This window comes from Mesonia aestuariivivens, from assembly GCF_019311235.1.
Classification (GTDB): Bacteria; Bacteroidota; Bacteroidia; order Flavobacteriales; family Flavobacteriaceae; genus Mesonia; species Mesonia aestuariivivens.
In genome coordinates, this window is sequence record NZ_JAHWDF010000005.1 from 1 (window position 1) to 57,671 (window position 57,671).

Genomic DNA, 57,671 nt, shown 5'->3' on the forward strand with positions numbered 1-57,671 from the left:
AACTGCTAACTGCTAACTGCTAACTGCTAACTGCTAACTGCTAACTGCTAACTGCTAACTGCTAACTGCTAACTGCTAACTGCTAACTGCTAACTGCTAACTGCTAACTGCTAACTGCTAACTGCTAACTGCTACAAATGTAATCCGCATTCAGTTTTAGGGTTATTGTTCCAACGTCCAGCACGATCTTCACCAGGAACAGTACAATGCTTACAGCCTATAGAGTTGTAACCTTTAGCTACTAAGGGATGAAATGGAAGTTGGTGTTTTTCAATAAATAAATCTCTTTCTCCTTTGGTGGTGTCTAAAAGCGGGTAAAATTTTAAAATGTCCCCACGTTCCTCAAAAATATTTAACGATGATCGGTGATCACTTTGCCATTGCATTAGACCACTTACCCAAACAGAATATTTCTTTTTAATAGTTTCTAAGGGTCTTACTTTATTAATAGAACAACAAAAATCTGGGTTTTTACGCCAAGTTTCGTCTTTAGAAGTAAACACGTGTTCTTCTTTAATGGCTCCGATAGATTTTACATTTAAGCCATATTTACTAGTAAGTTCTTTTTTATATTTAATAGTTTCTTCAAAATGATAGCCAGTATCAATAAAAAATACTTCCTGTTCTTTATTTACATCTGAAAATAATTTTAATAAAAATGCTGAAGTTGCTGCAAAAGAACTGGTAAGCATAACTTCTGTCACCTCAAAATCGTGATATAATTCTTCAATTCTTTGTTGAATAGATAAGGGTTTATATTTTTTATTTAATGCTTTTATTTCTTCTTCTGTAAAAATTCTTTTACTAACAGTTGTATCGTTCATAAACCAAGTTTAGGTTCTTTTTAATAATGCGTGAGGAATATATTAAATTACAAAAATAACTTAATCTTTTTGTTTTGGAGGCATGGGGCCTCTTAGATGAATAACGAGTCCATTTAGAAAATTTCGTAGAAATTGATCTCCGCACTCTTGATATTTAGGGTGTCCTTCTTTTCTAAAAATGGCGCCTATTTCACTTTTGGTAACTTTAAAATCTACTAGCTTGAAGATACCGATAATATCGTCATCTCTAAGTTTATGTGCTACACGTAATTTTTTAAATATGTCGTTATTAGTTAATGCCATAAGATGTTTGAATTGACTGCAAATTTAAAAAATCTTATCACATTTACGCTATGCGCTCGTATATTGCTGTTAATTTTTGTAAATCTCTATTGTTTTTAAGGGTTGTTTTTACATCTTCATAAAGGTTTTCTGCTTCAATTTTAATGGCATTATGGTAATTAGAATTTACGGTTTTTTGTTTTAGAAGAAAGTGAAACATTGTAAATAACTTTTGTACACAACTAAAATCGTTTTTGCAATAGGTACGGTAGGGTAAAATGAGTTGGTATATTAATTCTTCAAAGCTAATAGTAGAGAGCCAAATAACGGGTTGGTTATTAGAATTACTTACAATTTCTTCTTCTTTTTTTAGTAATCTAAAAGCAAGCAGGTCTGTAAGATAGTCTATTGTGCTAATTGTGGTTGAGGGGTCGTTTATTGCGGGAGAAACTGCTCTAATTCCAATTTCTGTAATGTGTTTAAATCCTAAAACATAATTGTCTTCTACAAATTCTCCTTCAGCAAAATTAAAATTACTTAAAATAGTTAGAGCTAAATCATCGTCAATTTCTTTGTTTACTTTAATGATGGTTGAGTTCTTAGCAATAAAGCTTCCTTTAATAGGTAAGATAGAGATTTGTAATTCGTTTTCTTTACAAATATTTTTAAGATTTTCTATCGATACATTTTGAAAATATCCTGTGGTTGTGCTTTTATATGTATTCCAATTATTGGTGTTTGGAAAACTTAAATTTGGACTTTCTTTTTGAATATCAATTATAGTTTTTAATCTTTTTTTGGCTTTAGAATATTCACTAGTCAATATATTATTTACTTGAATAGATTGAGAAATAGAATGAATAAAATAAATGAAGGCTCCTAAGCATAAGATAGTTAATAAAACAGTAATAAAAATGGAGAAACTAGGGATCTTTATATTGTTATTTTCTGGGGCTTTTATAGCAATTGTAATAAATATGTTGTAGAGAATAGTGCCTAAATAAATACCTAAAACATATTGGTGATTTTTATTTGAAATAAGTCCAGGTAAAACTCTAGGAGAATAATTAGAGGAAGCTTGATTAAGTAAAACCATTACCATCGAGAAGCTAAAAACCATAAGTGAAATAAGTCCGCCTGTTAAATAACTAATCATTGTTCTAGCAGTATCTCCGCTATCTATAATAAAACCATCATAGAATGAGTCTAACCATTTAGATATTCCTATGTCTTCTAATGAAAGAGAAATTAACGATAAAAAAAGGCCTAAAAATGCAATGAGAGTAGGGTAAAAAGCAATTTTCCCCTGAATAGTATTAAAAAAGCTATAAATTTTATTGTAGATGTATTTCATGAAGTTGTCTTATAAATTCAAAAATAAAACTCTTAGCAGTGCAACTCTACTTTTTAACCATAATTTAACCGCTAAAAATGACATAATGTCGTTTGTTTTTCACTACAAAGAGACATAATGTCTGTATTTTTACGATGGTCTTTAATTTGCTATTTACAGACTGTAAAATTGATAGTAACATTAAAAAATAAATTTATGAGTTTAGTAAAAAGAACAACAGCAGACAATTGGTTACCATCTGTTATTGATGATATGTTTAGAGCAGATTGGTTAGGCGGAACCTCTAATATAAATAAAGTAGGGGTTAGTATACCGGCAGTAAATATCCAAGAAGAAGAAAACAAATTTTTAATTGAAGTGGCAGCTCCAGGAAAAACTCGAGAAGAATTTAATATTGAATTGAATAATGATGTGCTAACCATATCTTCTGAAATTAAAAACGAAAAAACCGAAGATCAAAAAAGTAAGTTTACAAGAAGAGAGTTTAGTTATCATGCTTTTAAAAGAGCGTTTAGTCTTCCTGAAAATGTAGATTATACAAAAATAACTGCTTCTTATGAAAATGGAATTTTAATGATTAATTTGCCTAAAAAAGAAGAAGAAAAAGAGCAAGCTAAAAGAGTGATTGAGATCTCTTAATAGAGAAATTTATTTCACTATAAAAGGTTCAAATTTTTAAAATTTGAACCTTTTTTGTTTTAACTATTCTTCAGGAAAAATTATACTTTCGTAAGCTCCTGTATCGGGCTCGTTATTTCTTGGTTGGCCTAAAATATCTTGACTTGTAGCAGTTGATGGATTGGCTAAACTGTTAGCGGCAGACTCTTCATTAATCATGAATAGATTTTTTGAAGCATCTAAAAAATTAGGATCTTCATTGATTATAGAATTAGGGAATAATGTTTCGTCTTCAAAATTATAACCTTCATTATTGCCAAATCCAAATTTGTTAAACTTGATTAAGCAGTTCTCAAACTTGTAATTAAAAGCGACTTCTTCTAGCGGGTCTAAAATTAATTCTCGATTTTCGTTTCCATATATAATGCAATTGTAAAAATTAGCTTCAATTAAATCTGAAGCAAATATTTCTTCAGCAGTTTCAAGGTAATTTTGAAGTAATACGGCAGGCAAACTTCTATAGCTACCTGTCCAATAATTAGCAAAAGTGCAATTGGTGAAATTATACGTTCCACCTAACGATAATTGTAATGCAGATTGTCCAGCATTGTTTATAACGAGGTTGCTGCCTTCTATATTTCCTGTTCTCGCTAAAAGACCTACATTAGAAGAATTGTAAATTTTAGAATTATTAATAGATAAAGTAGGGTTAGAAGTTCCGTCATTAGAATCCATTAAAACTCCTACGGTAGCATTTTTTATCGTTGTATAATTAATACTATTATTGGTGCTTCCTTGGGTTAGCCAAATTGCTCCCCATTGCCCTGGTGTGTCGCTGAAATTAGGTTCTTGGCGGTCGCTTTCAAAAATAACTTCTTTTTCTAAAGATTCTTGATCTGAACTTAATTCTCCGTTAACGTGAAGTGAGCCATTTTCGGCTACAATAATTCCGCTATTTTTATGAAAGTGAATTCTGGAGCCAGCATCTATAGTTAAAGTTCGGTTTCCTGGCACTGCGGCATAACCGTATATAACGTAAGGTTTTTGGTTATTAAAGTTTAATTCAGAATCATCTAAAAAGAAACCTTCAATAAAAGTTTCGTTGCCCTCTTCATCTACACCAAAGGAAAGACTTTCGGTAGAGCCGTCATTAAATTTTTCAGGATAAAGAAAAATAGCATCTTTTAATAGCGTCACTAATTCTACTTTTTGTTGCTTTGCTCCAGTGTCAAATTGAATAGCATCGGTGTATAGATATTCATTTGTTGAAGAGAAATTGTCGATATTTGCCGTGGTTTCAATAAAAACATAAATGCTGTCTTTGGCTAAAATATCTATATTCTGAAAAGATTTACCTGGTAAACCATCTACATTTAAACGATATTTTGAATTTTCACCGTTGCTTAATTCTATTGAAGGAATGGTGATATCTTCATCACTCTTATTATAAACCTTTAAGTTGTATGTGCTAGAAGCTATTCCTGTAAAAATAGTATCTAGGTAAACAGTATCTTTAGAAAATTGAAGATTACCATTATTAGGTTTAGTTTCAAAGTCATTTCTGCAAGAACTCCATAATACGATAGAGCAGAGTAGAAGTAAGCTGTATAGGTGTCTCATTAAATTATTTTTCTATAATTTTCACTTCAAAAAGTTTATCCCAGTTTTTTCCAGTTACATAAAGTTTTTTAGTAGTTGGGTTGTATGCTATGCCGTTAAAAACATTTAAGTCTTTATGTTGTGTTACCTTTTCTCTTAGACCTCTAAAATCGATAATACCTTCAATAGCTCCAGTTTTAGGGTTTATAATAGCTACACCATCACGTTGGTAAGTGTTTGCGTAAATTTTACCTTCTACCCATTCTAATTCATTTAATTTTGTAGAAGTAGATTTATGGGTAACGGGTTGTATGTAGCTTTTTTCTTCAAGAGTTTCAGGATCTAAAATCCAAATCTTTTCGGTTCCGTCGCTTTTGTAAAATTTGTTTTTGTCATGGCATAATCCCCAGCCTTCTTTACTTTGATTGAATTGAAAAATGTCTAATCGTTCAAAAGTATCAAGATCATAAATTAATCCGTCGCCAGAACGCCAAGTAAGTTGGTAGATTTTGTTCTTGAAAATAGTTAAACCTTCACCAAAGTAATGAGAAGATAAGTCTATTTTTTTTAACACTTCACCTGTTTTGTAATCTACTTTTCTAAGGGATGATTTCCCGTTTAACCCTGTGCTTTCGTATAATGTATCATTATGAAATTCTAAGCCTTGAGTGTACGCTTCAATATCATGAGGGTAGGTGTTTATAATTTTGTAAGTGTAAACTTTAGGAGATTTACTGCTATGAACTATTATTTCTTTATTTAAAGTGGTCATTTCTCCTTCACTGTAAATAGTTGCTGTAAAATTATTTTTGCCTAGAGGTAAATCAAAAGTAATTTGGTTATTCTCTACTAGAACCTTTTGGCCGGCATATTTATAGAGTACCGAATCTATTTCTTGACTTCTTTTTTGTTCTAATTTTACGTTTATAGCGTCACCTCGCTGTATTTTTTTGTCTTTTTCTCCTAATTGTAAAGAAAAATTATTTGCTGAATTTTCTGTTTTTTCTCCACAAGAAAAAAAGATAAGACTTAATAATAACAGCGTCAATAAGTTATGAATTCTCATTAAATTGTTTTTTTTAACAGTGGCTAATTTAGTTATTTCTTGCTAAAAAATGCTTGCATAAATAGATAAACCTTGTATATTTGCACTCGGCAAGTCCCACACAACCAGCTCCTGTCGAATTCCCCCAGGGCGGGAACGCAGCAAGGGTAGATGGTCGTAGCGGTGTGATGTGGGTAGCTTGCCTTTTTTTATACACTATTCTCAAATATTTTCACTTTTATTCTTAACGTTATATTTTAAGCTTTCTTATAAATAAGCGATATTTGTCATCCTATTTTAAAAGGTATGATGAATAAAGTGGTGTTAATTACTGGAGCTTCTTCTGGTATTGGTAAATCTATAGGTGAATTTTTAGCTAAAAAAGGTTATAAAGTTTATGGCACAAGTAGAAAGCCTAAGGCTTCAGAATTAAATGGTATTCATTTTGTGGCTTTAGATGTTACAAAATTAGAAACTATTACTGCAGCAGTGCAAATTATTATTGAAAAAGAAAGTAGAATAGATTTTCTAATAAATAATGCAGGAATGGGAATTACAGGTCCTATTGAAGAGACTCCGGATGAAGAGATTAAACGAGTATTCGATACCAATTATTTTGGTGTTATTAATGTAATTAAAGCTGTTTTGCCGTTTATGCGAGCGCAAGGTGAGGGTTTTATTATAAATATAACCTCTATTGCTGGTTATATGGGATTGCCATACCGAGGAATTTATTCTGCAACAAAAGGAGCACTCGAGCTTACTACTGAGGCATTTAGGATGGAACTGAAAGAATTTAATATTAAAATGACGAATATAGCTCCTGGTGATTTTGCTACCAATATTGCAGCAGGAAGATATCATGCTCCAGTAAGAGAAGATTCTCCTTATAAAGAAAACTACGGGAATACCCTTAAACTGATGGATGAACATGTAGACAAGGGGCAAGATCCTATAAAAATGGCAGAAAAAGTGTATGCGGTAATGCAGAAAAAAAAACCAACCATACACTATAAGGTAGGAGATACTTTACAGAAATTTAGTATCGCTTTAAAGCATATTTTGCCTGATAAATTATATGAAAAAATGCTTATGAATCATTATAAACTGTAACTTTACTTTATAAGCAAAACTAAAAATACGAATATGAAATTTTTTATAGATACAGCAAATTTAGATCAAATTAAAGAAGCTCAAGAATTAGGTGTTCTTGATGGTGTGACTACAAATCCTTCATTAATGGCTAAAGAAGGAATTACAGGTAAAGAAAATATTATTGCGCATTACAAGAAAATATGTGATATTGTAGATGGTGATGTTAGTGCAGAAGTAATTGCCACTAATTATGACGATATCATAAAAGAGGGAGAAGAGTTAGCTGCTCTTCATAACCAAATTGTAGTGAAAGTACCTATGATAAAAGATGGTATTAAAGCTATAAAATATTTTAGTGATAAAGGAATTAAAACAAACTGTACTTTAGTTTTTTCAGCAGGACAAGCTCTTTTAGCAGCAAAAGCAGGTGCTACTTATGTTTCTCCCTTTATAGGGAGATTAGATGATATTTCTACAGACGGCTTAAATTTAATTGCAGAAATTAGACATATTTATGATAATTACCATTTTGAAACAGAAATCTTAGCTGCTTCTGTGCGTCATACAATGCACGTCATAGATTGTGCTAAGATTGGGGCAGATGTAATGACAGGTCCTTTAAGTTCTATAGAAGGATTATTGAAACACCCATTAACAGATATTGGGTTAGAGAAATTCTTAGCTGATTACCGTAAGGGAAATAAATAAAAGACAACAAAAAAAACTTCTATTATTAGAAGTTTTTTTTTGTTAATTTAAATATTCTAATAAATATACTTCAAAGTTAGGATCGTAAATATTAAGGTTAGCTTTAGTGATAATTCCTTTTCTATTTATGAGTAGTATTTTGTTTATAAAGTTTTTGTAAACATCTATATCTTGCCCCCTAGCTCTAATTTTTACTTCAAAATCTTTGTCATAATCAAAGTTATCAAGCGATTTTATCCATAAATTATAAGATTCCTCACTATCTATGTTTACACCTAAGAAATTAAACTCCGGATAGCGATTTCTTAACTCATTAATTCTATCATGTTGTCTAGTGTGGTTGCTAGAAGCGTAAATAGACCAAGTGAAAGTAATAGTAGGCTTATTTAAAATATCTTTTAAAAGAATATTTTCATGTTCTGTAGATATTAATCTAGCTTTAGAAACATCGTTCCCTTCGAAATAATTTTTTTGAATTTCCCCTAATTTTTTTAACTCTTCAAATTTTTTATCTGGGAAATTAAAACTTTTTAAAAGCTGTAGCGATGAATCTATTTGCTGATCGTTTCTTGAATTATTAATTTGTTTACGAGCAAATGAACCAATAAATTTGTTTCTTAAGTTTTTAATTTTAAAAATACTATCAGCTATAATTAATCTATTTTTTAAATTCTGTACACTCTCAGTATTAAAGCAATTAGATGTATTTTTTTGTTTAGAGACGCATCTATCAATGGCTTTGTTTTTTAAATAATTATCGAGAAACCGTTGATAAACGTAGTAAGACTGGAGTTCTTTATTGTTAAAATTTACTTCTTTTCTATAAGAAAAAAACTCTTTAGGTATTTTGTTTCTAAACTCATTAAAATATTTATTAATTAAGTAAGCATAGCGCTCTCTTAAGTCATAATATTCATAATCGATAGTTTCGTTAGCAAGTAATAAGAAAGGTTTAGAGAAATTATTGTTTTCTTGTAGTTTTAATAAATCTTTTTTTCTTGATTTTTTTATCGAGTCGGTTTTTTGAGCAAACTTTTCTGGGCTAACTTTGTAATAAGAAAGAATAACATCATTATCTTTTTCGTTCAAAAGATACATTTCCATTAAAAAGTTATTTTCCTTTGCTTTATTTCCAGTATACATTATTGACTCATCAAACTCTTTAGTGTTTACTCTGAGTAATAGACTGTCGTTTTTTTCTATATAAAAAACTTGTCCTTCTGGAGCATGTCTAAATGTATATAATCCTGATTTAAATTTTTCATCATCAAATTCATAAGAAAATTTACCATTTTCATCTAAAGGAATAGAATCTATAAATTCTCCATCTTTTTCTAGGGTAATAAAATCTTCATTACTATTTACAATTTCACCACCTACAAATGTAGATGAGCTTTTAGTTTTGTCTTGCTTACAAGACGAAAAAAATAATGTTAAAATTAGTGAAAGATATAAAAGATATCTCATAGTTTTTTTAGCTGAATCATGCGTCAAATGTAAATGAAAGCCTAAGTTATTGTTGTTAATCTAGCGTTAAATAGAAAACTTAAAAAGTTAATGTTTCTTGTTATCAACTTTATTAGTTATTTTCGCAAAAATTTTAAAAAAGCCTATGTTATCAGTTTCAAATTTATCGGTACAATTTGGGAAAAGAGTTTTGTTTGATGAAGTAAATACAAACTTTACTCAAGGGAATTGCTACGGAATTATTGGTGCTAACGGAGCAGGAAAATCTACTTTCTTAAAAATTCTATCAGGAAAAATAGAAGCTACCTCTGGTCACGTTCATTTAGAGCCCGGTAAACGTATGTCGGTTTTAGAACAAAACCATAATTTATACGATGAAAGTACAGTTTTAGAAACTGTTATGAAAGGTAATAAGCCGCTTTTTGAAGTTAAAGCTGAAATGGATGCCCTTTATGCAGATTATTCAGATGAAAATGCTGATAGAATAGGGGAACTTCAAGTTCAATTTGAAGAGATGAATGGTTGGAATGCCGATAGTGATGCCGCTTCGATGTTATCAAACTTAGGGATTAAAGAAGAGCATCATTATTCTTTAATGAAAGATTTAGATGGGAAACAGAAAGTACGTGTGTTATTAGCACAAACACTTTTTGGTAATCCAGATGTGCTTATTATGGATGAGCCTACCAACGATTTGGATTATGAAACCATTTCTTGGTTAGAACATTTCTTGGCTAATTATGATAATACGGTAATTGTGGTTTCTCACGACCGTCACTTTTTAGATGCCGTTTGTACCCACATATCAGATATAGATTTTGGTAAGATTAACAATTATAGTGGTAACTATTCTTTCTGGTATGAGTCTTCTCAATTAGCCGCTAGACAACGTTCTCAACAAAATAAGAAGGCAGAAGAAAAAAAGAAAGAACTGCAAGAATTTATTCAGCGTTTTAGTGCAAACGTAGCTAAATCTAAGCAAGCAACTTCTAGAAAGAAAATGATCGAGAAGTTAAATATCGATGAGATAAAGCCCTCTAGCCGTCGTTATCCTGCAATTATTTTTGAAAGAGAGCGAGAAGCTGGAGATCAAATCTTAAATGTTGAAGGTTTAGAAGCTTCATTAGATGGAGAAACTTTATTTAAGAATATTCATTTAAATTTGAATAAAGGAGATAAGGTAGTGGTTTTTTCACGTGATTCTAGAGCAACGACAGCTTTTTATGAAATCATCAACGATAAACAAAAAGCAGCTGCAGGTAAATATGAATGGGGAATTACCACCAATCAATCTTACCTTCCTTTAGATAATTCAGAATTTTTCGAAAAAGACTTAACTTTAGTAGACTGGTTACGTGAATATGCCAAAACTGAAGAAGAGAGAGAAGAGGTTTATATAAGAGGTTTCTTAGGTAAGATGTTGTTTAGTGGAGAAGAAGCTTTAAAAACTGCAAAAGTACTTTCTGGAGGAGAAAAAGTAAGGTGTATGTTAAGCAGAATGATGATGCAGAGAGCAAACGTTGTGATGCTAGATGAACCTACCAACCACTTAGATTTAGAGTCGATCACCGCTTTTAATAATTCTTTAAAAAACTTTAAAGGCACGGTTTTATTAACAACACACGATCACGAATTCTCACAAACCGTAGGTAATCGAATTATCGAATTAACACCGGGCGGAGTTATCGATCGTTATGCAACTTTCGACGATTATATGAAAGATCCTAAAATAAAAGAACAAAGAGATAAAATGTATGGTGTAAACGCTTAGCGTGTTTCCCTGCGGGTCGGGCTGTTCGCTATATCTTTTTTCGTTTTATAGAAAACAAAAAAAGGATGCCGCTGCCATCCCTAACACAAAATTTACATTAAATAATAAAAACCTTTCTAATAGATTAGAAAGGTTTTTCTATTTTTAGCTTATCAATCAAAAACTAAAGTATGCAAGCATTACCAAAAGGAAACAAAAAATTACTCAACGCTTGGGCATTTTATGATTGGGCAAACTCTGTATATAGCTTAGTAATTACTTCTGCAATATTTCCCATTTTCTATGGTGCTCTAACTATCGTTAAAGAAGATGGAGTAGTGGTAAGTGATACTGTAAATTTTCTTGGTTTTGAGGGGATTAATAATGATACCTTAATAAGTTATGTAACCGCTTTGGCATTTCTAATAGTTTCTGTATTGAGCCCTTTCTTAAGTGGTATTGCAGATTATGTAGGAAATAAAAAAAACTTTATGAAGTTTTTCTGCTACTTAGGGGCGGTTTCTTGTATTGGATTATTTTGGTTCAACTTAGAGCATTTGTGGTTTGGATTATTATGTTATTTTTTTGCTTTAATTGGTTTTTGGGGGAGTTTGGTGTTTTATAATTCTTATTTGCCAGATATTGCTTTTCCAGAGCAACAAGATAAAATTAGCGCAAAAGGCTATTCTTTAGGATATATAGGTAGCGTTTTATTATTATTGGTTTGTTTAGCGATGATTTTAATGTACGACACCTTTGGTTTTGAAAATAAGGGCTTTCCTACACGTTTGTCTTTTGTTTTAACTGGTCTATGGTGGATTTTATTTAGTCAGTATACCTATTATTATTTACCAAAAGGAAATAAAACTAACCATAAGGTAACGAAAGATGTTTTGTTTAATGGTTTTCGAGAGCTAAAGAAAATATGGTTTAGAATTAATGAAAACTTGCAACTTAGAAGATATTTGTACGCATTTTTCTTATACAGCATGGCGGTCCAAACCATTATGCTTATTGCGACTTATTTTGGCATTAAAGAGTTAGAATGGGGGAATCAAGACTCTACCATAGGTTTAATTATAAGTATTTTGTTAATACAACTTGTAGCTATTTTAGGGGCTAATTTAACCTCTAAAGCGTCCGCTAAATTTGGTAATATTCAAACCCTTATCGTGATTAATATTTTGTGGGTAGCAATTTGTTTGTATGCTTATTTTATCACCACGCCTTTTCAATTTTATATAGCCGCAGCGTTAGTAGGTTTAGTGATGGGAGGTATACAATCACTATCACGTTCTACTTATTCAAAATTATTACCAAAATACGCTATTGATACGGCTTCATATTTTAGTTTTTACGATGTTTCAGAAAAAATAGGAATTGTTATAGGAATGGTGTCTTATGCATATATCTCTCAAAAAACAGATAGTAGAACAGCAATTTTATGTTTTATGATATTCTTTATACTGGGAGTAATACTACTCTTAAGAGTGCCTAAAACAAAATTTTAGGTTAACATAATTTTAATTAAGTTTGTGTAGACCAAATAAATAAAACTTATGAAAAGAATTTTAACCCCTGTTTTTTTAACCTTATTTGCATTATTAATAGTTTCTTGTGACGATGAACCCTTAGATGAAGCTTTACAAGATGCAAATGGCGATGCTGGAAGTGGAGAGGTGACACCAGGAGGAAATTTCACAGCAACGATAGATGGTAATTCTTTTGTTGCAGATGGTGCTATAGCTATAACTCTGTATAATGGTGAAATCGTTCAGACTTCAATTTCTGGCTCAAATATTTCTGGAAATTCAATTTCTTTACAAATTTCAGATGAAGGTGTAGGATCATACACTCTATCAGATCCAATTGACTCTGATAACCCTGGAGATGGTTTTGCTATGTATGCTCAATTATCAACAGAGTCTTTTCCTTATGTAACGAATATAAACTCGACAGGAACGTTAGAAATCACAGAATGGGATACTCAAAATTTGATGGTTTCAGGAACTTTTTCATTTGAAGCAGAAAGAGAAGTAGAGAACGAAGATGGAAGCGTAACTGTTGAAACAGTAAATATTACTGATGGTGAGTTTTCTAATGTTCCATTACAAATGCAAGGAGGAGAAGATCCGACAGATCCAGAAACTCCTGATGCTAATTTTGAAGTTGAGTTAGACGGAGATCTTTATACTGGAGATATACAGGCTGTGAATAATGAGGATGGCTTACAGATTGCTACTGAAAATGGTAACAATTTATTCGCATTACAAGTATTTAATCCAGAAGTTGGTAGTTTTGATCTAGGTTCTGAAGATGAGGCTGTAGTTTATTATACAACAGATTCTGAAGATGAAAATGCTCCATTATATATATCTACAAGTGGTTCGATAACCATAACAAGCATAAACTTTTCTAATAATACCGTTAGCGGTACATTTACTGGAACGCTTCAAGATTCATTTACGGATCAAGAAATAGTAATGACTAATGGTGTCTTTGAAAATATTACATTTCAATCGATTGCTGGTTCAGATAGTGCTTCTGCTTTAATTAATGGTGAAGATTTTGAAGCAAATACTTTTGCTGAAGGTTCTATCGTGGGTAGTGATCAAGTAAGTTTAAACTTTGTATCAGACTTAGATAATAGAATAGTTCTTAATATACCTTTAGACCCTGAAGTTGGTACGTACAGTATTAGTGAAAATCCACCATATTCTGCGAGTTATACTGCAGATGTAGATACAGATGCTGAGGTTACTTATGATGCTCAAGTAGGTTCAGGAGAAATTGTGATTACTTCTTTTGAGAATGATACGGTAATGGGAACTTTTAGTTTTACTGGTTTAGCAGATGATGATAGTGGAGATACGGTAACTGTTACTCAAGGTGAATTTACCTACGAATTTTAATTATTTAAACTTTACTGAATTTTTTAAAAAAACTCCCAAACTTTAGTTGGGAGTTTTTTTGTTAATACCTATATTGGAATTTTAAGCTTCAGGAAAAGTGGCTTTAACTATACTTAACGCTTCTTCTGCATGAGAGTTTTGAACTAAGAGTTGAACTTGTCCTGGCAGTCCTCCTCCAAATCCTGCTCGCAATCCAGATTCAAAATTATTTTTAACGATAGATTGAATTCCTGCTTTGTGAAGAACTTCTTGCAAATATTGTATGTTTACCTCAGAACCGGTATATACATGTTCGTAAGTTGAATAATCTGTACTCATATTGTTTTTATTTCAATTTAATCAATTTTAAAATTAAGAAATATAAATTTATGTTGAAATTAACGTAAGTCAATTTTCACTTGATTGGCGATCAGATCTTCAAAGGTTTCTCTTTTTCTAATTAAGTGAGCTTGTTTATTATGCCATAAAACTTCAGCCGGTCTAAAACGAGAATTATAATTACTTGCCATAGAATAGCAATATGCTCCTGCATTTTTAAATGCTAAAATATCACCTTCTGTGATTTCTGCGATGCGTTTATTGCTAGCAAAGGTGTCTGTCTCACAAATGTAACCCACGACAGAGTAAAAGCGTTTATTTTTATTAGGATGGCTTATGTTTACAACTTCGTGTTGAGTGCCATAAAGCATTGGACGAATTAAATGATTGAAACCAGAATTTACTTGAGCAAAAACAGTTGAAGTGGTTTGTTTTACACTATTCACTTTAACTAAGAAGTAACCAGATTCACTCACTAAAAACTTTCCGGGTTCAAAAGCTAGTGTTAATTCTTTGCCGTAACTTTTACAAAAATCATTGAAACGTTTACTGAGTTTTTCTCCTAATTCTTCAATATTGGTTTCAATATCATTTTCGTGATACGGAACTTTAAAACCGCTACCAAAATCTAAAAACTCTAATGCTTTAAAGTTTTTGGCGGCATCAAATAAAATTTCAGAGGCATATAGAAAAACTTCAATATCTAAAATATCACTTCCGGTATGCATATGAATACCGTTAATATTCATTCCTGTATTTTCTACAATACGAAGTAAATGTGGCATTTGGTGAATAGAAATGCCAAATTTGGAGTCTATATGTCCTACAGAAATATTAGTATTTCCGCCAGCCATTACGTGTGGGTTGATACGAATACAAACTGGAATTTCAGGATGTTTAGAACCAAATTGTTCTAAAATGGCTAAATTGTCTATATTAATTTGAACTCCTAATTTAACAGCTTCTTCAATTTCTTGTATAGAAACTCCATTTGGAGTAAAAATGATTTTGTCTGCACTAACTCCTGCTTCTAAACCTAATTGTACTTCTTGAATAGAAACCGTGTCTAAACCGCTTCCGTAGTTATTTAGTAATTTTAAAATATTAATATTAGAAAGTGCTTTTACCGCATAATTAATTTTTAAATTTTTCACCTGTTTAAATGCTTTAGCTAAGCGTTTATATTGGCTTATAATTTTTTCACTATCATAAACGTAAATAGGATTGTCAAAATCTTCTGCAATTTGTAAAAGGTCTTTATTGTTCATTTTTTAAATTCATTATAAAATATTAATACTTAAAAATACTTACTTTTTTCATACTTGTAGTTTATTTATTCAATTACAAATAGGTATAATAAGCAAAAAAGCCAGCTACAAATTTTGTAACTGGCTTTTTGATGCTTGAGTTTTAAATTATCTTAAATTTGCGTCCAGTTGTTTTTCAAATTGTTGCTGTAGCTTATTCATAATTTTATCTACTTGCTTGTCGGTAAGTGTTTTGTTTTCATCTTGAAAGGTGAAGCTTACGGCGTAACTCTTTTTGCCTTCAGGTAAATTTTCACCTTCATAAACATCAAAAAGTTCAATGTGTTTTAATACTTTCTTTTCTGTTTTTGTAGCAATGTCATAAATATCATTAAAATTTACCTTTTCATCTAATAATAGTGCAAAATCTCTTCTTGAAGAAGGAAATTTTGGGATAGGTTGAAATTTAATTTTCTTGTTTTTCACCAATTCTATAATTAAATCCCAATTGAAATCTGCAAAAATTACTTCTTGGTCAATGTCAAATTTCTTTAAGATAGCTTTAGTGACTACTCCAAATTCTACTATTTTCTTTTTGTTTGAAATAATGCTTGTGCCTTCGGCTAAAATAGAATTAGTATTGGGGTGAAAGTTTAAGTTTTCAATCCCTAATTTTTCTAAAATAGCAGCTATAGCGCCTTTTGCAAAAAAGAAATCACTTTTTTGTGCTGGCGAATTCCAACGTTCTGCTTTTCTATTACCACTAATTAATAAACTTAAGTGTTTATGTTCTTCTCTACCTGAAGGAAAGTCATGATAAGTTTTTCCGAATTCAAAAAACTTTAGATTAGAATTTTTACGATTTATGTTATAAGAAACAGCTTCCAATCCACTAAATAATAAAGATTGGCGCATAACTGCTAAATCTTGACTAAGAGGATTAAGCATTTCTATATTATGTTCTTCTTTTAACTGGTCTGCTAATTCAATATAATCTTTTGTAGTTAAAGAGTTAGCCATCGTTTCATAAAAACCTTGACCTACTAACTGATCTGCAATTATATTTTGCAAGCGATAATCTTCAAATCTAGTTGAGTTAGAGATGGATGCATTTAATTTATCGTTAAACTCTACGTTGTTGTAGCCATACACACGTAAAATTTCTTCAATCACATCGACTTCACGTTGAACATCAACTCGGTATGCAGGAATTGTTAGTCCTAGACCGCTTTCAGTTACATTATTAACTCTAATTTCTAGAGAGGCTAAAATTGATTTTATAGTATTTGGGTCTATTACTTGACCAATAAGGTTGTTAATCTTATCGAAAGTTAAAAAAACTTGAAAATCTTCAATTTTTTTCGGATAAATATCATCAAGGTCACTGGTAACTAATCCTCCAGCTGTTTTTTGAATAAGTAGAACTGCGCGTTTTAAAGCATATTCAGTAAAATTAGGGTCTATGCCTCTTTCAAAACGGAATGAAGCATCTGTGTTTAAACCGTGACGTTTTGCAGTTTTACGTATACTTACTGGGTTGAAATAGGCGCTTTCTAAAAATATATTAGAAGTATTTTCTGTAACTCCAGAATTTAAACCGCCAAAAACTCCTGCGATGCATAAAGGTTTTTCTGCATCACAAATCATTAAATCTTCTTCGTGAAGTTCTCTTTCTACTTCATCTAAAGTAGTGAATTTTGTCCCTGCAGGAAGTGTTTTTACTTTAATTTTATTATCTGTAATATTATCAGCATCAAATGCGTGAAGCGGTTGCCCTAATTCGTGAAGTACATAATTGGTAACATCTACAATATTATTTTTAGGCGCTATACCTATAGCTTTTAATCTATTTTTTAGCCATTGAGGTGATGGTCCTACTTTTACTCCAGATATGGTAACACCGCAATAACGAGGTGCTAAGTTGTAATCTTTAACTTCAATAGCAATTCTTCGGCTTCTGTTTTCAACGTGAAAACTACTTACTGAAGGAGAGTCTAAAGGGGTGTTTATTTCTTTTTGAATAAAACCTGCTTTTAAATCTCTAGCAACACCGTAATGGCTCATCGCATCAGCTCTGTTAGGTGTGAGTCCTATTTCAAAAACTTGATCATTTTCTATTTCAAAAATTTCTTTAAGAGGTGTTCCAGGCTTTAAGTCTTCAGCTAAGACCATAATGCCGTCGTGACTTTCACCTATCCCCAATTCATCTTCAGCACAAATCATCCCTAAGCTTACTTCTCCTCTAATTTTTCCTTTTTTGATTTTCCAAGGTTCTTGGTTTTCATCATACAGCGTAGTACCAACAGTTGCTACAGGTACTTTTTGTCCTTTTGCAACATTTGGGGCTCCGCAAACTATTTGTACAGGTTCTTTCTCACCAATATCTACAGTGGTCACTTTAAGACGATCAGCATTTTCATGAGGTTCGCAAGTTAGTACATGACCAACTATAATTCCTTCTAAACCGCCTTTTACAGATTCAAAATAATCTATACCTTCAACTTCTAAACCAAGATCGGTAAGAAGTTCTTCGGTTTGTTCTGCATTCCAGTCTGTCTTTATGAATTGTTTTACCCAATTATAAGAAATCTTCATCAATAGCTTTTTTTATCTTGTAAAAAATAGTTAACGATTTTATATCAAAATAATCAATTATTTTTCAAAGTATACTGTTTTAAAGTGGACAAATATACTATTAATTTCAGCAAAATATAGACTTCTTTATGTAGTAAATTATCGATATTTTTTACAAATTTATGTTACAAAAACTTGATAATAAAAGACCAAATAAAGGTTGAAAAGAAACTAATAATAATTCCTACGCTTAAAATTAAATTAGCCAATTTAGGGTTTAATCCATATTGTGTTGCAATAATTGCAGGAGTTACCATAGGCGACATCGAAGCTTCAAAAACAGTAACTTTTCCCGTTAGAGAATCAATATTCAGTAGGAAAATTATTGAAAAAATTACAAGCGGAGCTAAAATTAATTTATAAATTAACGATAAAGTTAACAGTTTAAAGTCGCTTTTCCAGGCTTTAAGTTGAAGCTGTAAACCCACCGAAAATAAAGCCATTGGTACTAATGTAGCACCTAAACTTTCTAGTAGTGAGTCTAAAGGTGATAGATCTAAAAACTGCGGAACAATAACTGCGATGATAAAAGCTAAAAAAGGAGGGAAGCTGAACACTTTTTTTAAAAGCGAAGAAAAATGAAATTTGCCTTGTGAACTTGCTTTAGCTGCGGTAATTACCCCCAAAGTTGAAACGACTAAAAAACAAGCTTGATCGCAGAGTATAGCAATTTCTAATCCGTCGTTTCCATAATAGGCTTCGGTAAGCGGAAACCCTAAAAATGATGTGTTGCCAAAACCGCTCAATAAAATAAGAACAGCTTTTGTTGCCGTATTGAGTTGAATAAAACGAGCGATGATTTCAATAAATAAAAAACTCAATCCAAATACTAACAAAGGCATTAAAAAAGGAAGAATAAGTTCGGTACTCCAAGTGATTTTCGGAATGTAGGTTAATGCAATTGCAGGTAGGGCCACATAAATCACCCAAAAATTGACAGCAACGTAGCTATTCTCTGGAAGTTTTTTGTATTTGCGCGCTGCTACTCCGCTAAGAATAGCCAAAGCAATGAGTATGAAATTATTCATTAGCTAATGTAATTCCAAATAGTTTTATGCTTAGCGATCTGCTGATAAGTATAATTTATAATTTTGTTTTCTTCTTTTTGTAATTGCGGATCATCTTTTAAAAGCTGCATAGCGTAGTAACGAGCCGATTTTAAAATTTGATTATCTTTTACAATATCTGCAATCTGTAAATTAAGTACGCCACTTTGTTGCGTGCCCATTAAATCTCCCGGGCCACGAAGTTTTAAATCTACTTCAGCAATTTCAAAACCATCATTGGTTTGCGTCATCGTTTCTAATCGAGTTTTACTATTGCTAGAAAGTTTATGTCCAGTCATTAAAATACAGAAACTTTGTTCTGCACCACGCCCCACGCGGCCACGTAGCTGGTGTAATTGAGAAAGACCAAAACGTTCGGCACTTTCAATAATCATTACACTTGCGTTGGGAACGTTTACACCAACTTCAATAACGGTAGTAGCGACCATAATTTGTGTTTCACCTCTCACAAAACGGTTCATTTCGTAATCTTTATCGGCAGGTTTCATTTGCCCGTGTACAATTGAAATCTGAAATTCTGGCTGCGGAAATTCTCGAGCAATACTTTCGTAGCCATCCATCAAATCTTTATAATCCATTTTTTCAGATTCTTGTATTAACGGATAGACCACATAAATTTGTCGACCTTTTTTGACTTCATCTCGAATAAAAGCAAACACTTTTAACCGATTATTATCGTAGCGATGTACGGTTTTTATAGCTTTTCTTCCCGGAGGTAATTCATCTATAACAGAAATATCTAAATCTCCGTACAAACTCATTGCTAAAGTTCGAGGTATTGGCGTTGCCGTCATCACTAAGATGTGAGGCGGATTGGTATTTTTCTTCCATAATTTAGCACGCTGAGCAACGCCAAATCGATGTTGTTCATCAATAATCGCTAGGCCTAAGTTTTTAAACACTACTTTATCTTCTAACAAAGCGTGAGTTCCTATTAAAATATCAAGCTCTCCGTTTTGTAATTGCTCATGAATAAGTCTGCGCTCTTTAGTTTTACTAGAACCAGTCAATAAGGCAATTTTAATATTCATCTGTGCGCAAAGTTCAGAAAGGCCTTGAAAGTGCTGAATTGCCAAAATTTCTGTAGGCGCCATTAAACTTGCTTGAAAACCATTATCTAAAGCCAACAAGCAGCTCATAAGCGCTACAATAGTTTTGCCAGAACCCACATCACCTTGCAGTAATCTATTCATTTGTGCGCCGGTGCCTAAATCATTTCTAATTTCTTTAATTACCCTTTTCTGAGCATTGGTTAATTCAAAAGGAAGGTGTTTAGCGTAAAATTCGTTAAAATAATTGCCAACTTCAGTAAATGGAAATCCTTTTATTTTTTGTTTATTCAGCAAATTCTTCATTAATAATTGAAGCTGAACATAAAATAATTCTTCAAATTTTAAACGGAACTCAGCACGAGCCAATAGTTCTGGCGACTGCGGAAAGTGAATGTTGAATAAAGCTTCGCTTTTAGAAATGAGCTTTAATTCTTTACGTAGGTAATTTGGAATTGTTTCCATAAAACCCTTTTTATTTTCCATAAAAACCTGCTGAATCATCTTGATCACCGATCGGTTGGTAACGCCACGTTTAGAAAGTGTTTCTGTAGAAGGGTAGAGCGGTTGCATCGCAATTTTCATTTGCTTTTGGTGCTCTTTTAAAACTTCCATATCGGGGTGAGGCATCGAAAACGTTCCGTTAAACCAGTTTACTTTACCGAATATTACGTAAGGTTCATTGAGTTTAATATTTTCTTTAATCCATTTATGACCACGAAACCAAACCAATTCTATTTTTCCGGTCTCATCAACAAAATCAGCAACTAAGCGTTTTCCTCGTTTTTGATCAATTGTTTTTAGATGAATAATTTTACCAACCACTTGAATTTCTGCCGAGTTACGCTGAATTTCATTGATTTTATAGAACCGAGTTTTATCGATGTATCGATTGGGAAAAAAATTAAGTAAATCTTGAAATGTATGAATTCCCACTTCCTTTCGAAGTAAATCGGCACGATTAGGTCCAACGCCTTTTAGATAATCTATGGGAGTTTGCAGTATGCTAGCATTCATAAAAGCGAAGATATGAAATATTAAAAATTCACTCGTTTGTAGTTGAGCTTTTTTCGTATTTTCGATATGAGAATCTAAATTACTTATGCAAAAAATATTTTGGCTGCTGTTTTTGGCAAGTCCTTTTTTAATACAAGCACAACAAAACCAAATCTTAGATGTTCAACGAATTTCAGGAACAGTCCATTTGTTACCAGAAACCGAATCTGTAAAAGGTAAACTTCAGGTTGAATTTAAAATACTTCAGTCTACCGATACTATTTATTTAGATGCAGTAAAAATGAAGGTTGAGTTAGCTAAGAAATCAAAATTTAAACCAGAGCTTATTTCCGCAGCTAATAAAATTTATTTAATTGAAAATTTTAAAGCGGATAAAACGTACACAGTTGAATTTACTTATGAATCGAAACCTCAAAAAGCGCTATATTTTGTCGGTTGGGATAATGATGGAAGTAATCAAATATGGACACAAGGTCAGGGGAAATATACCTCAAATTGGCTGCCGAGTTTAGATGATGTGAATGATAAAATTGAATTTGATCTTTCGTATCAAGTTCCAGAAAATTATGAGGTAGTCGCTAACGGAAAATTAACTTCAACAGAAAAGAAAGGTAAAGAGCAAGTTTGGAAGTTTGATATGCAACACCCAATGAGTAGTTATTTGGTAGCGGTGGCAGTAGGAGATTTTAAAGTAAAAGAAATTACTTCTGCCAGCGGCATACCTATTCAACTTTATTATGAAGCTCAAGATGAAAATAAAGTAGAATCAACCTACAAGCATACCCAACAAATTTTTGATTTTTTTGAAGAAGAAATCGGTGTTGCCTTTCCTTGGCAAAATTATAAGCAAATTCCTGTGCGAGATTTTTTATATGCTGGGATGGAAAATACTACGGCTACCATTTTCTCTGATATGTTTATGGTCGATCAAATTGGTTTTGTAGATAGAAACTATGTAAATGTAAATGCCCACGAACTTGCTCACCAGTGGTTTGGAGATATGGTAACCGAAAAGTCTGGAACTCATCATTGGTTACAAGAAGGCTTTGCTACCTACTATGCTTTATTAGCCGAACGTGAAATTTTTGGAGAAGATTACTTCTATTTTCAACTTTATCAAAATGCAGAAAAATTAAAAGATTTGAGTGATTCAGGTAAAGGAGAAGCGCTTAAAAACCCAAAAGCAAGCTCTCTTACTTTTTATCAAAAAGGAGCTTGGGCATTGCATATTTTAAGAGAAAAAATAGGAGATCAGGCTTTTAAAAGTGGAGTGAAAAATTATTTAAATAAATATGCGTTTAAAAATGTAGAAACCGAAGATTTTCTTTCTGAAATGGAAAAAGTTAGCGGAATGGATCTTATTCAATTTAAAGAAGATTGGTTAGAGCAATCTGCTTTTAAATCTTCGCAAGCCTTAGCTTCTTTACGTAAGTCTGAATTTATTAATGAATACCTTTCGCTAATTGCATTACGAAGTTATTCTATAGATGAAAAATATGAAAGTTTAAATAAGGCTTTAGATTTTCCTGTGAATGAATATTTAGGACAAGAAGTGGTAGCGCAACTCTCTAAAGAAAAAACAGAAGAAGTGATTCAGCTTTATCGAAAAGCATTTAACACTAATAATTTGTTGGTACGACAGGCTATTTCAACCTATTTAAAAGAAATTCCGCAGAGTTTGCAAAAGAAATATGAGACTCTACTAAATGATAGATCTTATTTAACTTTAGAGCAAGCTTTGTTTAATCTGTGGCAAAATTTCCCAGAACAACGATCAGAATATTTAGAAAAATTAAAAAACATTGAAGGTTTTAGTAATAAAAATGTTCGCTTGTTATGGTTAACCTTAAGTTTAGTGACTCCAGAATTTCAACCTGAAAATAATAGCAAGCTTTACCAAGAGCTTTCGGGATATACGACATCTAAATATGCTTATGAAATACGACAAAACACTTTTGGTTTTCTTTATCAAATTGAATCGTTTACCAAGCAAAACTATCTAGATTTAATGCAAGGTTCTGTGCATCCAGTTTGGCGATTTAGAAATTTTTGTAGAGAACTTTTAACTAAACTCGCGAGCAAAGAAAAGCACCGTGCCATTTTATATAGCTTAAAAAATAAAGCTTCAGCAAAACAAGAAAAAATATTGACTAAAATTTTAGAAGAATGAGAGCCTTAGTGATTTCAGGAGGAGGAAGTAAAGGAGCTTATGCTGGTGGTGTAGCCGCTCATTTAATGAAAGTGCAACACCGAGAGTATGATATTTTTGTAGGCTCTTCTACAGGAAGTTTATTGCTTACCCATTTGGCTATTGGTAAAGTAAATAAACTTCATGAGGTGTATACCAATGTGAATCAAAAAAGTATTTTTAGTTTAAATCCGTTTAAGGTTAAAAAGAAAGATAACCGTGAATATGTAACTATTAATTACATCAACACCATCTTACAGTTTGTGAAAAAGAAACGAACATTTGGTGAAAGTAAAAATTTAAGAAAGCTCATAAACGCCAAAATTACCAAGGAAGAGTTTTTAGAAGCTAAAAAGAATGGAAAAGAGGTGGTGGTGACCGTGTCTAACTTAACTAAAAATCAAGTAGAATATAAATCTATTCAAGATTTTGATTACGAAGAATTTTGTGATTGGATTTGGATTTCTTGTAACTACATTCCTTTTATGAGTTTAGTGAAGAAAGATGGTTTTGAATATGCTGATGGTGGCTTTGGGAGTATGGTGCCTATACGAGAAGCAATACGTCGCGGTGCTACAGAAATAGATGCTATTATTTTAGAATCTGAGAATATGGAGCATAATAAAATTTTGGGTAAAAATCCGTTTTCGTTAATGGTGAATCTATTTGGTTTTATGTTAGATCAGGTAGAACGTAGTAATATTATTGAGGGTAAACTTGCCGCAATTAATAAAGATGTGGTCTTAAATTTATATTATACACCCAGCAAGCTTACTGAAAATTCATTAGTATTCAACAAAAAATTAATGACATCTTGGTGGGATCAAGGCTTTAAATACGCTAATGATAAAGCGATTAATGTAGAAGAAAATCCGTTGAAATAAAACTTACCAAATTTCTCTTACTTCATTCTTTAAATAGGCTAAACCAGTTTCGCTAGGAGCTTTTCTGTCAACTAAATCAGATAGAATTACTTCTCTTAATTTATCTGGAGATTCTACTTTATCGCTCATATTGGTTTGTCTAATAAGAGAAATGGTCGCATTTTTAGTAGCTCTAATTGCTCCCCAACATTTATCGCTAACATAGATTTGTTGCGCTAAATTGTGTTCAAACTCTTGCTCTATAGTTTTAATTAATAAATTTTCGTAATCGTTTTTATTTTCATTTAAAGGTTTTACTCTAATTAACAAGCTACCCGGGTTTATGCGTTCTAAAAACAACGTCATACGCTCTAATGCTTGAAGACGCTGAGGTAAAGCATTTTTAGAATTTTCTCTTTTGAGTTCGAAGATTCTTCGGTTATTTTCATTGGTCATATAACTACTATAAAAATAGTAAGAAATTAAACCGATAATTAACGCTGGTAAAAGGTTGAAAAATAGTTGTAAAAAATTAATGTCTTCCATAACTAATTAATAGCGAACGTCATCTTTTTCAAAAGAACTTTCAGACGCCTGTTTATTATAATTTCCGCCAAGATACTTACAATTTTGTAAAGAAGAAACTCCTTCAAAAGGAACTTTTACCTTGTGGTATTCATATGAAGCTGCTAATGTTTTGGTGAAATCTTGATCGCTAAGGTTAATGTCTACATCATCCATCGTAAATTGGCAAGGATGCTCATAACCTGATGCGTGAGTCACTTCTATAAATTCTTTTCTGAAATTTTTAAAATAATAATTTACACGTTCAGCTTTATCTTTTACGTCAATACCTGCTTGTAACCATTTACTTTGTGTCGCAATACCTGTTGGGCAGGTGTTAGTATGGCAAGATTTTGCTTGAATGCAACCCACACTTAGCATAGCTTCGCGGGCAACATTTATACAATCTGCGCCCATCGCAAAAGCCATCGCTGCTTTTGACGGAAAACCTAATTTTCCGCTGCCAATAAAGACTATTTTATCACTTAATTCTTGTTCTTTAAAAATTTTGTAAATATTTCTAAACGCATAAACCCAAGGCACAGAAACATGATCTGCAAAACTAGGAGGAGCTGCCCCAGTACCACCTTCGCCACCATCTATAGTAATAAAATCTGGCCCTTTATTTTGACTTTTCATTAAACTCGCGAATTTTTGCCAATCATCTAATTTTCCGATTGCAGCTTTAACTCCGACAGGTAAACCTGTTCTTTCTGCTATTTTTTCAATAAAGTCTATTAAACCTTGATTGCCTTCAAAAGCCGTGTGGTAAGGAGGTGAAACTACATCTTTATTTAACGGAACTTTTCTAATATCGGCAATTTCTTTGGTAATTTTAGAAGCCGGTAAAACACCACCTTTTCCTGGTTTTGCACCTTGTGATAGTTTTATTTCTATCGCTCTAACACACGGGTTCTCTTCAACAAGTTTAACCAAATGATCTAATGAGAAATTTCCGTTCTCATCTCTTATTCCGAAGTAACCAGTACCTACTTGAAAAATTATATCTCCGCCACGTTTATGGTAAGGCGATAAACCACCTTCGCCCGTATTGTGGTAAGCGTAAGCTTTTTTTACTCCTTCATTTAAAGAAGAAATAGCTCTTGCCGAAAGACTCCCAAAACTCATGGCAGAAACATTAATCACAGAAGCGGGGCGGTAAGGTTTTCTTCGTTTATGATGTAAACCCATCACTTTTGCACAAGGTAAAAAATAAGGATCTTCATGATTTGGATGCTTTTCGGGAAGTCTAAAAGGTATCATTGCATTATTTATAAAAATATAATTAGATTGAAATATATCTTGATCTGTACCAAAACCTTCATAGTTATTAGCGTTTTTAGCAGAAGCGTAAATCCAACCACGCTCAATTCTATTAAACGGAAGTTCTTCACGGTTGTTAGCTACAATATATTGCCTTAATTCTGGACCAATACTTTCGAGCATATATCTAAAATGTCCAACTACCGGAAAATTATGCTTGATAATATGTTTCTTGTTGAAAAAAATATCTCTAATAGCGATTAAAATAATAACAATAAGAAGCCATTGCCACCAAGAAATTGCTGACAAAAAGTTAAGAAAAGCGTCCATAAAATTTAAAAATCAATTTGTATTCGACTAATTTATTCAAATAAAAAAAGAAGTAGTAATTATTTGTAGATTTTTGTTTATAATTAACCTTTGATGTGCAACTCACATTTTATCTATTTTTGGTAAATTTGCCCCCTTAAAATTTTGAAGAAATTGGAAAATTACTTAGCTGAATTGAATGATGCCCAACGAGCTCCCGTTTTACAAAAAGACGGAGCAATGATTGTAATTGCCGGTGCGGGCTCCGGTAAAACCAGAGTTCTTACCTACCGTATTGCTTATTTAATGAGCAAAGGGGTAGATCCATTTAATATCTTATCACTAACCTTTACTAATAAAGCGGCACGTGAGATGCAACATCGTATCTCTAGTATTGTAGGAAGAAGTGAAGCTAAGAGTTTATGGATGGGAACATTTCATTCTATTTTTGCTAAAATACTTAGAATGGAAGCTAGTAAATTAGGCTATCCTTCTAATTTCACTATTTATGATACACAAGATTCACAAAGTGTGTTGAGAGCCATTATTAAAGAAATGGGACTCGATAAAGATGTTTACAAGTATAAGCAAGTATATTCTAGAATTTCTTCATTTAAGAACAGCTTGATTACGGTGAAAGCTTATTTTCAAGATGGTGAATTACAAGAGGCAGATGCAATGTCTAAAAAGCCGCGTATGGGAGAAATTTACCAAGAATATGTAGATCGGTGTTTTAAAGCCGGAGCGATGGATTTTGATGATTTACTATTAAAAACCAATGAGCTTTTAAATAGATTTCCTGAAGTATTACAAAAATATCAAAACAGATTTAGATATATTTTGGTAGATGAGTATCAAGATACCAATCATTCTCAGTACTTAATTGTAAAAGCATTGAGTGATAAATTTCAAAATATTTGTGTGGTAGGTGATGATGCGCAGAGTATTTACGCATTTCGAGGAGCAAATATCAACAATATTTTGAATTTTCAACGTGATTACGAAAATGTAGAAATGTATCGCCTCGAGCAAAATTATAGATCTACTAAAAATATTGTTGAAGCAGCAAACTCGGTTATCGATAAAAATAAAACCAAACTTGAAAAAGTAGTTTGGACAGCGAATGATGACGGTCCAAAGATTGTCGTAAATCGTTTAATAAATGATGGAGAAGAAGGACGCTTTGTAGCGAGTTCTATTTTTGAAAATAAAATGGAACACCAAATGAAAAACGGTGATTTTGCCATTTTATACAGAACCAATGCACAAAGTCGTGCAATGGAAGATGCGTTGCGTAAAAAAGATATTCCGTATAGAATTTATGGCGGACTTTCATTTTACCAACGTAAAGAAATTAAAGATGTACTTTCTTATTTGCGTTTAATCGTGAATCCAAAAGATGAAGAAGCTTTAAAACGAGTAATTAATTTTCCTGCTCGTGGTATTGGGTCTACCACTATGGATAAACTTACTTTAGCTGCAAATCATTACAAACGTTCTATTTTTGAGGTGATTGAAAATATTGAAAAAATAGACCTGAACATTAACAAAGGCACGCAAACCAAGCTGAAAAACTTTACCAATATGATAAAGAGTTTTCAGATTATGGCAAGTAATGAAAATGCCTTTACACTTGCTGAAGCGGTAGCTAAGAAAACCGGTTTAGTGCAAGAGTTAAAGAAAGATGGTACACCAGAAGGTGTTGCGCGTATAGAAAATGTTGAAGAATTACTTAATGGTATTCAAGATTTTGTAGATGGGCAAAAAGAGATAGCAGATGCAGACGGTTCTATTGCAGAGTTTTTAGAAGATGTAGCTTTAATGACAGATTTAGACCAAGAAACGCCAGATGAAGATCGCGTGGCTTTAATGACTATTCACTTAGCAAAAGGTTTAGAATTTCCGCATGTGTACATTGTAGGGTTAGAAGAAGATTTATTTCCTTCAGGAATGAGTATGAATACACGTTCTGAGTTAGAAGAAGAGCGAAGATTATTTTATGTAGCTCTAACACGGGCAGAGAAAAAAGCTTATTTAACTTACGTGCAATCCCGTTTTCGTTGGGGTAAATTAATAGACGCTGAGCCTAGTAGATTTATAGATGAAATAAATGATGAGTATCTAGATTATATGATTCCGCAAGATGATTATAAATATAAACCTCTAGTAGATCGAGATATTTTTGGTGATGTAGATAAAAGCAAATTACGACAAAATAAACCTACCAAAGGTACACCGCCACCAGCCCACAAGCCTACAGAGGATGAGCTTAGAAAACTAAGAAGATTGCGACCCACTAATGCTGGTGAAACTACCAAAGCAGACTTACCACTTCAATTAGAAAAAGGGCAAATAGTAGAGCATATGAGATTTGGTAAGGGACAAGTGCTAAGCATAGAAGGAGTAGGACAAGATAAAAAAGCCGAGATAGATTTTGAAACTGGCGGAATGAAAAAGCTTCTTCTTCGTTTTGCTAAGCTTAAAATTCTTTCTTAAAACGTTAAAATACTGTTATCCAATTATTTTTAAAGAAATTACTAGCTAAATTTCCTTAAAAATTATGATCAAACAGGGGAGTGAAGTAAAATGGAAATGGGGGAGCTGTACAGCAAAAGGTAAAGTTGAAGAAACCTATGTTAAAGAAATTACCAAAACCATTAATGGAACCAAAGTGACCAGAAAAGGTGAATCGGGAAATAAAGCTTTGTTTATCAAACAAAAAGACGGGACAACCGTTCTTAAATTAGAACAGGAAGTAGAAAAAATATAATTCTTATTTTTATTAAATAAATTCCTTTTATTAAATTTTTGATAAAAGGATTTTTTATATCTTTAATTAAAATGAAAGTATTACTTTTGCTTTTGTAAGTAAAAATTTTATAGATGAACATACCACTTTCAAACCTAACCTTAAAAATACCAGAGAATATCTATATTAAAGATCCTCAATCTTCAAAATTGGGAAGAAGAATTTTAGAATATTCAATACAAATTATAAGACAAGAAGGTTTAGAGAAGTTTACATTTAAAAAATTAGCAGATGAGATAAGTTCTAACGAGAGTTCAGTTTATCGCTATTTTGAAAATAAACATATGCTTATGCTTTATCTAATTTCTTGGTATTGGGGATGGTTAGAATATAAATTAGTATTTAGAATAAACAACATAGAATATAAAGAAGAAGTTTTAAAGCGTGCCATTACTGTAATTACAGAAACTCCTCAAAAAGATGAAACCTTCGGGTTTATAAATGAAGAAGAGCTGCACCATATCATTGTACAAGAATATTCTAAAGCTTTTCATACCATAGATATTGATGAGGAAAATAAAAATGGATATTTTGCCGTTTACCGAAGATTGGTAGAGCGTTTAGGTGAAATTATTTCAGCATATAACGAAGAGTATGCTTATCCGCTCACTTTAGCAAATACAGTACTTCAAGGAGCTTTAAAACAAAATTTCTTAAATCAACATTTTAAACATCTTTCAGACTTTAAATCTTCTGATGAAGAACCGATTACTCAATTTTTTCAGCATTTAATTTTTAAATCACTTAATTAACTACATGAGTTCACCAAATCAAATTTCTCCTTGGTCAAAACTCTTCAACCTTCTTAAATTAGAGCGAAGAGATATTTTACAAGTACTTTATTACGCCATTTTTGCAGGGGCAATAAGTTTAACACTTCCGTTGGGCATTCAGGCAATTATAAATCTTTTGCAAGGAGCGCAAATTTCTACTTCTTGGATTTTACTAACTGTTTTAGTAACAGTTGCTGTAGGTTTTTTTGGAGTTTTACAATTATTACAGTTAGATATTGTAGAGAATATTCAAGAAAAAATATTTGCAAGAGCTTCTTTTGAATTTATTTACAAGTTTCCGAAAATTAGAGTAAGTGAATTAGAAGGTAAGTATCCGCCAGAGCTTTCTAATCGGTTTTTTGATGTAATAACCTTACAAAAAGGAATGGAGAAACTTCTATTAGATTTTCCTGCAGCGGTCATTCAAATTGTATTTGGTTTAATATTACTTTCAGTTTACCACCCTTTCTTTATAGGAATGGGAATTGTGTTGGTGATTCTTCTTTATATTTTTTTCAAAATAAGTTTAGAAAAAGCTGTAAGTACAAGCATTCAAGAATCTAAAGCTAAGTATCAAACAGTTTTTTGGATACAGCAAGTGGCTGCAAATTTTAAGACTTTTAAAAATACGCCTAATGAATATGAACAAGAACGAAATAATGAATATGTAGAAAAGTATTTAAATTATCGTCAAAAGCACTTTAAGGTAGTTAAAAATCAATTTAAACAATTGGTCGTTTTTAAAGTAATTCTCACACTAGGTTTATTGCTAATTGGTGGTTTATTGGTACTCAATCAGCAAATGAATATTGGGCAGTTTGTGGCCTCAGAAATTATTATTGTTCTTATTATTAATTCTATAGATAAAATAGGTTTTAGTTTAGAAACTATTTACGATGTGGTTACTGCAGTTGAAAAAATAGATGAGGTTAGTTCAAAAAAAATAGATAGAAAGGCTCCCGTAAACACCACAAGTTTAACAATTTTCCCTATTGAAACTGAAGACTTAGAAATTAACCACAAGCCAATTAATAATATTAGAGTAGAAAAAGGCGATTTATTAAATATAGTTGGTAACCATCTTCAAATTTATGATCTTTTTCATTTTTTTGGAGGAATGAAAAGAGTTTCAAATGGAAAAATATACCTAGACCGTAAAGAAATTTCGAGCATTAATTTAGATAGCTATAGAAGAAAAATAGGTTTAGTTTTAAATTCTAATTACTTGTTTGAAGGTACGATCTGGCAAAATTTAACTTTAAACAACCATTCACTTACAGAAGATGAGGTGTATGATTTATTAGAAAATTTTGGAGTTTTAGAAGAAATTAAACACCTGCCAGAAACAATAAATACCTACGTATTTTCAGGAACAAAAATGTTAAGTCATGTGCTTACGCAAAAAATTTGCTTAATTAGGGTTTTATTAAAATTACCAGAATTACTATTAATTGAAGAAGAATTTATTTTCTCTAATGAAGATATTAACACCTTGATGAAGTTTGCAGAAAGAACTAAAATGACCGTACTTTTAGCCAGCAAAGAGAAAATGAATAGTGAGTTAAAAGAAGTAGAATTAAACTAAAGAAATTACAATGTTAAATTTATCAAATAGTGAAACAGATGGCAATGTAAACTTCTCGAAGTTTAAAGCTTATTCTTCTATTGTAAATAAAAGTGTGCACCGTTTACTTTCTAAAATCTTATTAGTTTTTAGTATTTTCTTGATTATATTATTGTTTTTCCCATGGACGCAGACCATAGAAAGTAAAGGGTATGTAACTACTTTAAGACCGGGACAACGACCACAAACCCTTCAATCTCCAATCCCAGGAAAAATTGAAGAATGGTATGTGAGCGAAGGAGATTATGTAGAAAAAGGAGATACTATTTTACGAATTTCAGAAGTGAAAGATCAATATTTTGATCCCAAGTTATTAGAAAGAACTGGAGATCAGATTAATTCTAAAGCTAACTCGGTAAAAGCTTATGAGCAAAAAACAGAAGCCTTAAGAGATCAATTAGCTTCTGCTAGACAAGAAAGAGTTTTGAAATTAGAACAGACAAAAAATAAATTGAAGCAGGCTAAACTTAAAATTGTAAGTGATAGTATTTCTCTCAAAGCTTCTGAGGTTAATCTGAGTATTGCTATTAAACAATATGACCGTATAAAAGAGTTATATGAAGAAGGCTTAAAATCTAGATTAGATTATGAGACCAAGCAATCTAAGCTTCAAGAAACTCAAGCCAAAGTAATAGATCTAGAAAGCAAATTATTAACCAGTAAAAATGAACTGCTTAATGCACGTATGGAGGTAAATCGTATTGAAGCAGAATACGCTAATAAAATAAGTAAAATTGAAAGTGATATTTCAACCACAATTTCTACTCGATTAGACACACAAGTACAGGTAAGTAAGCTTGAAAATTCGTTAAGCAATTACGAAATTAGACGCGGACTTTACTTTATACAAGCTCCATTAGACGGTTATATAAATAAAGCAATCATCTCTGGGATAGGAGAAACCTTTAAAGAAGGAGAGAAGTTAGTAAATATTATGCCAAAATCTTTTGAGATTGCTGTAGAAACTTATGTAGATCCTATAGATCTGCCATTATTAGGAGTAGGAGATCACATACGCGTACAGTTTGATGGTTGGCCTGCAATTGTATTTAGTGGTTGGCCAAATGCCTCTTATGGTACGTATGGTGGTAAAGTTGTAGCTATAGAAAATTTTATTAGCGATAATGGGAAATATAGAATTCTCTTAGCTCCAGATCCTGAAAACGAACATGATTGGCCAGATGCATTAAGAGTAGGTTCTGGAGCGAGAACCATGGCGCTTTTAGAAGACGTTCCTATTTGGTATGAACTCTGGAGAAAATTAAATGGTTTTCCTCCTAATTATTACCCTAAGTCACAACAAAAAGAAACTGACAAAAAATCGAAATAGAATATGATGAAATATTTTAATTTATTTTTATACATACTCTTACCGTTTTTTTGTTTTGCCCAAGAAGCTAATACCTTAGAAAAAGCAGAGCATATTTTTTCTTTAGAAGAATTTTTGGCGATGGTGAAAAAACATCATCCGGTGGTCGCTCAGGCTAATCTTAAAATCTCTGAAGCCGAAGCAAAATTATTAAAAGCAAGAGGTTCTTTCGATCCTAAATTAGAAGGAGGGGTGAAAGAAAAAAATTATAATGGTACCGAGTATTATTCATTGTGGAATGGAAGTTTTACAATACCTACTTGGTATGGGATAGATGTAAAAGCAGATTACGAACAAAATGAAGGTTATTATTTAAACGGCCAAAATACAACACCAGAAGATGGTATTTTTAGTGCAGGAGTAAGTGTTAGTGTTCTAAAAGGTCTACTTTATAACGACAGAATGAACTCGGTAAGACAAGCAAAAATACTTCAAAATCAAAATGAAGTAGAGCGCGATATTTTAGTGAATTCAATTTTAACTGAAGCAACCAAAGCTTATGCAGATTGGAAGCTTTATTATGAAAATAAAACTGTCTTTGAAGATTTTTTAAATAACGCTCAAATACGCTTTAATGGAATTTCTAGGTCTAGTGAACTAGGCGAGACGAGAGCTATAGATACGGTAGAAACAAAAATATTTTTACGTTCGCGAGAATTAGATTTAAAACAGGCTAATCTTCAACTTCAGAAAGCAAAACTAAATTTATCTAATTATTTATGGGTAGACAAACTACCAGTAGAACTAGAAAATAATCTCATTCCGCAGATTTCAGAAGAAAATATGTTGGCTAATTTAGGGATAGATAGTTATTTTGGAAATGCAGAAAACCTATCCAATCATCCAGAATTACGTTCTCTAGAATACGATTTGCAATCATACGATTTAGATATCAAGTTAGGTAAAAATAACCTTATGCCAACTTTAGATGTGGAGTATAGGTTTCTAACAGAAAATGTAGATCGGGCTAACTCTTTAAATACCAATAATTATAAAGCAGGCGTAAAATTGAAGTTTCCTTTGTTTTTACGTAAAGAGCGAGGAGATTTACGCATAGCAAAAATAAAAAGAGAAAATACAGAATATAAATTTGATCAAAAAAAGTGGACACTTAAAAATAAAATTAAAGCTACAGAGCAAGAAATTATAAGTTTAAAAGAGCAATTAGAAATCATTGAAAATATTGTGGCAGATAGCCAAACGATGGTGGTTTCTGAACGCCGTTTGTTTGATTTGGGAGAAAGCTCCATATTTTTAATTAATTCAAGAGAAAATAAACTTATAGATGTGCAGTTGAAGCAAAACAAGATTCAGAATACCTATTTTAAAGCAGCAGCAAAACTCTTTGAAAATCTTCGCCTGAATTTATTAGATGAAGCGGAATAACTGCATTTTTTTTTGTAAATTTTCACTGAAAAAATAACTGTTATGGCAGAACTTATAAAAATTTACGAAGAAAACCCAAACCCTAAAGAAATTGAAAAAATTGTAAAAGTATTAAAGAAAGGTGGACTTATTATTTACCCTACTGATACGGTTTATGGTTTAGGTTGTGATATTAATAATCACACAGCATTAGAGAAAATCGCTCAAATTAAAGGCATTAAATTAGAAAACGCTAATTTATCATTTATTTGCGAAAACCTGAGTAATCTTTCAGAATACGCGAAGCAAATAGATAATAACACGTTTAAAATTTTAAAAAGAAATTTACCAGGACCCTACACATTTATTTTACATGGGAGTAATAATTTACCTTCTGTCTTTAAAAAGAAAAAAACAGTAGGTATTCGTGTTCCTAATAATTCTATTTGTCAGGCTATTGTAAGTAAATTGGGCAATCCAATTGTTTCTACCTCTATTAAAGATGAAGATGAAGTGGTAGAATATACAACAGACCCAGAGTTAATTGCAGAAAAGTGGGATAAATTAGTGGATATTGTTGTAGATGGTGGTTTTGGAGATAACGTTGCCTCTACAGTGATTGATTTAACTGAGGGAGAACCTGAAGTAATAAGAGAAGGAAAAGGAGACTTAACTTTGTAAGCTCATCTCCTTTTTAATATAAATAATGGATAATTTGATTATACCGAATTATCCATTATTTTTTTTACAGTATCACCATTTTCTAAAGTAGAAATATCACCTAAATCATTGTTTTGATGCGCTGCAATTTTTCTTAAAATACGACGCATAATCTTACCGCTTCTCGTTTTAGGAAGATCCGATACAAACTGAATTTTTTCTGGTTTAGCAATGGGACCAACAACATTGGCAATTTGCTTTTTTATTTGTTTTTTTAATTTTTCGGAAGCATCATTTTTATTAAATAAAGTAACAAAAGCATATAAAGCGTTACCTTTTATATCGTGCGGAAAAGTTACGATGGCGCTTTCTGCGACTTTTTCATGATCGTTAATAGCGTTCTCGATAGTGGCTGTACCCAGATTATAACCAGAAACAATAACCACATCATCAACGCGACCAGTTATTCTATAATTTCCAGAAGCATCTCGGTAGGCGGCATCACCAGTAAAATACATCCCTTCATATAGAGAAAAATATATCTTTTTATAAAGTTCGTGATTATTCCAAATTGTTCTGGCTATAGCAGGCCAAGGTGATTTAATAGCTAATTTCCCTTCTGCTGGTTGATTGTTAAATTCAATTTCATTTCCCTCTTCGTCCATCAAAGCAGTTTGCACACCTGGCAATGGTAAGGTAGCAAAAGTTGGGCGAGTAGCGGTTACTCCTGCAATGGGCGAAATCATTATCGTTCCTGTTTCGGTTTGCCACCACGTGTCTACAATGGGGCAATTCCCTTTTCCTATATGATCATTAAACCAATGCCAAGCTTCAGCATTAATAGGTTCTCCCACAGACCCCAAAACTTTTAAAGAGCTAATATCATGCTTTTCTATATGAGAAACAGATTGTTTTGCTAATGCCCTGATAGCGGTGGGCACAGTATAAAATTGAGTGATTTTATATTTTTCTATAATTTCCCAAAACCGATTATAATCTGGATAACTGGGAACTCCCTCAAACATAATAGTCGTTGCTCCTGCAGCTAACGGACCGTAAACTACATAAGAGTGACCGGTGATCCAACCAATATCAGCAGAGCACCAGTAAATATCATCTTTACTTGGTTGAAATACATTTTGAAAACTAAATGCTGTTCCTACCATATAACCGCCAGTAGTATGTACCATCCCTTTTGGTTTTCCTGTAGCGCCAGAAGTATATAAAATAAATAAAGGATCTTCAGCATCCATTACCTCTGCCTCATGATCACTATAAGCATGTTGAAGTTCATCAAACCAAAATTTATCTCGACCTTCTTTCATAGGCGTAGGGTTTAGTGTTCTTCGGTATACAATTACGGTTTCTATAGTCGTGGTTTCTTGTAAAGCTTGATCACAAATTTCTTTTAATTCTACAGATTTTCTTCCGCGGTAATAATTATTAGCTGTAATAAGCATTTTACATTCAGCATCATTAATTCTACTGGCTAATGCATGACTAGAAAAGCCTGCAAATACAATAGAGTGAATAGCGCCTATTCTAGCGCAAGCTAACATAGCCACGGTAAGCTCGGGAATCATAGGCATGTAAATACAAACACGATCTCCTTTTTTTATCCCATTATTTTGCAATACGTTCGCAAATTGACAAACCTTTACATGTAATTGTTTGTAAGTGATATGTCGAGATTCTTCATTAGGGTCATTTGGTTCCCAAATAATAGCATCTTTGTTAGATTGTTTTTCTAAGTGCCTGTCTAAACAGTTTTCTGTAATATTTAGTTTTCCACCTTGAAACCATTTTACTTCAGGTTTTTTAAAATCCCAACTTAACGTGTGATTCCATTTTTCTTTCCAAATAAAATGATTAGCGACTTGAGACCAAAATTTTTCTGGATTTTCAAGACTTTCTTGATAAGCTTTTTTGTAGTCGGCAAAAGATTTTATTTGTAGGTTTTCATTAAAATTCATGAATCACTAGTTTAATCATTTATTTTCTTTCAATTTAAATAAATGAAACCTGCTTTGCTGTTAAATAAATATAAAAGTTGAAAAGGTTTTTGCTATAGAAAATGCATTTTCTCTTAACATTATAATTCAGATTCTTTGCCCCAGTCTAAGATATCTTGTTTTGTCCATAAGAAAGGAAAGAATTTTCGTTGCTGAAATTTAGGGTGAAGGTATTTTTTCCATTGAGAACCACCAGTTGCTGCTTTATTTTCACCTTTTTTATCTAAATAATGCTCTGCGGTTTTTAAATGAATTAGCGGCCATTCTACATTGTAGCAATGATCGAAATCTCGCATAGCTGTTTTTAAATTTTCAGAAGGATTTTTAAAAGCAGAAAATTTATCGGCTAAAGTTTTTCCTTTTATTTTTTTAGCAAGCTGAATAAAACTCTCTAAATATTTTTCTTCAAATAATTGTAGGGTGAGGGTGCTTTTTCCTGTCTCTCGGTTATAACCAGCATCACGCCAATAAATATTTTCAAAATATTCTTCGACGCTAGGTTTTTCACTTAAATGCTTTTTTCCTTCTTCATTAATGAGATTAATAAGTGGGGTGGTAAAAATTTCTAAATATCTAAATTGCGCACTTTGAAAACCGCTTGCAGGTGCTAGGGTAGATCTAAATGTATTATATTCGTCATAATCCATCCCGAAACGCATCACGTCAAAAGAATTCATGAGCATGCCCGTATATCTTTTTAATCGAGATACTTTATTAATGATGATTTCTTCGGTAAGATTATTGTTACCCGTAAGTTGTTTAAGTTCGTGAATCATCAATTTCAGGAATAATTCGGTAATTTGATGATACATGATAAAGATTTCCTCATCAGGGTAATCTGTTCTTGGTTTTTGTAATGAAAGTAAAGAATCGACTTCAATATAATCCCAGTAATTTAGAGGTTTTGCTTGAAGAAGACCTTTAAGGTAAATTTCAGGCTTTTCACCTAAGTCGTTATATTTCTCTTCAAGTTTCGAGATTAATTCGTCTTTATTCATATAATAGGTTTTTACAGCAAATTTACCAAAATATTAAATTTTATAAGTGGAAGTTATAATTTTATCCAAGATGCATATTATTCATCATTACAGCTTATACTCAAATCAAAACTCTTCATCATTTTTGTTAGAAAAACTTTAAGAAACTTGTTACTTTTGTAATTCTTAAATAGATAATTATGGCAGACGATAAGTTAGAAAGAATAAAATGTTTAATCATTGGTTCTGGACCCGCAGGATATACTGCAGCAATATATGCTTCAAGAGCAGATTTAAAACCAGTAATGTATACTGGTATGGAGCCAGGAGGGCAGCTTACTACGACGACAGAAGTAGATAATTTCCCAGGTTACCCAGAAGGAATCGATGGACCAACTATGATGGTGCAGTTGCAACAACAAGCAGAACGTTTTGGGACGCAAGTGAGAATAGGCATGGTGACCGAAGTGCAGTTTGCTGAAGAAGTGGGAGGTATTCATAAAGCTTGTATCGATAACGCTACTTGGGTTGAAGCAGAAACCGTAATTATTTCTACAGGAGCAACAGCTAAATATTTAGGTTTACCTAGTGAACAGCGTTTACGTGGTGGTGGAGTTTCAGCTTGTGCGGTTTGCGATGGTTTCTTCTACAAAGGTCAAGAAGTTGCTATTGTTGGTGGAGGTGATACTGCTGCAGAAGAAGCTACCTACTTAGCAAATATTTGTTCTAAAGTTACAATGTTGGTGAGAAAAGATGAAATGAAAGCTTCTAAAGCCATGCAACACCGTGTAATTAATACTAAAAATATTGATTTACGCTATAACTCTGAAGTAGATGAAGTACTAGGAGAGCAGGTAGTAGAAGGTTTACGTATTTTAAATAATGAAACTGGTGAGAAAGAAGATATTAATATCACAGGATTATTCATCGCTATTGGTCATAAACCGAATACAGGTATTTTCAAAGGTCAATTAGAGATGCATGACGACGGTTATTTAATAACTCAAGGTAAATCTACAAAAACCAATATCCCCGGAGTTTTTGCAAGTGGTGATGTTCAAGATAAAGAATATAGACAAGCAATTACTGCCGCAGGAACAGGATGTATGGCTGCCTTAGATGCAGAACGTTATTTGGCTACAATAGAAACTGAAGAAGAAGTTTCTGCTTAATATAATTTATTACTAGATTAAAAAAAGTCACCCATTTGGGTGGCTTTTTTTATAATATAATGTTAGGCTAGTAATTAAATTAATCTTCTATAAAATCTTTATAACTTAAAAAGAAGCTTTCAAATTTAGGCATTTGTGTATTAAAAAAATCAAATATTTCTGGCCAAGTCTTTTTGTTATGAATGCTTACTTCTTGTTTTTCAAGATAAATATAACTTAAAATTTCACCAATTTCAGTTTCGTAGAATTCTTCAAGCACAATTTCATTATTTATTTCTTCTTTAATTAATGCTTTTAGATTTGTAAACTTTTCAAAATAGTATGGTTTAAGTATTTCATCTTCCGTAGTAATTAAAAAACCTAAAGAGGCTTTTTTGTTATCGAAATGAAACTTTAAACTAACTTCTTTGATCTTGGTGTTGTATAATATCCATTTCTTACGACTTTGTTTTCCAAACTCGGTCCAAAATTGTTCTCGTATTCTTTTAGAATCTTCTCTGCTAAACATAATTATTAATTAAAGAAGGTAAGCAATAAAAACTCCAAATATAATCACTACAATTTTAGAAAGATTGAACTGATGATTCTTAGAAGATTCAAATAAAATAGTAGTAGAAATATGAAGAAAAATACCAATCACTACGGCATTAATGTACTTTTCAATTGCTTGAAGAGCTACAAAATTTTCTTGTAAAAAACTACCTAAAGGAGTCATTAAAGCAAAAAGAAGTAAAAATATACCAATTTTAGTTTTGCTTAGTTTAGAATTTAGTAAAAATGAAGAAATAATAATAGCAATGGGTATTTTGTGAATCACCACTCCAATAAGTAAATGTTCGTTATGCTGAATGGGAGAACCTTCTAAAAGGGAATGAATGCATAAACTAATGAATAAAGCAAAAGGAAAATTAGTTCTGCTTTCATTTAAATGTAAATGACCATGTTCTGCGCCTTTAGAAAGAAATTCTAAAAATATTTGCAAGAGAATACCGCCCATAATAAGCAAACCAATAGATTTATTATAGTTAAGGTAAACTTCGGGTAAAAACTCAAATACGGTAATAGAAAGTAAAAAAGCACCACTAAAAGAAAGTAATAGTTTTATTGCTGTACTACTCGCTTTAATAAAATAGGCAACAATAAAGCCTAAAATAACAGCGATAATGGGTAAAATTATATTCATTGATTTATTGAAAAATTAAAATAAGTCTATCAGATTTTTCTTCATCAAAATCTTGTAAATGATAGTCTCCAAAAACGTTTATGAGTTGAATGCCTGCTTTGTCGAAATAATTCTTAAAATCTTTCAAAGTAACGGCTCTTACCCGTTCGATAAATAAAAAATCTTCTTTATGGTCTTTAAAATCAATTTGTTTGAAGATAAAATTATTTTCTACCCAACGTTGAAGATGAAATTCTATTCCCTCAACAGTTTTAGTGTTTTTAGCGACTAAGTTTTTAATAACTTTATGAACATTCATAAAATCTATTACACCGTAGCCTCCTGGTTCTAATTCTGCTTTAATCGCTTTTAGTGTGTCTAGGTTATTTTCTTCATTTTCAAAATAACCAAAACTGGTAAATAAATTAAATACCGCATGAAACTTTTCATCTAAGGCTTGGCTCATATCTTGTACTCTAAATGCTAAGCCAGGTTGTTCGTGTTGTTTTGCAAATTCAATACTATTTTTAGATAAATCTGTATCCAGCACTTCAAAACCTAATTTATGAAGATAAATAGAATGTCTTCCTCTACCGCAAGCTAAGTCTAAAACCTTGGCATTATTTTCTAAGTCTAAAAAATTAGCTAAGTTTTTCATGAAAAGTTGTGCCTCTTCGTAGTCTCTATCTTTATATAGAATGTGGTAATACTTGGTGTCAAACCATTGTGCATACCATTTTAAATTTCTCTTTGTCATAACCAGCAAAATTAATGTATTTTTGCGGCTAAGAGAACTTCTATAATGGGAAATAATTATCAAATGGTAGCCAAAACCTTATTTGGTTTTGAAGCAATACTAGAAAAAGAATTAAAAAATTTAGGCGCTATGGATATAAAGCCAGGCGTAAGAAATGTGAGTTTTTATGGCGACAAAGGTTTTATGTACAAAGCGAACCTATGTTTAAGAACTGCAATTAAAATCTTAAAGCCTATAAAATCTTTTAAAATTTTTTCTGAAGAAGATCTTTACAAAAAAATATATGCTATCGATTGGAGTGAGTATTTAAATGCTACAGACTCAATTGCGATTGATGCTACGGTACATTCTCAACGTTTTACCCACAGTAAATTTATCGCTTTAAAAACTAAAGATGCTATTGTCGATTATTTTAGAGACAGTACAGGAAAAAGACCCGATGTAGATTTAGACTTTCCTCATTTAAGAATTAATATTCATATTGAAGATGTTAATTGTACAGTTTCTTTAGATAGCTCTGGACAATCTTTACATAAACGTGGTTATAAAACGGCCACTAATATAGCACCTATAAATGAAGTTCTTGCAGCGGGAATGCTATTGATGTCTGGATGGGATGGAAGATCAGATTTTTTAGACCCAATGTGTGGTAGTGGAACTATTTTAGCTGAAGCTGCTATGATTGCGTGTAACATTCCTCCAAATCTAAATAAAAAAGAATTTGGTTTTGAAAAATGGAAAGATTGGGATGTGGATTTATTTGAAAAAATAGAGGAATCTGCTTTGAGTAAAATACGCGGTTTTCAGCATAAAATTATAGGTTATGATAAAGCGCCTTCAGCCATAGCTAAAGCGCAAGATAATATTAGTAATGCTAACTTAGAAGAATTTGTATGTATTGAGCAAAACGATTTTTTTAAAACCGAAAAGTATACAGGTAAGCACTTACACATGGTTTTTAATCCGCCTTATGGTGAGCGTTTAGAGCTTTTAAATTTAGAAGAATTCTATAAAAATATAGGAGATACCTTAAAGCAAAGTTATCCTGGTACGCAAGCTTGGTTTATCGTTTCTAACTTAGATGCTATTAAAAATGTAGGCTTAAGACCTTCTAGAAAAATTAAACTTTTTAATGGAAAGTTAGAATCTAGATTATTAAAATATGAGATATACGAAGGAACTAAAAAGGTGCATAAGTTAGCTTAGCACTTAATTAGCTACTTTTTGTTTTCTTTCTTTTTTTGAAACTGGTATCATGTAAGAAATTCCATAACCCCAGCCTACACCAATACTGTTATCTTGGTAAGTTCTATGAAAACCGGGAATGTAAAGGTTTTCAAAACCATCGAGTTCGTTACTGGTAAAAGAGTTTTTTAACTGAATATGTGCAGATAAAAATAGGTTGTTAAAAATTTCAGTCTTAATGCCTAATTGAAACTCAACCCAAGTTGAAGATTGGTTGTCATAATTTTTGTTTATCACTCTAATATCATCATTAAAGTAATCATCAGAAGTATATACTTTATATTTTTCGAGTTTATGGCTAAAACTAGCAAAACCAATACGCACTCCTGCATATAATTCATTTTGCATACCTAACCAGTTATCGTAAAAATTATAATTACCTCCAGCTTTAAGATAACTTCCAGAGGTATTGGCTACTAAAAAAGGTTCAGAATAACTGTAATCTTCATTTCCTAATTCTGCAGCGATATAATAGTTTTTATAAATTCTATAATCACCCATAACCTCAAAACCTTTATAGTTATCATCAAGAACAGATTGTGTAACTTTTACAAAATCTACCCCAAAACGTATACCGTATTTATCTTTATAAGTAAAGGTCGTATCTATGGTTTCATTATTTTCTTGACTGTAAGTTTTTACAGAAAATAGAACCATGAAATTAATGATAAATATAAATATGTGCGTCTTCTTCATTTAAAATATTATTAGGTTGCCTCACCTCAATTCCTTTAATCCAGTTGCTAGAATTACTTTCGCTTACCAAAACTGCATTTAGATTTAAAAATTCTGCTTTATATCCGCAAGCTCTGCTTACATATGATAAGTTTACGGCATAGGTAAATTTTATTTCATCGATATTAGAAACTAAATCACTATCTATTGGAAGGTTACTATTTCTAATGAATTTATAAGTTGTGAAATTTTCTGTAGTGTTTAATGGAATAGTTATAGAAGATTTATCTTCTGAAACTTCAAAATAATCTTCATATATGCCATCTGCAAAAACATTGATTCTAGGCACAGATTTAGGCTGTTCTGGAAATTCAATATCGTAAAACTCAATCACCAATTTTGGTGTTGTTTGTGTGTTTTCGGGACAGATATCATCTCTTGTACAGCTATTTGTAAAACAAAAAATAGCCGCAACAAGAGCTAGAATAAAGTATTTTTTCATGATCTTAATTCTAATCGAACTACATTTTCAACGTGGTGTGTTTGCGGAAACATATCTACCGGTTGAATTTTAGTTACTTTATAATGTTCATCTAAAAGTGATAAATCTCTAGCTTGTGTAGCTGAATTACAACTTACATAAACTATTTTTTTTGGCAAAATACTAATAATTTGTGCCACTACATCTTTATGCATACCATCTCGCGGCGGATCTGTAATAATAACATCTGGTTGCCCATGTGTGTTGATAAAATCTTGGGTAAATACTTTTTTCATATCTCCCACATAAAACTCAACGTTTTCAATTTGATTTAATTGTGCGTTCTTTTTAGCATCTTCTATAGCTTCAGGAACGGCTTCAACCCCAATTACTTTTTTTGCTTTTTTAGCCACAAATTGTGCGATGGTTCCCGTACCGGTATATAAATCATACACCAAATCATTTTTATTTAAATCGGCAAACTCACGTGTAATTTTATACAATTCGTAGGCTTGATCTGAATTGGTTTGGTAGAAAGATTTTGCATTTATTTTAAATTTTAAGCCTTCCATAGCTTCAAAAATATGATCTCTTCCTTTAAAACAAATCACTTCTTGGTCGTAAATAGTATCGTTTCCTTTACCATTCACCACATATTGAAGCGAGGTAATTTCAGGAAAACGTTCTGCCATAAAATTCAGCAGTAATTCTCGATTTTCTTTATCTTCATAGAAAAACTGAACCAAGACCATTATCTCTTCTGTAGAAGAAGTTCTAATCATTAAGGTTCTTAATAGTCCTTCTTGTTTTCTAGCATTAAAAAACGGAATGTTGTTTTTAGAGGCGAAATCTCTCACTTCATTTCTAATCGCATTGCTAGGATCTGCTTGAAGATGACATTTTTTAATGTTTAAAATTTTATCCCACATTCCTGGAATATGAAAACCAAGTGCATTTTTATCTTCTATATCTACGCCACTTTTAATTTCATCTAAAGTTAACCAGCGGCTATCGCTAAATGAAAATTCCATTTTGTTTCTATAAAAGTAAATTTCTTTACTTCCTGCAATGGGTGTGGTTTCAGGTAAATCAATTTTACCTAATCGTCTTAAATTATTTTCAACTTCTTGCTGTTTGTAGAAAAGTTGATACTTATAATCCATATTCTGCCACTTGCAACCACCGCAAGTTCCAAAATGTTGACATTCAGGTTCTGTTCTTTTATCTGAGTAAGAAATGTAATTCTCTACCTTACCTTGATAATAAGATTTTCTTTTTTTGTACGTCTGTATATCTGCCACATCTCCAGGGACAGCGTTGTCTATAAATACAACTTTACCATCTGGTGCTTTTGCAATTGCTTTTCCTTTTGCACCAGCATCGGTTACCTCTAAAGCGGTAAAAACCTTCTTCTTATTATTTTTTCTTGCCATAACTGCAAAAGTAACAAGATTTATTAAGCTGAAGAGTTTAGTTTTAAAGAAAGATTTCTTATTTTGCCAAGAAGCATTTTTGGGATGATTTCTCTCCCTATCTAAGAAGGAATCAATGATGTAAAATTGAAAAAGAAAAACAAATGTCAGTTGTAGAAATTTCTTCATCAGAAGAAGCAATTAAATTAGAAGATAAATATGGGGCTCATAACTATCACCCACTTCCTGCAGTATTAACTAGAGGAGAGGGTGTTTTTATGTGGGATGTAGAAGGTAAAAAATATTATGATTTTTTAGCCGCTTATTCTGCGGTGAATCAAGGTCATTGTCATCCAAAAATTGTAGATGCAATGAAGAAACAAGCAGAAACACTTTCGCTTACCTCTCGTGCATTTTATAACGATATGTTAGGGAAGTTTGAGAAATTTGCTTGTGAATTTTTTGGATATGATAAGCTTTTACCTATGAATACGGGAGCAGAAGCTGTAGAAACCGCTATCAAAATTTGTAGAAAGTGGGCTTACGAGAAAAAAGGAATTAAAGAAGCTGAAGCACAAATTATAGTTTGTGAGAATAACTTTCACGGAAGAACCACTACTATTATTTCTTTTAGTAACGATGAAGACGCTCGTAAGAACTTTGGACCTTATACCCCAGGGTTTTTAAAAATACCTTATGACGATACCGACGCTTTAGAAAAAATATTAGAAGAAAATGATAATGTTGCTGGTTTCTTAGTAGAGCCTATACAAGGCGAAGCTGGTGTCTATGTACCCTCTGAAGGCTATTTAAAAAGAGCAAAAGAATTGTGCGAAAAGCATAATGTTCTTTTTATTGCAGATGAAATACAAAGTGGTATCGCTAGAACTGGTAAGTTATTAGCGGTAGATTATGAAGATGTAAAACCAGATATGGTGACTTTAGGAAAAGCGATTTCTGGAGGAGTTTATCCTGTTTCTGCAGTATTGGCAAGAGAAGAGGTGATGAATGTAATTAAGCCAGGGCAACATGGTTCTACTTTTGGAGGTAATCCTGTAGCTGCTGCCGTAGCTATCGCTTCATTAGAAGTAATTAGAAATGAAAAATTAGCTGAAAATTCTTATAAACTAGGTAATTTATTCAGAAAAGAATTGAACGATTACATTAAAACTTCTAAAGTGATCGATCGCGTTAGAGGTAAAGGTTTAATGAATGCAATTATTATTAATGATACAGAAAATAGTAAAACCGCTTGGAATATCTGTGTAGCTTTAAAAGAAAACGGATTGCTAGCAAAACCAACTCACGGTAATATTATTAGATTTACACCACCGTTAGTAATTACTGAAGAGCAAATTATGGATTGTGTTTCTATTATAAAAAATACCATAGCAACTTTTGAAGATAAATTTTAAGAATGTTATAGTTATAGTATAAAAAAAGCCCGATGAAATTTCATCGGGCTTTTTAGTGTTTTATATTAACTATTATAGGTTTTGTTGTCTCTCCATTTCACGCTGAAATTCTTCTAAAAAAGTATCATAAGCTTCCATCCCTCCAAAGAATACAAAATTCACAATTGTGTAAATCAAGAACACACAAGAGATGACTAAAGCTATAATAGCTACCGTTCTTGCTGTATTTGCTTGCTTGTAATTGCTATATAACTCGGGGTTTTCTTCATATTTCTTTTTGTCTTTATTGGCTAAATAAAGAGCAATTCCTGCTGGTATTATACCTCCAATACCAAAGCAGCAGCAGCCTAAAAATGCTACTATAGCTAAAACTAAAGCAACGGTAGTATTAGGTAATTTTTGTTGTTCCATAATTATGATAGTTAAGTTAATTGTTTGTCAAATATAAAAAAAACTTATAGAATGAATTGTTTTAAAATATAACTGATTACGATTGTGGTTATGCTAACAATAGTTAAAATTGAAACTAATTTAGAGTAGTATTTTAAAGGAAATAATAAATTGGTAAATATGCTTAGTGCTAGTAAAACTAATGGATAAATTGCCGGGTACATTAGAAAAGCATCTACAAAATCACCTTTTATAAGCATTAAAAAAGCTCTTTGCCCACCACAACCTGGACATTCGAAACCGAATATTTTTTTATGTAAACAAGTAAGCATATATTTTTCCATACTTTTATTTTCAGGGTAATTTACATTTTCAAAAATACAGAATTTCATTTTGTTTATTCATAGTAGATTTTATTCAGAAAAAAATACTTTTGCATAAACAAGTAAATGGTTAACTGTAATTTTAGTTATTTTACTTTTTAAACAAACAAAAATGAGTACAAAAAAACAATTATTTTCTACACTTTTAATTTTAATAGGAGGAGGGTTATTATTATATACAATGATTTCAGAAAATGCAATCGTTTATTTTAAAATAGCAGGGATTGTGATTTTGATGTTTGGTTTGTTTAGAGCCACTCGCGTTTGGGTAGATGATAATAAAACAACTAGAGAAGATGAACAATAATTTTAAGGTTAATGATCGGGTAGAGGTTTTAGATGAGCCTATTATTGGTAGAGTAACAGGTTTTAATGATACTTTAGTGGTGATTGAAACTATCGATGGTTTTTTATTAGAATTTTCACCAGAAGAGTTGGTTCAATCTTTTGAAGATGAGATTGATATTGTAGTGAAATATGATGATGTGAAAGCGGCTTTACAAGAAGATAAGTCTTTAAAATCTAAAAAAAGAACTTCTGTGAAACGTAAAAAAGTAATTCCGCCAATGGAGGTAGATTTACATATTCATCATTTAGTAAATAGCACTAAAAGCTTATCTAATTTTGAAATGCTAAATATTCAACTTGATACGGCAAGACGACAACTTGAGTTTGCTATAAATAAAAGAATACAGCGTATTGTTTTTATTCATGGAGTTGGTCAAGGTGTACTCAAAGCAGAATTAGAAACTTTGTTTAGCCGGTATGTAAATGTGAAATTTTATGAAGCAGATTACAAAGAATATGGCTTAGGTGCTACTGAGGTTTATGTATTTCAGAGTGTTTGTTAGATTGTTAATTTGCTTTTAAATTCTGAGAAACGCTAATAGAAAAAGACCCTAGTTCTAAAGTTTCAATAGATATTTGATCATTTCCGTTTACATTATTCAGTGTAATATTATTGACTATTACCGTAGTTTTAAATGTTCTGGAGATAATATTGTTTCGATAAAGATTAATTGCCAATTCTTCTGTAGAATTATTATCTAAATAATTTGGGACACCGTTGCTGTTGCTGTCGTCATCTGTTGGGTTAAGAATGACGTTTTCATTATCAAATGCATTTAAATCTTCATTTCTAGTTAATATCCCATCACCATCATCATCTCCATCTAAATAATTTAAAATTCCGTCTTGGTCGGTGTCTGGTAGCCCTGTTTCAGGATCTCTATAACCTTCAATATTGTCACTAATTTCTATAGAAGTAGGTACATTATCATTATCATCATCTACATCTAAAAAGTTAGGTATGCCGTCACCATCTGTGTCAAAATTATCATCTTCAGGATCTGTCGTTTCATAAGGGCCATTGTAACCCTCTGGAGCATTAGCTAGTGTAGGAACGCCATCATTATCATCTTGCTTGGTAACTTGTGTAAAAAAAGTAATGCTTCCGCCATTTACACTTACATATTCTTGAGAAACTCCAGGAGAACTTGGCGGAATATTTTGACAGTAATAATCTGATGGAATCTCACTATTAAACTTTCTATATACAATTTTATTGGTATTAGATAAATTGATGGTAATTGTGGTGTCTAATTTTATAGCCGCAAGGTTATCATTTAAAACGCTATTAAATGTACCTGTAAAACCACTTCTATTAAAATTTAAAACAATACCTTCTTGAGAATCATTATTAATATTATAAATTTGGATGTCATTGGTGAGGTTAATGGTATCTAAAGCTCCTGCGCAATAACTTAATTGAGTTTCATTATCATAATCAAAATTGGTAACAATAACATCTCCATCGTCACAAGAAGTAATAAATAGAGTGATTACCAGTAAGAAAAATATATGTTTAATCATTGCATTCATTTTTTACAAAAATAATTCAATTGCTTATTTATAATGCTTAATCGATTAAATAATTTTAAAAGTTTTATTTTTGCCAGCATTAAATAAAATTACACCCCCATGAAAAACGTTTATTTAGACAGTGCAGCTACAACGCAAATTAGAGATGAAGTAATTTCTAAAATGACAGAGGTAATGAAGATTTATGGCAATCCTTCTTCAACACATACTTTTGGAAGAACAGCAAAATCTTTAATAGAAAATGCGCGTAAAGCCGTAGCTAATTATTTAAACGTTCAAGCTAAAGAAATTGTATTTACTTCAGGTGGCACAGAAGCAGATAACCTAATTTTAAATAGTGCGGTAAGAGATTTAGGAGTAAAACGTATTATTACTTCAAAAATAGAACATCATGCCGTGTTGCATTGTGTAGATCAATTAAAAGATTGTTTTGATGTAGAAGTAGCTTATGTAAATTTAGATGAAAATGGAAATGTAAACACCAGCCATCTTAAAGAATTATTAGAAAATTCAGATCAAAAAACAATCGTGAGTTTAATGCATGTAAACAATGAAATAGGGAATATACTTGATCTTGAAAAAGTAGGAAACCTTTGTCACGAGCATCAAGCACTTTTTCATAGTGATACGGTGCAATCTATAGGGCATTATACGTTAGATTTAAATGAGTTGCCTGTAGATTTTGCTGCGGTCAGTGCACATAAATTTCATGGACCAAAAGGTATTGGTTTTGCTTATATTAAAAGTAATAGCGGGTTAAAATCTTTAATTTTTGGGGGTTCACAAGAACGTGGTGTGAGAGCAGGAACAGAATCTGTACATAATATTGTAGGTTTAGAAGAAGCTTTAAAATTTGCTTACGATCATCTAGAAGATGATAAAAAATATACCAATTCGCTAAAAAATCATTTTATTGAAAAATTGCGAAAAGAAATACCAGGTATCAAATTTAATGGTATGTGTTCTGATGTAGAAAACTCTACCTATACATTGGTAAATATTTGTTTACCTATTCCTGCAGATAAAGCGTTAATGTTGTTGTTTCAATTAGATTTAAAAGGAATCGCATGTTCTAAAGGAAGTGCTTGCCAAAGCGGAAGCGATAAAGGTTCTCATGTACTTACAGAAATACTTTCTGAAGAAGATTTAAATAAACCTTCTATTAGATTTTCTTTTTCAAAATATAATACCAAAGAAGAATTGGACTATGTAGTTGAAGTTTTAAAAGACTTTATTAAAAAATAATTTATTTTATTTATGATTGAAAATTTATTGCTTAAACGCCTAACAAAAAAAGGTGTTATTTGTTATTTTGTAGGAGTAGTTTTGGGCTTTGCTTTATTAGCTTATTATATTTTTGGATTAAAAAATTACTCGTTAGATGATGGTCAAGAAATATTTATTATAGGCATGGTGATTGTCAATGTATTTTGGGCTGGAGTTTCTTATTTATGTTGGAAAAAGCCTAAAGAAGAAAATGAAATCATCACTAAAGAATAATATTTAAAGACTTAAGTGTAGATAAAACAAAGCAAAAAACAATTTAATAGAGATTATGATGTGGTTTTTTTGCTGAAAATATCATAATTCAAAAAATGTAAAAAAACTAATAATTAGAAGTTAGTTTTACTTATAAAGAGGGTGTTTATTAAACACCTTTTTTATTGCATTCATTTTAAAACTTCATTGCAAATTTTAAATTAAAAACTCGTGGTGATAAATAATTAGGCACTGCATATAAACTTTTGGTATACACATCTCTCACAAAAGTATTGGTGATAGAATTTTGATTGTCAAATAAATTAAAAATCTCAAAACCAATACTCAATTCTTTAAAACGATGCAACCAATGTCCTGCTGGATATTGATTGTCTCTATCGGCTAAAACATAAGAGAATCCCGCATCAGCTCTACGATAATCTCTTAATCTTGTTTGGTAGTTATAAGGGTCTGCATAACTAGGTGAGCCTCCAGGTAAGCCAGTGTTGTAAACCATATTTAAATAAAATTTTAAAGCAGGTATTGCGGGCACATAATCTTGAAATAGCACGGCAAATTTTAATCGCTGATCGGTAGGTCTAGCAATATAACCTCTATTATTAATGTTTTCTTCGGTTTTCATATAACCAAAACTTACCCAACTTTCAGTTCCTGGTACAAACTCTCCATTAAGCCTTAAATCTAATCCGTAGGCGTAAGCTTCGGCATTATTTCTAGCTCTATACCTTATTCTTACATTTTCAATTGTATAAGGGTTAACATCTGTAATCGCTTTGTAATAAGCTTCAGATACCAAAGTGAAAGGTCTTCCTCCTAATTTAAAAATGTAATCGTTACCAAGAACAATATGGGTAGATTTTTGTGCTTTTACCTGTGGTCTGACCAATCCTGTAGAATCTCTTAATGCTCGGTAAAATGGGGGTTGATAATATAAGCCGCCAGAAATTCTAAAAATCATATCTTTTTCCCAGTTAGGCTTTATCGCAAATTGGGCTCGCGGACTAAATACTTGCTGGGTTTTACTTTTAATTTGGTCACCACTTATATTCCAAGTGTGACTTCTAACACCTGCATTAAACCAAGCTTCAGATTCGCCTACTAAAGTTTTATAACTCCATTGTGCAAAAGCTTGAAACCTATCAATTTTTGTGCTGTTAAATGCTTTGATATTGTTATAGGGTGCGATGGGCGCATTGTACGGATTATAAGGTTGATTGTTTTGAAAACCATCTAACGGAGGCCGAATAGAAAATCCAGCAGAGTCAATAATTTCATATTCATTTACTCGGTCTCTAATATCTTCATGGGTGTATTTTAGTCCGTAATCAATCTGATGTTTATTGGCTTTTATTGTTCCTAAATGCTGAATATTAATGATTAAGGCATCTAAATCGTTTCTAGCATGTGTAAGTTGTGAACCTACGCCCTCACTAAATTCAACTTCTCCAACATCTTCACTACCTATATCTGTGTTCACTTCTCCTAAACGGTATTGTGCTAAAATATCAAAATGTTCTTGTTCTTGCGTATTGTATGCTGAAGCGATTAATTTGGCTGAATAATTTTCTGAAACTTTATAGGTAGCTTTGAATGCTCCAAAATAAGTTTCGTATTGATCTTTTTCTTGCCCTTCATAATAAATTAATAAAGCTTTCGGGTCTGAGAGTGTTCCGAAATTAGTTTGACGAGTAAGCGGTTCATAATCATATTTATTAATGGCTACGTTACCTAGAAAACTTAGTTCGAATTTATTATTAAATTGATACGTAAGGTAAGTTTGTGCATCGGCAAAACGAGGTTTAAATTTGGTTTCGGTTTCTTTAGCGTTTACAAATAAACTATTGTCACGATAACGAATTCCTGCAATTCCTGAAAATTTACCATTTTTAGAAACATCTTCTACCGAAACACTTCCCCCTAAAAAACTTAAATCTAATGAAGCTCCAAAATCTACAGGCCTTCGGTAGCTAATATCTAATACCGAAGAAAGTTTATCGCCGTATTTTGCTTGAAAACCTCCAGCAGAAAATTCAACATTCCTTACTAGATCTGTATTAACAAAGCTTAAGCCTTCTTGCTGACCTGAACGTATTAAAAAAGGACGGTAAATTTGTATTTCATTTACGTATACTAAGTTTTCGTCATAATTACCACCTCTAACAGCATACTGTGAACTTAGTTCGTTGTTTGAGGTTACTCCAGGTAAGGTTTTCAGTAAATTTTCTACTCCCGCATTGGCTCCAGGTATTTTTCTAATTGTTTCTGGACTAATGGTCGTAACACCTTCTACGCGAGTGTTTCTCTTGCTGTCAATAATTACAACACCAATTTCTTCAACATCGGTTTTTAAAACAAAATTGAGTTCTTCTTGTTGTCCGGCTTCGAGCGCAGGAATGGTTAATTCTATTTTTTTTAAACCTATGTAAGTAATTTTTAAAACCACTTCTTTACCTACAGGAAGTGGTAAAGAATAGTATCCATTCTCATTGGTTTGTGTACCTCCTTCAGCATAACTAAGATTTGCGCCAGGAATAGGGGTGTCGTTTTTATCTAAAACAATGCCTTGAATTTTTGCCGATTGTGAATGAACATGAATTGATAGTAATAGAAACAGTGGAAGTAAAAAAGAAATATTTCTCAAGAGAATGTGCTTTAATTTTTTCTGAAAAATGTACCTTCAAATGTAGTACTATTTCCTACATTATCAAGTACAATAATCTTCAAATTATTTTCTGTTTCATCTGTAATTATATTGTCATTAAAATCATAGACCAGCATATTGGTTTTGTAATCATATTCCATGAGTATAAATTTTCCGTTAATAGTGGCACGGTAACTACTAATGCCAGATAAATCATCAGAAATTTTAAATTTCAAGTAACGATAGTTTGACATCCATTTTTTATCTTTAAAATTAATCGCTTGTATAAGCGGTGGGGTATTGTCTATCGCTAATTTATAAGTTCCAAAATATTTGGTATTGGTAGTAAAACGGTTGGCTTTCTTGTAGGTGGTCGAATAATACGGTCTTCCCCAAGAACTCATTCTTGCTATAAATATTTTTTCTTTGTCTTCTTCATTGTATTTACTAACATCAAACCCGATGGTCATGTTTTTGTGGAGTGCTGTAGAAGATTCGTGAACTTTTATTTGTTCTCCATCTGTTTGTATATCTAAGTATTGGTCTTTATAAAGTGCATTTCTAGGAATGTACACATCAAAGCCGTCTTCATCAAAAGCAGTGGCTTCGTTAGCTTTTACAAAATAATTAGTTTTTATTTCTTCTTCTTTTCCAACCTCTTCAGGAAGTACCTTCATTGGTTTTACAGGTATTCTTACTATTGTTGTGTTCCCTTCGTAATCTTTAATTTCAATTTTATAGTTGTAATCTAAACTATCTTTTACTGTAATATAGCCTTGATCGTCTTCCCATTTAAAAATACTTAATGGGTTATTATTGTCTATAAACAATTTCTGAACGGTTTGTTTTTTGGTATCTTTTAACTCATAATCAATAAAATCATTAATGTATCTAGATTCTGCGAAAGAAAATTTATTAAAATCTATACTTAATAATTTTTTACCGTTTAAATAAGTTTCTATTGTATTTACTCCGTTTTTATTGGCAGCGTAATCTAAAAGGTCTACACTATTTATTCCGAAACCTATTTTGCCATAAGCATTAAAGTTTTCTGTTTTATAAACGCCATTTTCAATAGGGATAACTCTAAGTTTTTGTCTTTTTACGCTTTTATCTATGTGGGCATCGTCTCCTATTGGATAAGCATAAACTCCTTTTACAATCGGGAAATGCGTGTCTTTTATTTGAATACCAAACTGCATAGGATTCATAGGTCTAGCTTGGCTATCTCTAATTTCGAAGTGTAGATGCGGGCCACCGCTACCGCCACTATTTCCGCTGTAAGCCACAAGTTCACCTTGATTTACAGGAATTTCATTGCCTTTAGGGAAGACTTCAATTTCATAACTTTCTTTGGCATATTGTCTTTCTTTAATATAAGCTTCTATTTCTGGAGCAAATTCTTTTAAATGTGCATAAACAGAAGTATAACCATTTGGGTGTTGTATGTATAAAGCTTTACCGTAGCCAAAATGCGAGACTTTAATTCTGCTCACATAACCTGTTGCTGAAGCAAGTACAGATAAACCAGTTTGTTGGTGAGTTTTAATATCCATCCCGCTATGAAAATGATTAGACCTTAATTCTCCAAAAGTTCCTGATAGAATTAAAGGGATTTCAAGCGGGCTTTCAAAGTAGTTTTGTGGTAAATTATCTTGAGAAAAACTGAATAGGTTACAAACAAGAGTAAAAAATATAAAAAAATAAGATCGCATAAATTACGTGTTAGAATTGTAAGGGGCTGGGGCTTAAATATAAAAACTTCTATTTAATCTAGAAACTCTATTCTCTATCAATTTAGTATAAAAATTAGAAAGAAAACTGTTGGCATATTGGTAAAGGTATGTTAACTTTGTGTACTAAGTATTACGTGAAGTGCAGATGAGTAAATTGGTAGAAACAGTTGATTCACTAGAGAATAAGATTAGTAAATTATTACATAAATACGAGATTTTAAAACGACTTAATTTAGAATTAGAAGAAAATTTAAACCTCGAAAAAGAAAATAATCAGGCACTAACTTTAAAAATTAGTTCTTTAGAAGATCAAACCAAGACGCTTAAAGCTGCAAACGCAATGCTAGGCAGTAATGAATATAAGAGAGAAACAAAACTCAAAATAAACAGCTTAATACGGGAAATAGATCAATGTATTGTTCAATTAACCGAATAAACGTTCTTTATGCAGAATGAGAAGTTGAAAATTAAATTGTCGATTGCAGACAGGGTTTACCCTTTAACTGTATTTCCTCATCAGGAAGAAGGTTTGCGCAAAGCGGCAAAAGAAATTGAAAGAGCAATTAAGCAGTTTGAGCAGAGTTATGCTGTTCGTGATAAGCAAGATGTATTGGCGATGTGTGCGCTACAATTTGCGGCAAAAAACGAACAGAAATCTATAAATAATAGCAATCAAGTAAATGAAGCAGAACAAAAGCTTAATGCTTTAAATGAACTGTTGAATGAATTCTTGGGAAATTAAAAAACGTTCTTTAAAATAAATAAAGGTTTACTGCCTGTATTAGTCATTACCAATTTGATAAACTCAACAATTATCAATTAAAAAGGGTGAGTCTAAGTTGTAAAAGCAAGCCGTCTTTGAACGGATCCTTGATCAGCTTGTTAGCCCTAAACCTGTTTTATACGGAGTTTATACAATAATGAATGCTAATACAGGCTTTTTTTATATATATACATTTTAAAAATTATGGAAATTATAACTATAGTCATTGGTATTGTTGCATTAATAATTGGTCTTGTCGTAGGCTATTTTGTTTCTAAAAATTTAGAACAAAAAAGAGCAGATTCAGTCATTAAACAAGCTGAAAAAGAAGCTAAAACCATTATAAAGGATGCAACAGCTGATGGAGAAAGTAAGAAAAAAGATAAAATTCTTCAAGCTAAAGAAAAATTTATAGAGCTTAAATCTGAACACGAAAAAGTGATCTTATCAAGAGATAAGAAAATTGCTGATGCCGAAAAAAGAACCAGAGATAAAGAGTCTCAAGTTTCTAGTGAATTATCTAAAAACAAAAAGCTAAATAAAGATCTTGATGAAAAAGTCAAAGATTATAAGTTTAGAAATGAATATTTAGAAAAGAAGCAAGAAGAGATCGATAAACTTCTAGATAGTAAAGTAAAACAGTTAGAAGTAATAAGTGGTTTAAGTGCAGAAGAAGCTAAAGATCAATTAGTAGAATCTTTAAAAGAGTCTGCCAAAACAGATGCAATGGCACTTATTCAAGACACGATAGAAGAAGCTAAACTTACTGCTCAACAAGAAGCGAAAAAGATTGTCATTAATACCATTCAGAGAATTGGTACAGAAGAAGCGGTAGAAAATTGTGTATCTGTATTCAATTTAGAGAGTGATGATGTAAAAGGTAGAATTATTGGTCGTGAAGGTCGTAACATTCGAGCGATAGAATCTGCTACTGGAGTAGAGATTATTGTAGACGATACACCAGAAGCTATTATTCTTTCTTGTTTTGATTCAGTTAGACGTGAAGTTGCTAGATTATCACTACATAAATTAGTAACCGATGGTAGAATTCACCCTGCAAGAATTGAAGAAGTGGTGAAGAAAACGCGTAAACAAATCGATGAAGAAATTATCGATATAGGAAAACGAACCGTAATCGATTTAGGGATTCACGGTCTTCATCCAGAGTTAATAAAAACGGTAGGTAGAATGAAATATCGTTCTTCTTACGGTCAAAACTTATTACAACACTCAAGAGAAGTAGCTAAGCTTTGTGGCGTAATGGCTGCAGAATTAGGCCTAAACCCTAAATTAGCAAAACGTGCCGGTCTTTTACACGATATAGGTAAAGTGCCTGATACAGAAACTGAAGTGCCTCACGCAATTTTAGGAATGCAATGGGCAGAAAAGTATGGTGAAAAAGAAGATGTTTGTAATGCAATTGGAGCTCACCACGATGAGGTAGAGATGACATCACTACTTTCTCCTATTATTCAGGTTTGTGATGCGATTAGTGGAGCGAGACCTGGAGCAAGACGTCAAGTGTTAGATTCTTACATTCAGCGTTTAAAAGATTTGGAAGATATTGCTTTTGGTTTTGGAGGAGTCAAAAAAGCTTACGCAATTCAAGCGGGTAGAGAATTACGTGTGATTGTAGAAAGTGAAAAAGTAACCGATGATAGAGCTAACAATTTATCTTTCGAAATCTCTCAGAAAATACAAACAGATATGACTTATCCTGGTCAAGTAAAAGTTACGGTAATTAGAGAAACCCGTGCGGTGAACATTGCTAAGTAATTTTTAGTGAAATACATAAAAAAAGCCACGATTTATTTCGTGGCTTTTTTAGTTTATATAATCGTTAAACTACTATAACCCTGTCCGTTTTGGGTGAGTTGTATTTGCGTAGCAATACGTTCTTTTAAACTTTCTACGTGACTAATTATACCAATCATTTTAGAAGATTCGGTTTGTAAGATTTCTAGCGTGTCTAAAGTTTGGTCTAAAGTTTCTGGATCTAAGGTTCCAAAACCTTCATCAATAAATAAACTATTAATTTCAATATTTCGAGAAGCCAAGTCAGAAAGGGCTAGAGCAAGTGCTAAACTCAAAATAAAAGTTTCACCCCCAGAAAGTGTTTTAATAGATCTACGCTGACCGCCCATATGTTCGTCGATCGCTACCAAACTATCATCTTCATCATCGGTTGGTTGGTCGATACGGTAACGATCACTTAAATTTTCTAAACGTTTATTGGCAAGTTGTAGCAATTGTGCTAAGGTTAAATCTTGTGCAAAGTCATTAAATTTATTTCCTG

52 protein-coding genes and 2 other RNA genes (1 of these 54 running past the window's edge) are annotated in these 57,671 nt (G+C 32.0%); 27 read left to right on the top strand and 27 right to left on the bottom strand.

Annotated elements, in window-relative coordinates; translation table 11 throughout:
• Positions 1-131: 131 nt before the first annotated feature.
• From KW502_RS05815 to KW502_RS05825, 3 genes are read right to left on the bottom strand one after another with little or no spacing between them, the layout of a single operon-like run.
• Positions 132-824, bottom strand: coding sequence for a phosphoadenylyl-sulfate reductase (locus tag KW502_RS05815; protein WP_219039601.1), 693 nt, complete (start codon positions 822-824; stop codon positions 132-134).
• Between the two features lie 60 nt (positions 825-884).
• Complete coding sequence (locus KW502_RS05820; protein WP_219039602.1) at positions 885-1,127, bottom strand: DUF1456 family protein; 243 nt, start codon at positions 1,125-1,127, stop codon at positions 885-887.
• Between the two features lie 43 nt (positions 1,128-1,170).
• Entirely contained in the window at positions 1,171-2,460 is a 1,290-nt protein-coding gene (locus tag KW502_RS05825; RefSeq protein WP_219039603.1) for a DUF2254 domain-containing protein, read from the bottom strand.
• Positions 2,461-2,655: 195 nt separating this feature from the next.
• Between KW502_RS05825 and KW502_RS05830 the strand changes: the two genes are divergently transcribed.
• The gene (locus tag KW502_RS05830) at positions 2,656-3,099 is read left to right on the top strand and encodes an Hsp20/alpha crystallin family protein (RefSeq protein ID WP_219039604.1); all 444 of its coding nucleotides are present in this window, start codon (positions 2,656-2,658) and stop codon (positions 3,097-3,099) included.
• Positions 3,100-3,162: 63 nt separating this feature from the next.
• Here KW502_RS05830 and KW502_RS05835 read toward each other — a convergent pair whose 3' ends face one another.
• Complete coding sequence (locus KW502_RS05835; RefSeq protein ID WP_219039605.1) at positions 3,163-4,698, bottom strand: hypothetical protein; 1,536 nt, start codon at positions 4,696-4,698, stop codon at positions 3,163-3,165.
• 4 nt (positions 4,699-4,702) lie between these two features.
• On the bottom strand, positions 4,703-5,743 hold the full coding sequence (locus tag KW502_RS05840) for a glutaminyl-peptide cyclotransferase (RefSeq protein WP_219039606.1): 1,041 nt from the start codon (positions 5,741-5,743) through the stop codon (positions 4,703-4,705).
• 87 nt (positions 5,744-5,830) lie between these two features.
• Between KW502_RS05840 and ffs the strand changes: the two genes are divergently transcribed.
• The 3 genes from ffs (at position 5,831) to fsa (ending at position 7,525) form a co-directional block, all read left to right on the top strand.
• An RNA gene (ffs, locus tag KW502_RS05845) (signal recognition particle sRNA small type) lies at positions 5,831-5,930 on the top strand.
• 101 nt (positions 5,931-6,031) lie between these two features.
• Entirely contained in the window at positions 6,032-6,835 is an 804-nt protein-coding gene (locus tag KW502_RS05850) for an SDR family oxidoreductase (protein WP_219039789.1), read from the top strand.
• Positions 6,836-6,868: 33 nt separating this feature from the next.
• On the top strand, positions 6,869-7,525 hold the full coding sequence (gene fsa, locus KW502_RS05855; protein ID WP_219039607.1) for a fructose-6-phosphate aldolase: 657 nt from the start codon (positions 6,869-6,871) through the stop codon (positions 7,523-7,525).
• Positions 7,526-7,567: 42 nt separating this feature from the next.
• Here the strand turns inward: fsa and KW502_RS05860 are convergent, their stop codons facing one another.
• Positions 7,568-8,992, bottom strand: coding sequence for a hypothetical protein (locus tag KW502_RS05860; protein WP_219039608.1), 1,425 nt, complete (start codon positions 8,990-8,992; stop codon positions 7,568-7,570).
• A gap of 145 nt (positions 8,993-9,137) precedes the next feature.
• Here KW502_RS05860 and KW502_RS05865 point away from each other — a divergent pair, with 145 nt between their 5' ends.
• The 3 genes from KW502_RS05865 to KW502_RS05875 all read left to right on the top strand — a co-directional run bounded on the left by KW502_RS05865 (position 9,138) and on the right by KW502_RS05875 (position 13,654).
• Positions 9,138-10,763: an ABC-F family ATP-binding cassette domain-containing protein gene (locus KW502_RS05865; RefSeq protein WP_219039609.1), complete on the top strand. Its 1,626-nt coding sequence runs from the start codon at positions 9,138-9,140 to the stop codon at positions 10,761-10,763.
• Positions 10,764-10,933: 170 nt separating this feature from the next.
• Positions 10,934-12,253: an MFS transporter gene (locus tag KW502_RS05870; protein WP_219039610.1), complete on the top strand. Its 1,320-nt coding sequence runs from the start codon at positions 10,934-10,936 to the stop codon at positions 12,251-12,253.
• A 48-nt stretch (positions 12,254-12,301) separates the two neighbouring features.
• The gene (locus KW502_RS05875; protein WP_219039611.1) at positions 12,302-13,654 is read left to right on the top strand and encodes a Riean_0653 family protein; all 1,353 of its coding nucleotides are present in this window, start codon (positions 12,302-12,304) and stop codon (positions 13,652-13,654) included.
• Positions 13,655-13,735: 81 nt separating this feature from the next.
• On the opposite strand, the gene KW502_RS05880 is transcribed toward KW502_RS05875, so the two are convergent.
• From KW502_RS05880 to recG, 5 genes are all read right to left on the bottom strand, one after another.
• Complete coding sequence (locus KW502_RS05880) at positions 13,736-13,972, bottom strand: putative signal transducing protein (protein ID WP_219039612.1); 237 nt, start codon at positions 13,970-13,972, stop codon at positions 13,736-13,738.
• A gap of 59 nt (positions 13,973-14,031) precedes the next feature.
• On the bottom strand, positions 14,032-15,240 hold the full coding sequence (gene lysA, locus KW502_RS05885) for a diaminopimelate decarboxylase (RefSeq protein WP_219039613.1): 1,209 nt from the start codon (positions 15,238-15,240) through the stop codon (positions 14,032-14,034).
• Between the two features lie 147 nt (positions 15,241-15,387).
• Positions 15,388-17,814: a phenylalanine--tRNA ligase subunit beta gene (gene pheT / locus KW502_RS05890; RefSeq protein ID WP_219039614.1), complete on the bottom strand. Its 2,427-nt coding sequence runs from the start codon at positions 17,812-17,814 to the stop codon at positions 15,388-15,390.
• Positions 17,815-17,978: 164 nt separating this feature from the next.
• Entirely contained in the window at positions 17,979-18,881 is a 903-nt protein-coding gene (locus KW502_RS05895; RefSeq protein ID WP_219039615.1) for an AEC family transporter, read from the bottom strand.
• Positions 18,881-20,986 (bottom strand): ATP-dependent DNA helicase RecG, encoded by a 2,106-nt coding sequence (gene recG, locus KW502_RS05900; protein ID WP_219039616.1) that lies wholly within the window; start codon positions 20,984-20,986, stop codon positions 18,881-18,883. The genes KW502_RS05895 and recG overlap by 1 nt, the downstream gene beginning before the upstream one ends.
• Before the next feature lie 85 nt (positions 20,987-21,071).
• Between recG and KW502_RS05905 the strand changes: the two genes are divergently transcribed.
• A complete protein-coding gene (locus KW502_RS05905) occupies positions 21,072-23,156 on the top strand; it encodes a M1 family metallopeptidase (RefSeq protein ID WP_219039617.1) in 2,085 nt (694 codons plus the stop codon).
• Positions 23,153-24,058 carry a patatin-like phospholipase family protein gene (locus KW502_RS05910; protein WP_219039618.1) on the top strand — a complete coding sequence of 302 codons (906 nt, stop codon included), beginning with the start codon at positions 23,153-23,155 and terminating at the stop codon, positions 24,056-24,058. The genes KW502_RS05905 and KW502_RS05910 overlap by 4 nt, the downstream gene beginning before the upstream one ends.
• Before the next feature lie 3 nt (positions 24,059-24,061).
• Here the strand turns inward: KW502_RS05910 and KW502_RS05915 are convergent, their stop codons facing one another.
• Complete coding sequence (locus KW502_RS05915; protein ID WP_219039619.1) at positions 24,062-24,583, bottom strand: DUF7935 family protein; 522 nt, start codon at positions 24,581-24,583, stop codon at positions 24,062-24,064.
• Between the two features lie 6 nt (positions 24,584-24,589).
• Entirely contained in the window at positions 24,590-26,194 is a 1,605-nt protein-coding gene (locus KW502_RS05920; RefSeq protein WP_219039620.1) for an FMN-binding glutamate synthase family protein, read from the bottom strand.
• Between the two features lie 153 nt (positions 26,195-26,347).
• Here KW502_RS05920 and KW502_RS05925 point away from each other — a divergent pair, with 153 nt between their 5' ends.
• The 7 genes from KW502_RS05925 (at position 26,348) to KW502_RS05955 (ending at position 34,794) form a co-directional block, all read left to right on the top strand.
• Complete coding sequence (locus KW502_RS05925) at positions 26,348-28,669, top strand: ATP-dependent helicase (RefSeq protein WP_219039790.1); 2,322 nt, start codon at positions 26,348-26,350, stop codon at positions 28,667-28,669.
• A gap of 64 nt (positions 28,670-28,733) precedes the next feature.
• A complete protein-coding gene (locus tag KW502_RS05930) occupies positions 28,734-28,943 on the top strand; it encodes a hypervirulence associated TUDOR domain-containing protein (RefSeq protein ID WP_219039621.1) in 210 nt (69 codons plus the stop codon).
• Between the two features lie 113 nt (positions 28,944-29,056).
• Complete coding sequence (locus KW502_RS05935) at positions 29,057-29,734, top strand: TetR/AcrR family transcriptional regulator (protein WP_219039622.1); 678 nt, start codon at positions 29,057-29,059, stop codon at positions 29,732-29,734.
• 4 nt (positions 29,735-29,738) lie between these two features.
• Entirely contained in the window at positions 29,739-31,340 is a 1,602-nt protein-coding gene (locus KW502_RS05940) for an ABC transporter transmembrane domain-containing protein (RefSeq protein WP_219039623.1), read from the top strand.
• A 10-nt stretch (positions 31,341-31,350) separates the two neighbouring features.
• Positions 31,351-32,709, top strand: a complete 1,359-nt coding sequence (locus KW502_RS05945) for an HlyD family secretion protein (protein ID WP_219039624.1) — start codon at positions 31,351-31,353, stop codon at positions 32,707-32,709.
• A gap of 3 nt (positions 32,710-32,712) precedes the next feature.
• A complete protein-coding gene (locus KW502_RS05950; RefSeq protein WP_219039625.1) occupies positions 32,713-34,134 on the top strand; it encodes a TolC family protein in 1,422 nt (473 codons plus the stop codon).
• Between the two features lie 42 nt (positions 34,135-34,176).
• Positions 34,177-34,794 carry an L-threonylcarbamoyladenylate synthase gene (locus KW502_RS05955; RefSeq protein ID WP_219039626.1) on the top strand — a complete coding sequence of 206 codons (618 nt, stop codon included), beginning with the start codon at positions 34,177-34,179 and terminating at the stop codon, positions 34,792-34,794.
• A gap of 38 nt (positions 34,795-34,832) precedes the next feature.
• Here KW502_RS05955 and acs read toward each other — a convergent pair whose 3' ends face one another.
• Both acs and KW502_RS05965 read right to left on the bottom strand, forming a co-directional pair.
• The gene (acs, locus tag KW502_RS05960) at positions 34,833-36,746 is read right to left on the bottom strand and encodes an acetate--CoA ligase (RefSeq protein ID WP_219039627.1); all 1,914 of its coding nucleotides are present in this window, start codon (positions 36,744-36,746) and stop codon (positions 34,833-34,835) included.
• 119 nt (positions 36,747-36,865) lie between these two features.
• Positions 36,866-37,783 carry a tryptophan 2,3-dioxygenase family protein gene (locus KW502_RS05965; RefSeq protein WP_219039628.1) on the bottom strand — a complete coding sequence of 306 codons (918 nt, stop codon included), beginning with the start codon at positions 37,781-37,783 and terminating at the stop codon, positions 36,866-36,868.
• Between the two features lie 179 nt (positions 37,784-37,962).
• On the opposite strand from KW502_RS05965, the gene trxB reads away from it, so the two are divergent.
• Entirely contained in the window at positions 37,963-38,934 is a 972-nt protein-coding gene (gene trxB, locus KW502_RS05970; RefSeq protein ID WP_219039629.1) for a thioredoxin-disulfide reductase, read from the top strand.
• 79 nt (positions 38,935-39,013) lie between these two features.
• On the opposite strand, the gene KW502_RS05975 is transcribed toward trxB, so the two are convergent.
• Genes KW502_RS05975 through KW502_RS05985 form a run of 3 tightly spaced genes read right to left on the bottom strand, consistent with a single transcriptional unit; the run spans position 39,014 to position 40,853 of the window.
• Positions 39,014-39,442, bottom strand: coding sequence for a DUF4268 domain-containing protein (locus KW502_RS05975; protein WP_219039630.1), 429 nt, complete (start codon positions 39,440-39,442; stop codon positions 39,014-39,016).
• A gap of 9 nt (positions 39,443-39,451) precedes the next feature.
• Positions 39,452-40,117, bottom strand: coding sequence for a ZIP family metal transporter (locus tag KW502_RS05980; RefSeq protein ID WP_219039631.1), 666 nt, complete (start codon positions 40,115-40,117; stop codon positions 39,452-39,454).
• Positions 40,118-40,121: 4 nt separating this feature from the next.
• Positions 40,122-40,853: a class I SAM-dependent methyltransferase gene (locus KW502_RS05985; RefSeq protein ID WP_219039632.1), complete on the bottom strand. Its 732-nt coding sequence runs from the start codon at positions 40,851-40,853 to the stop codon at positions 40,122-40,124.
• Positions 40,854-40,898: 45 nt separating this feature from the next.
• On the opposite strand from KW502_RS05985, the gene KW502_RS05990 reads away from it, so the two are divergent.
• Positions 40,899-42,059, top strand: a complete 1,161-nt coding sequence (locus KW502_RS05990; protein ID WP_219039633.1) for a THUMP domain-containing class I SAM-dependent RNA methyltransferase — start codon at positions 40,899-40,901, stop codon at positions 42,057-42,059.
• Between the two features lie 3 nt (positions 42,060-42,062).
• On the opposite strand, the gene KW502_RS05995 is transcribed toward KW502_RS05990, so the two are convergent.
• From KW502_RS05995 to rlmD, 3 genes are read right to left on the bottom strand one after another with little or no spacing between them, the layout of a single operon-like run.
• Positions 42,063-42,794 carry a DUF6048 family protein gene (locus KW502_RS05995; RefSeq protein ID WP_219039634.1) on the bottom strand — a complete coding sequence of 244 codons (732 nt, stop codon included), beginning with the start codon at positions 42,792-42,794 and terminating at the stop codon, positions 42,063-42,065.
• Positions 42,760-43,275, bottom strand: coding sequence for a DUF6452 family protein (locus tag KW502_RS06000; RefSeq protein WP_219039635.1), 516 nt, complete (start codon positions 43,273-43,275; stop codon positions 42,760-42,762). The genes KW502_RS05995 and KW502_RS06000 overlap by 35 nt, the downstream gene beginning before the upstream one ends.
• Positions 43,272-44,687, bottom strand: coding sequence for a 23S rRNA (uracil(1939)-C(5))-methyltransferase RlmD (rlmD, locus tag KW502_RS06005; protein ID WP_219039636.1), 1,416 nt, complete (start codon positions 44,685-44,687; stop codon positions 43,272-43,274). The genes KW502_RS06000 and rlmD overlap by 4 nt, the downstream gene beginning before the upstream one ends.
• Before the next feature lie 143 nt (positions 44,688-44,830).
• On the opposite strand from rlmD, the gene rocD reads away from it, so the two are divergent.
• Positions 44,831-46,081 carry an ornithine--oxo-acid transaminase gene (gene rocD / locus KW502_RS06010; RefSeq protein WP_219039637.1) on the top strand — a complete coding sequence of 417 codons (1,251 nt, stop codon included), beginning with the start codon at positions 44,831-44,833 and terminating at the stop codon, positions 46,079-46,081.
• A 72-nt stretch (positions 46,082-46,153) separates the two neighbouring features.
• On the opposite strand, the gene KW502_RS06015 is transcribed toward rocD, so the two are convergent.
• Both KW502_RS06015 and KW502_RS06020 read right to left on the bottom strand, forming a co-directional pair.
• The gene (locus KW502_RS06015) at positions 46,154-46,492 is read right to left on the bottom strand and encodes a CCC motif membrane protein (protein ID WP_219039638.1); all 339 of its coding nucleotides are present in this window, start codon (positions 46,490-46,492) and stop codon (positions 46,154-46,156) included.
• A gap of 44 nt (positions 46,493-46,536) precedes the next feature.
• On the bottom strand, positions 46,537-46,863 hold the full coding sequence (locus KW502_RS06020) for a DUF2752 domain-containing protein (protein WP_255554123.1): 327 nt from the start codon (positions 46,861-46,863) through the stop codon (positions 46,537-46,539).
• Positions 46,864-46,966: 103 nt separating this feature from the next.
• Between KW502_RS06020 and KW502_RS06025 the strand changes: the two genes are divergently transcribed.
• Positions 46,967-47,161: a hypothetical protein gene (locus KW502_RS06025; protein ID WP_219039639.1), complete on the top strand. Its 195-nt coding sequence runs from the start codon at positions 46,967-46,969 to the stop codon at positions 47,159-47,161.
• Positions 47,151-47,705: a Smr/MutS family protein gene (locus KW502_RS06030; RefSeq protein ID WP_219039640.1), complete on the top strand. Its 555-nt coding sequence runs from the start codon at positions 47,151-47,153 to the stop codon at positions 47,703-47,705. The genes KW502_RS06025 and KW502_RS06030 overlap by 11 nt, the downstream gene beginning before the upstream one ends.
• A gap of 4 nt (positions 47,706-47,709) precedes the next feature.
• Here the strand turns inward: KW502_RS06030 and KW502_RS06035 are convergent, their stop codons facing one another.
• On the bottom strand, positions 47,710-48,726 hold the full coding sequence (locus tag KW502_RS06035) for a hypothetical protein (protein ID WP_219039641.1): 1,017 nt from the start codon (positions 48,724-48,726) through the stop codon (positions 47,710-47,712).
• Between the two features lie 108 nt (positions 48,727-48,834).
• On the opposite strand from KW502_RS06035, the gene KW502_RS06040 reads away from it, so the two are divergent.
• A complete protein-coding gene (locus KW502_RS06040; RefSeq protein ID WP_219039642.1) occupies positions 48,835-49,980 on the top strand; it encodes a cysteine desulfurase family protein in 1,146 nt (381 codons plus the stop codon).
• Positions 49,981-49,992: 12 nt separating this feature from the next.
• Entirely contained in the window at positions 49,993-50,235 is a 243-nt protein-coding gene (locus tag KW502_RS06045; RefSeq protein ID WP_219039643.1) for a hypothetical protein, read from the top strand.
• A 175-nt stretch (positions 50,236-50,410) separates the two neighbouring features.
• Here KW502_RS06045 and KW502_RS06050 read toward each other — a convergent pair whose 3' ends face one another.
• Positions 50,411-52,876 (bottom strand): TonB-dependent receptor, encoded by a 2,466-nt coding sequence (locus KW502_RS06050; RefSeq protein ID WP_255554124.1) that lies wholly within the window; start codon positions 52,874-52,876, stop codon positions 50,411-50,413.
• 11 nt (positions 52,877-52,887) lie between these two features.
• Positions 52,888-54,591, bottom strand: coding sequence for a M23 family metallopeptidase (locus KW502_RS06055; protein WP_219039644.1), 1,704 nt, complete (start codon positions 54,589-54,591; stop codon positions 52,888-52,890).
• 166 nt (positions 54,592-54,757) lie between these two features.
• Between KW502_RS06055 and KW502_RS06060 the strand changes: the two genes are divergently transcribed.
• The 4 genes from KW502_RS06060 to rny all read left to right on the top strand — a co-directional run bounded on the left by KW502_RS06060 (position 54,758) and on the right by rny (position 57,151).
• Positions 54,758-55,048: a hypothetical protein gene (locus tag KW502_RS06060; RefSeq protein ID WP_219039645.1), complete on the top strand. Its 291-nt coding sequence runs from the start codon at positions 54,758-54,760 to the stop codon at positions 55,046-55,048.
• Between the two features lie 9 nt (positions 55,049-55,057).
• Entirely contained in the window at positions 55,058-55,354 is a 297-nt protein-coding gene (locus KW502_RS06065; protein ID WP_219039646.1) for a cell division protein ZapA, read from the top strand.
• A 61-nt stretch (positions 55,355-55,415) separates the two neighbouring features.
• Positions 55,416-55,524, top strand: a non-coding RNA gene (ssrS, locus tag KW502_RS06070) — 6S RNA.
• Between the two features lie 55 nt (positions 55,525-55,579).
• On the top strand, positions 55,580-57,151 hold the full coding sequence (rny, locus tag KW502_RS06075; protein WP_219039647.1) for a ribonuclease Y: 1,572 nt from the start codon (positions 55,580-55,582) through the stop codon (positions 57,149-57,151).
• Between the two features lie 53 nt (positions 57,152-57,204).
• On the opposite strand, the gene KW502_RS06080 is transcribed toward rny, so the two are convergent.
• On the bottom strand, positions 57,205-57,671 hold the final stretch of the coding sequence (locus KW502_RS06080) for an AAA family ATPase (protein ID WP_219039648.1). The gene runs 2,554 nt beyond the window's last position; the window shows 467 of its 3,021 coding nt (coding positions 2,555-3,021); the start codon falls outside the window, past its right edge; its stop codon occupies positions 57,205-57,207.

Coding starts and splice junctions, on each gene's coding strand:
- KW502_RS05815 (WP_219039601.1), bottom strand. CDS start 824: ATGAACGATACAACTGTTAGTAAAAGAATTTTTACAGAAGAAGAAATA.
- KW502_RS05820 (WP_219039602.1), bottom strand. CDS start 1,127: ATGGCATTAACTAATAACGACATATTTAAAAAATTACGTGTAGCACAT.
- KW502_RS05825 (WP_219039603.1), bottom strand. CDS start 2,460: ATGAAATACATCTACAATAAAATTTATAGCTTTTTTAATACTATTCAG.
- KW502_RS05830 (WP_219039604.1), top strand. CDS start 2,656: ATGAGTTTAGTAAAAAGAACAACAGCAGACAATTGGTTACCATCTGTT.
- KW502_RS05835 (WP_219039605.1), bottom strand. CDS start 4,698: ATGAGACACCTATACAGCTTACTTCTACTCTGCTCTATCGTATTATGG.
- KW502_RS05840 (WP_219039606.1), bottom strand. CDS start 5,743: ATGAGAATTCATAACTTATTGACGCTGTTATTATTAAGTCTTATCTTT.
- KW502_RS05850 (WP_219039789.1), top strand. CDS start 6,032: ATGAATAAAGTGGTGTTAATTACTGGAGCTTCTTCTGGTATTGGTAAA.
- fsa (WP_219039607.1), top strand. CDS start 6,869: ATGAAATTTTTTATAGATACAGCAAATTTAGATCAAATTAAAGAAGCT.
- KW502_RS05860 (WP_219039608.1), bottom strand. CDS start 8,992: ATGAGATATCTTTTATATCTTTCACTAATTTTAACATTATTTTTTTCG.
- KW502_RS05865 (WP_219039609.1), top strand. CDS start 9,138: ATGTTATCAGTTTCAAATTTATCGGTACAATTTGGGAAAAGAGTTTTG.
- KW502_RS05870 (WP_219039610.1), top strand. CDS start 10,934: ATGCAAGCATTACCAAAAGGAAACAAAAAATTACTCAACGCTTGGGCA.
- KW502_RS05875 (WP_219039611.1), top strand. CDS start 12,302: ATGAAAAGAATTTTAACCCCTGTTTTTTTAACCTTATTTGCATTATTA.
- KW502_RS05880 (WP_219039612.1), bottom strand. CDS start 13,972: ATGAGTACAGATTATTCAACTTACGAACATGTATATACCGGTTCTGAG.
- lysA (WP_219039613.1), bottom strand. CDS start 15,240: ATGAACAATAAAGACCTTTTACAAATTGCAGAAGATTTTGACAATCCT.
- pheT (WP_219039614.1), bottom strand. CDS start 17,814: ATGAAGATTTCTTATAATTGGGTAAAACAATTCATAAAGACAGACTGG.
- KW502_RS05895 (WP_219039615.1), bottom strand. CDS start 18,881: ATGAATAATTTCATACTCATTGCTTTGGCTATTCTTAGCGGAGTAGCA.
- recG (WP_219039616.1), bottom strand. CDS start 20,986: ATGAATGCTAGCATACTGCAAACTCCCATAGATTATCTAAAAGGCGTT.
- KW502_RS05905 (WP_219039617.1), top strand. CDS start 21,072: ATGCAAAAAATATTTTGGCTGCTGTTTTTGGCAAGTCCTTTTTTAATA.
- KW502_RS05910 (WP_219039618.1), top strand. CDS start 23,153: ATGAGAGCCTTAGTGATTTCAGGAGGAGGAAGTAAAGGAGCTTATGCT.
- KW502_RS05915 (WP_219039619.1), bottom strand. CDS start 24,583: ATGGAAGACATTAATTTTTTACAACTATTTTTCAACCTTTTACCAGCG.
- KW502_RS05920 (WP_219039620.1), bottom strand. CDS start 26,194: ATGGACGCTTTTCTTAACTTTTTGTCAGCAATTTCTTGGTGGCAATGG.
- KW502_RS05930 (WP_219039621.1), top strand. CDS start 28,734: ATGATCAAACAGGGGAGTGAAGTAAAATGGAAATGGGGGAGCTGTACA.
- KW502_RS05935 (WP_219039622.1), top strand. CDS start 29,057: ATGAACATACCACTTTCAAACCTAACCTTAAAAATACCAGAGAATATC.
- KW502_RS05940 (WP_219039623.1), top strand. CDS start 29,739: ATGAGTTCACCAAATCAAATTTCTCCTTGGTCAAAACTCTTCAACCTT.
- KW502_RS05945 (WP_219039624.1), top strand. CDS start 31,351: ATGTTAAATTTATCAAATAGTGAAACAGATGGCAATGTAAACTTCTCG.
- KW502_RS05950 (WP_219039625.1), top strand. CDS start 32,713: ATGATGAAATATTTTAATTTATTTTTATACATACTCTTACCGTTTTTT.
- KW502_RS05955 (WP_219039626.1), top strand. CDS start 34,177: ATGGCAGAACTTATAAAAATTTACGAAGAAAACCCAAACCCTAAAGAA.
- acs (WP_219039627.1), bottom strand. CDS start 36,746: ATGAATTTTAATGAAAACCTACAAATAAAATCTTTTGCCGACTACAAA.
- KW502_RS05965 (WP_219039628.1), bottom strand. CDS start 37,783: ATGAATAAAGACGAATTAATCTCGAAACTTGAAGAGAAATATAACGAC.
- trxB (WP_219039629.1), top strand. CDS start 37,963: ATGGCAGACGATAAGTTAGAAAGAATAAAATGTTTAATCATTGGTTCT.
- KW502_RS05975 (WP_219039630.1), bottom strand. CDS start 39,442: ATGTTTAGCAGAGAAGATTCTAAAAGAATACGAGAACAATTTTGGACC.
- KW502_RS05980 (WP_219039631.1), bottom strand. CDS start 40,117: ATGAATATAATTTTACCCATTATCGCTGTTATTTTAGGCTTTATTGTT.
- KW502_RS05985 (WP_219039632.1), bottom strand. CDS start 40,853: ATGACAAAGAGAAATTTAAAATGGTATGCACAATGGTTTGACACCAAG.
- KW502_RS05990 (WP_219039633.1), top strand. CDS start 40,899: ATGGGAAATAATTATCAAATGGTAGCCAAAACCTTATTTGGTTTTGAA.
- KW502_RS05995 (WP_219039634.1), bottom strand. CDS start 42,794: ATGAAGAAGACGCACATATTTATATTTATCATTAATTTCATGGTTCTA.
- KW502_RS06000 (WP_219039635.1), bottom strand. CDS start 43,275: ATGAAAAAATACTTTATTCTAGCTCTTGTTGCGGCTATTTTTTGTTTT.
- rlmD (WP_219039636.1), bottom strand. CDS start 44,687: ATGGCAAGAAAAAATAATAAGAAGAAGGTTTTTACCGCTTTAGAGGTA.
- rocD (WP_219039637.1), top strand. CDS start 44,831: ATGTCAGTTGTAGAAATTTCTTCATCAGAAGAAGCAATTAAATTAGAA.
- KW502_RS06015 (WP_219039638.1), bottom strand. CDS start 46,492: ATGGAACAACAAAAATTACCTAATACTACCGTTGCTTTAGTTTTAGCT.
- KW502_RS06020 (WP_255554123.1), bottom strand. CDS start 46,863: ATGAAATTCTGTATTTTTGAAAATGTAAATTACCCTGAAAATAAAAGT.
- KW502_RS06025 (WP_219039639.1), top strand. CDS start 46,967: ATGAGTACAAAAAAACAATTATTTTCTACACTTTTAATTTTAATAGGA.
- KW502_RS06030 (WP_219039640.1), top strand. CDS start 47,151: ATGAACAATAATTTTAAGGTTAATGATCGGGTAGAGGTTTTAGATGAG.
- KW502_RS06035 (WP_219039641.1), bottom strand. CDS start 48,726: ATGATTAAACATATATTTTTCTTACTGGTAATCACTCTATTTATTACT.
- KW502_RS06040 (WP_219039642.1), top strand. CDS start 48,835: ATGAAAAACGTTTATTTAGACAGTGCAGCTACAACGCAAATTAGAGAT.
- KW502_RS06045 (WP_219039643.1), top strand. CDS start 49,993: ATGATTGAAAATTTATTGCTTAAACGCCTAACAAAAAAAGGTGTTATT.
- KW502_RS06055 (WP_219039644.1), bottom strand. CDS start 54,591: ATGCGATCTTATTTTTTTATATTTTTTACTCTTGTTTGTAACCTATTC.
- KW502_RS06060 (WP_219039645.1), top strand. CDS start 54,758: ATGAGTAAATTGGTAGAAACAGTTGATTCACTAGAGAATAAGATTAGT.
- KW502_RS06065 (WP_219039646.1), top strand. CDS start 55,058: ATGCAGAATGAGAAGTTGAAAATTAAATTGTCGATTGCAGACAGGGTT.
- rny (WP_219039647.1), top strand. CDS start 55,580: ATGGAAATTATAACTATAGTCATTGGTATTGTTGCATTAATAATTGGT.